The 54,128-nt window shown below is 69.5% G+C and carries 55 protein-coding genes, 1 tRNA gene and 2 pseudogenes (1 of these 58 running past the window's edge); 21 read left to right on the plus strand and 37 right to left on the minus strand.

All coding sequences use genetic code 11. From position 1 onward, the window contains the following. Positions 1 to 237: 237 nt before the first annotated feature. Positions 238 to 313, minus strand: a tRNA-Ala gene (locus ACODR1_RS07290). 210 nt (positions 314 to 523) lie between these two features. Further along, positions 524 to 994, minus strand: a complete 471-nt coding sequence (locus ACODR1_RS07295) for a TIGR02300 family protein (protein WP_101720490.1) — start codon at positions 992 to 994, stop codon at positions 524 to 526. Between the two features lie 117 nt (positions 995 to 1,111). On the opposite strand from ACODR1_RS07295, the gene aroA reads away from it, so the two are divergent. From aroA to mscL, 7 genes and pseudogenes are all read left to right on the plus strand, one after another. Continuing rightward, on the plus strand, positions 1,112 to 2,452 hold the full coding sequence (gene aroA, locus ACODR1_RS07300) for a 3-phosphoshikimate 1-carboxyvinyltransferase (RefSeq protein ID WP_488879865.1): 1,341 nt from the start codon (positions 1,112 to 1,114) through the stop codon (positions 2,450 to 2,452). Between the two features lie 7 nt (positions 2,453 to 2,459). Continuing rightward, positions 2,460 to 2,554: pseudogene (locus tag ACODR1_RS07305) on the plus strand (hypothetical protein); the annotation flags it as partial. A 16-nt stretch (positions 2,555 to 2,570) separates the two neighbouring features. Then, on the plus strand, positions 2,571 to 3,203 hold the full coding sequence (gene cmk / locus ACODR1_RS07310; RefSeq protein ID WP_488879866.1) for a (d)CMP kinase: 633 nt from the start codon (positions 2,571 to 2,573) through the stop codon (positions 3,201 to 3,203). Positions 3,204 to 3,352: 149 nt separating this feature from the next. Next, positions 3,353 to 5,062, plus strand: coding sequence for a 30S ribosomal protein S1 (rpsA, locus tag ACODR1_RS07315; protein ID WP_101720493.1), 1,710 nt, complete (start codon positions 3,353 to 3,355; stop codon positions 5,060 to 5,062). Positions 5,063 to 5,203: 141 nt separating this feature from the next. Continuing rightward, positions 5,204 to 7,168 carry a DUF3857 domain-containing protein gene (locus tag ACODR1_RS07320; protein WP_488879867.1) on the plus strand — a complete coding sequence of 655 codons (1,965 nt, stop codon included), beginning with the start codon at positions 5,204 to 5,206 and terminating at the stop codon, positions 7,166 to 7,168. A gap of 87 nt (positions 7,169 to 7,255) precedes the next feature. Next, complete coding sequence (locus tag ACODR1_RS07325; protein ID WP_058348974.1) at positions 7,256 to 7,537, plus strand: integration host factor subunit beta; 282 nt, start codon at positions 7,256 to 7,258, stop codon at positions 7,535 to 7,537. Between the two features lie 81 nt (positions 7,538 to 7,618). Next, positions 7,619 to 8,029 (plus strand): annotated as a pseudogene (gene mscL / locus ACODR1_RS07330) (large-conductance mechanosensitive channel protein MscL); the annotation flags it as partial. A 262-nt stretch (positions 8,030 to 8,291) separates the two neighbouring features. On the opposite strand, the gene ACODR1_RS07335 reads toward mscL, so the two are convergent. Next, positions 8,292 to 8,525, minus strand: a complete 234-nt coding sequence (locus ACODR1_RS07335; protein ID WP_488879868.1) for a DUF1674 domain-containing protein — start codon at positions 8,523 to 8,525, stop codon at positions 8,292 to 8,294. 78 nt (positions 8,526 to 8,603) lie between these two features. Between ACODR1_RS07335 and ACODR1_RS07340 the strand changes: the two genes are divergently transcribed. The 3 genes from ACODR1_RS07340 to ACODR1_RS07350 all read left to right on the plus strand — a co-directional run bounded on the left by ACODR1_RS07340 (position 8,604) and on the right by ACODR1_RS07350 (position 12,362). Continuing rightward, complete coding sequence (locus tag ACODR1_RS07340) at positions 8,604 to 9,887, plus strand: RsmB/NOP family class I SAM-dependent RNA methyltransferase (RefSeq protein ID WP_488879869.1); 1,284 nt, start codon at positions 8,604 to 8,606, stop codon at positions 9,885 to 9,887. Positions 9,888 to 9,956: 69 nt separating this feature from the next. Beyond that, positions 9,957 to 10,616 carry a ribulose-phosphate 3-epimerase gene (gene rpe, locus ACODR1_RS07345; RefSeq protein ID WP_058348977.1) on the plus strand — a complete coding sequence of 220 codons (660 nt, stop codon included), beginning with the start codon at positions 9,957 to 9,959 and terminating at the stop codon, positions 10,614 to 10,616. 9 nt (positions 10,617 to 10,625) lie between these two features. Beyond that, positions 10,626 to 12,362 (plus strand): heparinase II/III family protein, encoded by a 1,737-nt coding sequence (locus tag ACODR1_RS07350; RefSeq protein WP_488879870.1) that lies wholly within the window; start codon positions 10,626 to 10,628, stop codon positions 12,360 to 12,362. Positions 12,363 to 12,403: 41 nt separating this feature from the next. Here ACODR1_RS07350 and ACODR1_RS07355 read toward each other — a convergent pair whose 3' ends face one another. The 5 genes from ACODR1_RS07355 to ACODR1_RS07375 all read right to left on the minus strand — a co-directional run bounded on the left by ACODR1_RS07355 (position 12,404) and on the right by ACODR1_RS07375 (position 20,527). Continuing rightward, positions 12,404 to 14,071: an MFS transporter gene (locus ACODR1_RS07355; protein ID WP_488879871.1), complete on the minus strand. Its 1,668-nt coding sequence runs from the start codon at positions 14,069 to 14,071 to the stop codon at positions 12,404 to 12,406. Positions 14,072 to 14,146: 75 nt separating this feature from the next. Then, entirely contained in the window at positions 14,147 to 16,816 is a 2,670-nt protein-coding gene (locus ACODR1_RS07360; protein WP_488879872.1) for a PAS domain S-box protein, read from the minus strand. Positions 16,817 to 17,020: 204 nt separating this feature from the next. Then, complete coding sequence (locus tag ACODR1_RS07365; RefSeq protein ID WP_488879873.1) at positions 17,021 to 19,384, minus strand: TonB-dependent receptor; 2,364 nt, start codon at positions 19,382 to 19,384, stop codon at positions 17,021 to 17,023. 175 nt (positions 19,385 to 19,559) lie between these two features. Next, positions 19,560 to 20,339: a 3'(2'),5'-bisphosphate nucleotidase CysQ gene (gene cysQ / locus ACODR1_RS07370; protein WP_488879874.1), complete on the minus strand. Its 780-nt coding sequence runs from the start codon at positions 20,337 to 20,339 to the stop codon at positions 19,560 to 19,562. Then, positions 20,336 to 20,527 (minus strand): DUF3553 domain-containing protein, encoded by a 192-nt coding sequence (locus ACODR1_RS07375; RefSeq protein ID WP_101711171.1) that lies wholly within the window; start codon positions 20,525 to 20,527, stop codon positions 20,336 to 20,338. Before ACODR1_RS07375 ends, cysQ begins: the two co-directional genes overlap by 4 nt. A gap of 137 nt (positions 20,528 to 20,664) precedes the next feature. Between ACODR1_RS07375 and chpT the strand changes: the two genes are divergently transcribed. From chpT to ACODR1_RS07390, 3 genes are all read left to right on the plus strand, one after another. Next, complete coding sequence (gene chpT / locus ACODR1_RS07380; RefSeq protein ID WP_488879875.1) at positions 20,665 to 21,351, plus strand: histidine phosphotransferase ChpT; 687 nt, start codon at positions 20,665 to 20,667, stop codon at positions 21,349 to 21,351. A 122-nt stretch (positions 21,352 to 21,473) separates the two neighbouring features. Beyond that, positions 21,474 to 21,851 (plus strand): response regulator, encoded by a 378-nt coding sequence (locus tag ACODR1_RS07385; protein ID WP_488879876.1) that lies wholly within the window; start codon positions 21,474 to 21,476, stop codon positions 21,849 to 21,851. After that, positions 21,848 to 22,678: a CheR family methyltransferase gene (locus ACODR1_RS07390; RefSeq protein ID WP_488879877.1), complete on the plus strand. Its 831-nt coding sequence runs from the start codon at positions 21,848 to 21,850 to the stop codon at positions 22,676 to 22,678. The genes ACODR1_RS07385 and ACODR1_RS07390 overlap by 4 nt, the downstream gene beginning before the upstream one ends. Here ACODR1_RS07390 and ACODR1_RS07395 read toward each other — a convergent pair. The 5 genes from ACODR1_RS07395 to nepR form a co-directional block, all read right to left on the minus strand. After that, complete coding sequence (locus tag ACODR1_RS07395) at positions 22,675 to 23,778, minus strand: hypothetical protein (protein WP_488879878.1); 1,104 nt, start codon at positions 23,776 to 23,778, stop codon at positions 22,675 to 22,677. The genes ACODR1_RS07390 and ACODR1_RS07395 overlap by 4 nt on opposite strands. Before the next feature lie 208 nt (positions 23,779 to 23,986). Beyond that, positions 23,987 to 24,124: an entericidin A/B family lipoprotein gene (locus ACODR1_RS07400; protein ID WP_101720506.1), complete on the minus strand. Its 138-nt coding sequence runs from the start codon at positions 24,122 to 24,124 to the stop codon at positions 23,987 to 23,989. Positions 24,125 to 24,190: 66 nt separating this feature from the next. Beyond that, complete coding sequence (phyK, locus tag ACODR1_RS07405) at positions 24,191 to 25,909, minus strand: sensor histidine kinase PhyK (RefSeq protein ID WP_488879879.1); 1,719 nt, start codon at positions 25,907 to 25,909, stop codon at positions 24,191 to 24,193. Further along, positions 25,906 to 26,511, minus strand: a complete 606-nt coding sequence (locus tag ACODR1_RS07410; RefSeq protein WP_101720508.1) for a sigma-70 family RNA polymerase sigma factor — start codon at positions 26,509 to 26,511, stop codon at positions 25,906 to 25,908. The genes phyK and ACODR1_RS07410 overlap by 4 nt, the downstream gene beginning before the upstream one ends. Positions 26,512 to 26,513: 2 nt before the next feature. Next, entirely contained in the window at positions 26,514 to 26,699 is a 186-nt protein-coding gene (gene nepR, locus ACODR1_RS07415) for an anti-sigma T factor NepR (protein ID WP_101720661.1), read from the minus strand. Positions 26,700 to 26,930: 231 nt separating this feature from the next. Between nepR and phyR the strand changes: the two genes are divergently transcribed. Next, positions 26,931 to 27,722 carry an anti-anti sigma factor/receiver protein PhyR gene (phyR, locus tag ACODR1_RS07420; RefSeq protein ID WP_101720509.1) on the plus strand — a complete coding sequence of 264 codons (792 nt, stop codon included), beginning with the start codon at positions 26,931 to 26,933 and terminating at the stop codon, positions 27,720 to 27,722. 113 nt (positions 27,723 to 27,835) lie between these two features. Here phyR and ACODR1_RS07425 read toward each other — a convergent pair whose 3' ends face one another. The 4 genes from ACODR1_RS07425 to ACODR1_RS07440 all read right to left on the minus strand — a co-directional run bounded on the left by ACODR1_RS07425 (position 27,836) and on the right by ACODR1_RS07440 (position 29,529). Beyond that, on the minus strand, positions 27,836 to 28,108 hold the full coding sequence (locus tag ACODR1_RS07425) for a hypothetical protein (RefSeq protein WP_101720510.1): 273 nt from the start codon (positions 28,106 to 28,108) through the stop codon (positions 27,836 to 27,838). Positions 28,109 to 28,117: 9 nt separating this feature from the next. After that, positions 28,118 to 28,318, minus strand: coding sequence for a hypothetical protein (locus ACODR1_RS07430; protein ID WP_116569418.1), 201 nt, complete (start codon positions 28,316 to 28,318; stop codon positions 28,118 to 28,120). A 295-nt stretch (positions 28,319 to 28,613) separates the two neighbouring features. Then, entirely contained in the window at positions 28,614 to 29,084 is a 471-nt protein-coding gene (locus ACODR1_RS07435; RefSeq protein ID WP_488879880.1) for an OmpA family protein, read from the minus strand. 103 nt (positions 29,085 to 29,187) lie between these two features. After that, positions 29,188 to 29,529 (minus strand): YMGG-like glycine zipper-containing protein, encoded by a 342-nt coding sequence (locus ACODR1_RS07440; RefSeq protein WP_488879881.1) that lies wholly within the window; start codon positions 29,527 to 29,529, stop codon positions 29,188 to 29,190. Between the two features lie 145 nt (positions 29,530 to 29,674). Between ACODR1_RS07440 and ACODR1_RS07445 the strand changes: the two genes are divergently transcribed. Further along, entirely contained in the window at positions 29,675 to 30,532 is an 858-nt protein-coding gene (locus ACODR1_RS07445) for a diacylglycerol/lipid kinase family protein (RefSeq protein ID WP_488879882.1), read from the plus strand. Next, a complete protein-coding gene (locus ACODR1_RS07450; RefSeq protein WP_488879883.1) occupies positions 30,529 to 31,353 on the plus strand; it encodes a metallophosphoesterase family protein in 825 nt (274 codons plus the stop codon). Before ACODR1_RS07445 ends, ACODR1_RS07450 begins: the two co-directional genes overlap by 4 nt. A 172-nt stretch (positions 31,354 to 31,525) precedes the next feature. On the opposite strand, the gene ACODR1_RS07455 is transcribed toward ACODR1_RS07450, so the two are convergent. The 3 genes from ACODR1_RS07455 to ACODR1_RS07465 form a co-directional block, all read right to left on the minus strand. Continuing rightward, the gene (locus tag ACODR1_RS07455) at positions 31,526 to 32,137 is read right to left on the minus strand and encodes a superoxide dismutase (protein WP_488879884.1); all 612 of its coding nucleotides are present in this window, start codon (positions 32,135 to 32,137) and stop codon (positions 31,526 to 31,528) included. 75 nt (positions 32,138 to 32,212) lie between these two features. Beyond that, entirely contained in the window at positions 32,213 to 32,590 is a 378-nt protein-coding gene (locus ACODR1_RS07460) for a hypothetical protein (RefSeq protein ID WP_488879885.1), read from the minus strand. A 17-nt stretch (positions 32,591 to 32,607) separates the two neighbouring features. Then, positions 32,608 to 32,958, minus strand: a complete 351-nt coding sequence (locus ACODR1_RS07465; protein WP_165258757.1) for a hypothetical protein — start codon at positions 32,956 to 32,958, stop codon at positions 32,608 to 32,610. A gap of 182 nt (positions 32,959 to 33,140) precedes the next feature. On the opposite strand from ACODR1_RS07465, the gene ACODR1_RS07470 reads away from it, so the two are divergent. After that, positions 33,141 to 35,024 carry an HWE histidine kinase domain-containing protein gene (locus tag ACODR1_RS07470; RefSeq protein WP_488879886.1) on the plus strand — a complete coding sequence of 628 codons (1,884 nt, stop codon included), beginning with the start codon at positions 33,141 to 33,143 and terminating at the stop codon, positions 35,022 to 35,024. A gap of 118 nt (positions 35,025 to 35,142) precedes the next feature. On the opposite strand, the gene ACODR1_RS07475 is transcribed toward ACODR1_RS07470, so the two are convergent. After that, on the minus strand, positions 35,143 to 35,997 hold the full coding sequence (locus tag ACODR1_RS07475) for an acyl-CoA thioesterase (RefSeq protein ID WP_488879887.1): 855 nt from the start codon (positions 35,995 to 35,997) through the stop codon (positions 35,143 to 35,145). A 93-nt stretch (positions 35,998 to 36,090) separates the two neighbouring features. On the opposite strand from ACODR1_RS07475, the gene ACODR1_RS07480 reads away from it, so the two are divergent. After that, entirely contained in the window at positions 36,091 to 37,041 is a 951-nt protein-coding gene (locus ACODR1_RS07480; protein WP_488879888.1) for a histone deacetylase family protein, read from the plus strand. Between the two features lie 9 nt (positions 37,042 to 37,050). Here ACODR1_RS07480 and ACODR1_RS07485 read toward each other — a convergent pair whose 3' ends face one another. From ACODR1_RS07485 to ACODR1_RS07500, 4 genes are all read right to left on the minus strand, one after another. Beyond that, positions 37,051 to 39,480, minus strand: a complete 2,430-nt coding sequence (locus ACODR1_RS07485; RefSeq protein ID WP_488879889.1) for a TonB-dependent receptor — start codon at positions 39,478 to 39,480, stop codon at positions 37,051 to 37,053. A gap of 284 nt (positions 39,481 to 39,764) precedes the next feature. Beyond that, the gene (locus tag ACODR1_RS07490; RefSeq protein WP_243410648.1) at positions 39,765 to 39,863 is read right to left on the minus strand and encodes a hypothetical protein; all 99 of its coding nucleotides are present in this window, start codon (positions 39,861 to 39,863) and stop codon (positions 39,765 to 39,767) included. Positions 39,864 to 40,111: 248 nt separating this feature from the next. Beyond that, positions 40,112 to 40,531, minus strand: coding sequence for a PaaI family thioesterase (locus ACODR1_RS07495; RefSeq protein WP_058347561.1), 420 nt, complete (start codon positions 40,529 to 40,531; stop codon positions 40,112 to 40,114). Next, on the minus strand, positions 40,528 to 41,043 hold the full coding sequence (locus tag ACODR1_RS07500) for a PaaI family thioesterase (protein ID WP_488879890.1): 516 nt from the start codon (positions 41,041 to 41,043) through the stop codon (positions 40,528 to 40,530). The genes ACODR1_RS07495 and ACODR1_RS07500 overlap by 4 nt, the downstream gene beginning before the upstream one ends. A 26-nt stretch (positions 41,044 to 41,069) precedes the next feature. On the opposite strand from ACODR1_RS07500, the gene ACODR1_RS07505 reads away from it, so the two are divergent. Then, complete coding sequence (locus ACODR1_RS07505; protein WP_488879891.1) at positions 41,070 to 42,104, plus strand: ligase-associated DNA damage response exonuclease; 1,035 nt, start codon at positions 41,070 to 41,072, stop codon at positions 42,102 to 42,104. 5 nt (positions 42,105 to 42,109) lie between these two features. On the opposite strand, the gene ACODR1_RS07510 is transcribed toward ACODR1_RS07505, so the two are convergent. Further along, a complete protein-coding gene (locus ACODR1_RS07510; protein WP_488879892.1) occupies positions 42,110 to 42,526 on the minus strand; it encodes a PaaI family thioesterase in 417 nt (138 codons plus the stop codon). A 94-nt stretch (positions 42,527 to 42,620) separates the two neighbouring features. Between ACODR1_RS07510 and ACODR1_RS07515 the strand changes: the two genes are divergently transcribed. Beyond that, positions 42,621 to 44,228, plus strand: coding sequence for a cisplatin damage response ATP-dependent DNA ligase (locus tag ACODR1_RS07515; RefSeq protein ID WP_488879893.1), 1,608 nt, complete (start codon positions 42,621 to 42,623; stop codon positions 44,226 to 44,228). Here the strand turns inward: ACODR1_RS07515 and ACODR1_RS07520 are convergent. The 4 genes from ACODR1_RS07520 to ACODR1_RS07535 form a co-directional block, all read right to left on the minus strand. After that, entirely contained in the window at positions 44,225 to 45,442 is a 1,218-nt protein-coding gene (locus ACODR1_RS07520) for a multidrug effflux MFS transporter (RefSeq protein WP_488879993.1), read from the minus strand. The two genes, ACODR1_RS07515 and ACODR1_RS07520, sit on opposite strands and share 4 nt — an antisense overlap. Positions 45,443 to 45,590: 148 nt before the next feature. Next, entirely contained in the window at positions 45,591 to 46,475 is an 885-nt protein-coding gene (locus tag ACODR1_RS07525; RefSeq protein ID WP_488879894.1) for a hypothetical protein, read from the minus strand. After that, complete coding sequence (locus ACODR1_RS07530; RefSeq protein ID WP_488879895.1) at positions 46,475 to 47,248, minus strand: hypothetical protein; 774 nt, start codon at positions 47,246 to 47,248, stop codon at positions 46,475 to 46,477. Before ACODR1_RS07530 ends, ACODR1_RS07525 begins: the two co-directional genes overlap by 1 nt. Positions 47,249 to 47,315: 67 nt before the next feature. Next, positions 47,316 to 48,476 carry a DegT/DnrJ/EryC1/StrS family aminotransferase gene (locus tag ACODR1_RS07535; RefSeq protein WP_488879896.1) on the minus strand — a complete coding sequence of 387 codons (1,161 nt, stop codon included), beginning with the start codon at positions 48,474 to 48,476 and terminating at the stop codon, positions 47,316 to 47,318. Between the two features lie 270 nt (positions 48,477 to 48,746). Between ACODR1_RS07535 and ACODR1_RS07540 the strand changes: the two genes are divergently transcribed. Further along, positions 48,747 to 49,727: a mechanosensitive ion channel family protein gene (locus ACODR1_RS07540; RefSeq protein WP_488879897.1), complete on the plus strand. Its 981-nt coding sequence runs from the start codon at positions 48,747 to 48,749 to the stop codon at positions 49,725 to 49,727. On the opposite strand, the gene ACODR1_RS07545 is transcribed toward ACODR1_RS07540, so the two are convergent. The 7 genes from ACODR1_RS07545 to rfbD form a co-directional block, all read right to left on the minus strand. Further along, the gene (locus ACODR1_RS07545) at positions 49,657 to 50,832 is read right to left on the minus strand and encodes a trans-sulfuration enzyme family protein (protein ID WP_488879898.1); all 1,176 of its coding nucleotides are present in this window, start codon (positions 50,830 to 50,832) and stop codon (positions 49,657 to 49,659) included. The genes ACODR1_RS07540 and ACODR1_RS07545 overlap by 71 nt on opposite strands. A 16-nt stretch (positions 50,833 to 50,848) precedes the next feature. Beyond that, on the minus strand, positions 50,849 to 51,154 hold the full coding sequence (locus ACODR1_RS07550) for a type II toxin-antitoxin system RelE/ParE family toxin (protein WP_488879899.1): 306 nt from the start codon (positions 51,152 to 51,154) through the stop codon (positions 50,849 to 50,851). Further along, a complete protein-coding gene (locus ACODR1_RS07555) occupies positions 51,155 to 51,412 on the minus strand; it encodes a type II toxin-antitoxin system ParD family antitoxin (protein ID WP_488879900.1) in 258 nt (85 codons plus the stop codon). Positions 51,413 to 51,471: 59 nt separating this feature from the next. Continuing rightward, positions 51,472 to 52,884: a pyridoxal-phosphate dependent enzyme gene (locus ACODR1_RS07560; RefSeq protein WP_488879901.1), complete on the minus strand. Its 1,413-nt coding sequence runs from the start codon at positions 52,882 to 52,884 to the stop codon at positions 51,472 to 51,474. A gap of 86 nt (positions 52,885 to 52,970) precedes the next feature. Beyond that, on the minus strand, positions 52,971 to 53,204 hold the full coding sequence (locus tag ACODR1_RS07565; RefSeq protein WP_488879902.1) for a hypothetical protein: 234 nt from the start codon (positions 53,202 to 53,204) through the stop codon (positions 52,971 to 52,973). Between the two features lie 152 nt (positions 53,205 to 53,356). Next, on the minus strand, positions 53,357 to 54,010 hold the full coding sequence (gene fsa, locus ACODR1_RS07570; protein ID WP_101720534.1) for a fructose-6-phosphate aldolase: 654 nt from the start codon (positions 54,008 to 54,010) through the stop codon (positions 53,357 to 53,359). A gap of 81 nt (positions 54,011 to 54,091) precedes the next feature. Further along, positions 54,092 to 54,128: the final stretch of a dTDP-4-dehydrorhamnose reductase gene (gene rfbD, locus ACODR1_RS07575; protein ID WP_488879903.1), read on the minus strand. 842 nt of this gene lie beyond the right edge of the window; only the last 37 of its 879 coding nucleotides appear in the window; its start codon lies off the right edge, out of view; it ends in the stop codon at positions 54,092 to 54,094.

The following is a 54,128-nucleotide window of genomic DNA, read 5'->3' on the forward strand; positions in this document are numbered from 1 at the left end:
AACCGCTGACCTCTTGAATGCCATTCAAGCGCTCTACCAGCTGAGCTATAGCCCCGAGGCCTCTTGAAAAAACGAGAGCCTTGGTTTCCCCGATGGTCGCCCGGGGGAGGCGCGGAAACTATGTCGAGGCCTTTCCGGGATCAAGCCCCTCCGTCAGGCGGGGAGCAAGTTTTCCGACAAGTCTTCGGCAGGTTCCAAAAATGGAAACGGCCGCTCCCTTTAGGGAAGCGGCCGTCTTGGTGGAGCTAAGCGGAGTCGAACCGCTGACCTCTTGAATGCCATTCAAGCGCTCTACCAGCTGAGCTATAGCCCCAAGGCTCTCTGGGAAATCACGAAGACTTCCTGTCGAATTCCTTAGTCTCTCCGGCGGTTCCGAGTGGCTATCCCCCGAAGAGGCGCGGAACCTATGCCGAGGTTTTTCCGGGATCAAGCCCCTCGACGCACTTTTTTTCAGGGTGCGACGAAACGCTGTGGAGAACCCGAAAGACCGGGGTCGGATCGCTCCGACCCCGGCGCATTCGTCTTACCGGTCGTCGTCCTCGCCGTCCGGCAGGCCTTCGATCTCGTCGCCGAGGTCGTCTTCGTCCTCGTCCTCGAGGAACGGCACGTCGTCGCCGTCCTCGTCGGCCAGGTCCTCGTCCTCGGCGAAGTCGACGCCCAGGTCGTCGCCGGCCGGAGACGGTTCGGCGGTCGGATCACCGTCCTCGTCGTCGCCTTCGGTGACGTCAGCCTCGGCGGCCTCGTCGATTTCCGGGGTCTCGTCGACCTCGTCCTCGTAGCCGTCCTGCTCCTTGGGAGCGGGGGCTTCCTTCTCGTCCTCGGCGTCGTAGTCCGGCGTAATGGCGCGGGCGCGCACGCGGCGGGACTTCAGCGCCTCTTCCGGGTCGAACTGTTCGCCGCACTTGGGGCAGACAGCCGGACGACGGTTGAGGTCGTAGAACTTCGATTGGCAGTTGGGGCAGATTTGTTTTGCGCCCAAGTCGGGATTAGCCAAGGCGGCGACCCTTTGATCCTGATGGGAAAAGCGGCGGCTGACTTGCCATGACGGGAGGCCGCTGTCAAAAGCAAACCCCTTCGCGAAACACCTATGTTGCAAGGAGCCGGTTTCGGCATGACCACGGCTGGATTGAAGAGCGCCCCGGGCGGGAGCCTTCGCGGTACGGTTCGGGCGCCTGGCGACAAGTCCATTTCGCACCGTTCGATGATCCTGGGCGCTCTGGCGAGCGGCACGACCACCATCGAGGGGCTGCTGGAAGGCGACGACGTCCTGGCCACCGCGCGAGCCATGCAGGCCTTCGGCGCGCGCGTCGAAAAGGAAGGCGTCGGCCGCTGGCGCGTCGAGGGCAAGGGCGGCTTTTCCGAACCCTCGGACGTCATCGACTGCGGCAACGCCGGCACTGGCGTGCGGTTGATCATGGGCGCGGCGGCAGGCTTCGCCATGTGCTCCACCTTCACCGGCGACGCCAGCCTGCGCGGCCGCCCCATGGGTCGCGTGCTCGATCCGCTGGCCCGCATGGGCGCGACCTGGTTCGGCCGCGACAAGGGCCGCCTGCCCCTGACCCTGAAGGGCGGCGCCCTGCGCGGCCTCGTCTACACCCTGCCCATGGCCTCGGCCCAGGTGAAGTCGGCCGTGCTGCTGGCCGGCCTGCACGCCGAGGGCGGCGTCGAGGTGATCGAGCCGGAAGCCACCCGCGATCACACCGAGCGGATGCTGCGCGCCTTCGGGGCCGAGGTGATCGTCGAGGACAAGCCCAGCGGCGACCATGTCGTGCGCCACGTGCGCCTGCCCGAAGGCCAGAAGCTAAAGGGCACGCACGTGCAGGTGCCGGGCGACCCGTCCTCGGCCGCCTTCCCGCTGGTCGCCGGCCTGATCGTCCCCGGCTCGGAAGTGACCGTCGAGGGCGTGATGCTCAACGTGCTGCGCACCGGCCTCTTCACGACGCTGCAGGAGATGGGCGCGGACCTGACCATCTCGAACGTCCGAGTCGAGAGCGGCGAGGACGTCGGCGACATCACCGCCCGCTACTCCCAGCTCAAGGGCGTGGTCGTGCCGCCCGAGCGGGCGCCGGCGATGATCGACGAATACCCGATCCTGGCCGTCGCGGCCGCCTTCGCCGACGGCCCGACCGTCATGCGCGGCATCGGCGAGATGCGGGTCAAGGAAAGCGACCGCATCGCCCTGACGGCGGCAGGCCTGCAGGCCTGCGGCGTGATGGTCGAGGAAGAGCCCGAAGGCATGACCGTGGTCGGCACGAAGGGCGGCAACCATCCGGTGCGGGGCGGCGGCAAGGTGATCACCCACGGCGATCACCGCATCGCCATGAGCCACCTGATCCTGGGCCTGGCCGCCCAGGAGCCCGTCGAGATCGACGAGCCGGGCATGATCGCCACCAGCTTCCCCGGCTTCGTGTCGCTGATGACGGGCCTGGGCGGCTCGATCGTCGAGGCCTGAGGCCAGCGAAACCCTCGTCCTTCGACAGGCTCAGGATGAGGGTTTCTACTGACCGGCCTGTCCATTCGTCCTCACCCTGAGCTTGTCGAAGGGCGAGGGCGACGCACGGAGCCAATCCATGGCCTTCATCATCGCCGTCGACGGTCCTGCCGCCTCGGGCAAGGGCACCATCGCCTCGCGCCTGGCGGCCCACTACGGCCTGCCGATGCTGGACACCGGCCTGCTCTATCGCGCGGTGGGCGTGCGGCTGCTGGACGCCGGCGGCGACCTTGACGACGCCGCCGCGGCCGAGGCCTCGGCCCGCGGCCTGGACCTGTCGGAACTGGAAAAGCCGGAAGTGCGCACCCGCGCCGCCGGCGAGGCCGCAAGCCGCGTGGCCGTGCATCCGGGCGTCCGCTCGGCCCTGTTCGACCTGCAGCGCGCCTTCGCTGGTCAGCAAGGCGGCGCGGTGCTTGATGGTCGCGACATCGGCACGGTCATCGCCCCCGAGGCGCCGGCCAAGCTCTATGTCACCGCCAGCGCCGAGGTGCGGGCCGATCGCCGCTGGAAACAGCTGACCGGGCAAGGCGAGAGCGTCACCTTCGACGAGATCCTGGCCGATATCCGTAAGCGCGACGAGCGCGACGGCGGCCGCAAGGACGCGCCCATGACCCAGGCTGTGGACGCTATCTTGCTAGATACGTCGGAAATGACTATATCCCAGGCCTTCGATGCGGCTCTCCGCATCGTCGAGACGGCGCGCGCCCGGTGAGGAAACTCCAAGGGCCAATCTAACGCCCGCCTCGCCGCCGCTTTGGAAGCGCCGGATCGCATCAAAATCACTTCACCCGGAATCCCGAGAACCGTCATCCGACGGCGCTCATCGCAGGGCTTCCCACAACCCAGAGACCTTAGATCAGCATGGCTGACGATATGAGCTTCAACCCCACGCGCGACGATTTCGAAGCGCTCCTCAACGACTCCATGGGCGGCCGCGACTTCGCGGAAGGCTCCGTGGTCAAGGGCAAGGTCGTTGGGATCGAGAAGGACTTCGCGATCATCGACGTCGGTCTGAAGACCGAAGGCCGCGTCCAGCTGAAGGAATTCGGCGTCGACGAAGCCGGCAAGGCGACCATCAAGGTCGGCGACACCGTCGAAGTCTTCCTCGAGCGCCTCGAAAACGCCATGGGCGAAGCGGTGATCAGCCGCGAAAAGGCCAAGCGCGAAGAAGCCTGGACCCGCCTGGAAGGCGTCTACGCCAAGAACGAACCCGTCATGGGCGCGATCGTCGGCCGCGTGAAGGGTGGCTTCACCGTCGACCTCGGCGGCGCCTCGGCCTTCCTGCCGGGCTCGCAAGTCGACATCCGTCCGGTCCGCGACGTCGGCCCGCTGATGGGCAAGGAACAGCCCTTCGCCATCCTGAAGATGGACCGTCCGCGCGGCAACATCGTCGTCTCGCGTCGCGCCATCCTGGAAGAAGCCCGCGCCGAGCAGCGCACCGAACTGGTGTCGCAGCTGCAAGAGGGTGAAATCCGCGAAGGCGTCGTCAAGAACATCACCGACTACGGTGCGTTCGTCGACCTGGGCGGCATCGACGGCCTGCTGCACGTCACCGACATGAGCTGGAAGCGCGTCAACCACCCGAGCCAGGTGCTCGCCGTGGGCGACACCGTGAAGGTCCAGATCGTCAAGATCAACCCGGACACCCAGCGCATCAGCCTCGGCATGAAGCAGCTGCAGTCGGATCCGTGGGATGGCGTTGAAGCCAAGTACCCGGTCGGCGCCAAGTTCACCGGCCGCATCACCAACATTACCGACTACGGCGCCTTCGTGGAGCTGGAAGCCGGCGTTGAAGGCCTGGTGCACGTGTCGGAAATGTCGTGGACCAAGAAGAACGTCCACCCCGGCAAGATCGTGTCGACCTCGCAGGAAGTTGACGTCGTGGTCCTGGACGTCGATCCGTCCAAGCGCCGCGTCTCGCTGGGCCTGAAGCAAGCCCTGGCCAACCCGTGGGAAGCCTTCGTCGAGGCTCACCCGATCGGTTCGACCGTCGAAGGCGAAGTCAAGAACGCGACCGAATTCGGTCTGTTCGTCGGCCTCGACAACGACATCGACGGCATGGTGCACCTGTCGGACATCGACTGGAGCGTCGCCGGCGAAGAAGCCATGGCTCGCTACAAGAAGGGCGACGTGGTCAAGGCGAAGGTTCTCGACGTCGACATCGAGAAGGAACGCATCTCGCTGGGCATCAAGCAGCTGGCTGGCGACCCGATGTCGGGCGACACCTTCCGCAAGAACCAGACCGTGACCGTCACCGTCACGGAAGTCACCTCGGGCGGCATCGAAGTCCGCTTCGGTGAAGACGACGCCCCGATGACCGCCTTCATCCGCAAGTCGGACCTGTCGCGCGATCGTCAGGAACAGCGCCCCGAGCGCTTCGCCGTGGGTGACCGCGTCGACGCTCAGATCACCAACGTGGACAAGGCTGCTCGCCGCGTCTCGCTGTCGATCAAGTCGCTGGAAATGGCCGAAGAAAAGGAAGCCATCGAGCAGTTCGGCTCGTCGGACTCCGGCGCTTCGCTGGGCGACATCCTGGGCGCCGCTCTGCGCGAGCGCGCCACGAAGGACTAAGCTTTCTCCCTCACGGGTTTAAGCTGAAGACAGGCGGCGGTCGGAGCAATCCGACCGCCGTTTTTCTTTTGCGCGTACTCTTGGCCCTGCGCCCTGGGATTGTATGGTCCCGCTTGTCTGAGTAGTTGGCAGGGGCGCCCCATGTTCAAGTCTTCCGCGCTGGTGCTTCCGGCCGCCGCCATGGCCGCCATGTGGGCCGGCCACGCCGCCGCCGCCGACAAGCCCGTCTACGCCGCGCCCGCCGCCTGGGTGGACGTCGCGGCCATCCCCGCCATCCAGCCCGGACCCGAGACCCCCGCCACCCAGGTGCTGCTCGACGACAGCCAGACCCGGCTCGAGCGCTCGGGCGGGACCTTCTACAACCGACGGGTCGTCCGCATCGTGAAGACCGAGGGGCTGTCGGGTTCCGGCTCGCGCGCGGTGTCGTGGAACCCGACCGCCGAGACGGTCACCCTGCACACCCTGGCCATCCGCCGCGGCGACCAGGTCATCGACCTCCTGCAGGGCGGCAAGGACGTGCTGGTGATCCGCCGCGAGACCAATCTCGAGCGGGCCATGCTCGACGGCCGCCTGACCGCCAGCGTCCAGATCAAGGACCTGCAGGTCGGCGACGTGGTCGACTGGGCCTACACCGTCCACCGCACCGAGCCGCTGCTCGACAACCGCGGCCAGACCTTCGAGCGCATGGGCTGGGGCGACAAGATCGGCCGCTACCGGGTGCGCATCGAGTGGCCGCAGGACAATCCGGTGATCTGGAAGGCCACGACCGGCTTCCCGCAGCCGACGGTCGCCAAGGCGGGCGGCTTCACGCGGTTGAGCGTCGACCTGACCGACGCCGAGGCGCCGAAGGCCCCGGCCGGCGCGCCGCTGCGCTTCCTGCGGGTGGGCGAGCTGCAGGCCTCGACCTATGCCGACTGGGCCGAGATCTCGCGGCGCATGTATCCCCTCTACGACAAGGCCGCGCAGCTGGCGCCGGATTCGCCGGTGCGGGCCGAGATCGCCCGCATCGCCGCCCAGACCAAGGACCCCAAGGAACGCACCTTCGCCGCGCTGCAACTGGTCGAGGACAAGACCCGCTACCTGGCGCTCAGCATGGGCGACGGCGGCTATCGTCCCGCGCCGGCCGACGAGACCTGGGCGCGGCGCTTCGGCGACTGCAAGGGCAAGACGGTGCTGCTGCTGGCCCTGCTGCGCGGCCTGGGCGTGGACGCCGAGCCGGCCATCGTCTCGACCACCAGCGGCGACGGCATGGACGAGCGGGTCGCCGCCGCCGGCCAGTTCAACCACATCATCGTGCGCGCCCGCATCGACGGTAAGAGCTACTGGCTGGACGGCACGCGCTCCGGCGACAAGGGCGGCCTCGACCAGATGCGTCCGCCGAGCTTCCGCTGGGCCCTGCCGGTGCGCGCCAAGGGCGCGGGCCTGGAACCGATCGAGCAGCCGCCGCTGAGCCAGGCCCAGACCGAGACCAAGCTGCACATCGACGCCTCCGCCGGGCTCGACAAGCCTGCGCCGGTGCGGGTCGAGATGCTGATGCGCGGCGACGCGGCCCGGGCCTTCAGCCGTTCGCTGGAAACCGCGCCCAAGGCCGATGTCGAGCGCGCGCTCAAGCAGAGCATCTCCAAGACCTCCAGCTGGATCACGCTGGAGACCGTCGACTGGACGAAGGCCGAAGACGGCGAGCTGAAGGTCGTGATGAGCGGGACCAGCACGCCGGAATGGCGCCTGAACGACGACCTCGGCGTGCGCGAACTGAAGCTGGGCGGCGGCGAGGGGCGCGGAACGACCTTCCCGCGTCGCGAGCCGGGGCCCAACGCCGACGCGCCCTTCGTCCTGCGTTATCCGGCCTATGCCCGGACGACGATGGAGGTGGTGCTGCCGGGCAAGGGCGAGGGCTTCACCGTCAAGGGCGTCAACGGCGAGGACGCCGCCACCGGCTACCACGTCACCAAGTCGGCCAAGGTGACCGACGGCGTCGCCCGCTTCGAGACGGTCAGCCGCAGCGAGGCCCGCGAGCTGCCGTTCGTCCAGGTCGAGGCGGCCAACGCCGCCATCCGCAAGGCCGCCTACGACGTGGAGATCGTCAGGGCGCCGAAGGGCCTTTAGATAACGGCTCGCAACCTTTTCCTTGAAGATTCCGGCCTGCTTGGGCAAAGGTCGCGGCGCGCCGCTCCCTCGGCGCAGGGGATATCGATGATCAAGTCCGAACTCATCGCCAGGCTCGCGAACGAAAACCCGCACCTGACGCAGAAGGACGTCGAGCGCGTGGTCGGCGTCATCCTCGAACGGATGATCAACGCGCTGGAGGCCGGCGGTCGCGTCGAGCTGCGCGGCTTCGGGGCCCTGTCGGTCCGTTCGCGTCCCGCTCGCGCCGGTCGCAACCCGCGCACGGGTGAAACCGTCGACGTCCGCGCCAAGCACGTGCCGTTCTTCAAGAGCGGCAAGGAACTGCGCGCCCGCCTGAACGCCGAGTAGTCGGCCGGCCGACTCTCTTGCCCCTTTAGGCGAACCGGCTCAGCCTTTCGGCGTTCCGGTTAGCCACGAGGGGTTTTGCGCATGAGCATCGTCAAGGAATTCCGCGAGTTCATCGCCCGCGGCAACGTCATCGACCTGGCCGTCGGCGTCATCATCGGCGCGGCCTTCAACGGCATCGTCAAGAGCCTGGTCGACCAGGTGATCATGCCGCCGATCGGCCTGCTGACCGGCGGGCTCGACTTCTCGAAGCTGGAATGGGTGCTGCGCGCCGAGGATCCGGCCACCGAGGCGATCGAGAAGGTCGCCATCCAATACGGCGCCTTCATCAACACCCTGATCCAGTTCTTCATCGTCGCGGCTGTGGTGTTCCTGCTGGTCAAGCTGGTCAACCAGATCCGCCGCGCCGACGCCGCCGAACCGGCCCCCGAGGCCCCGGCCGCTCCGACGCCGGAAGAAAAGCTGCTGACCGAGATCCGCGACCTGCTGGCCAAGCCGGCCGTCGCCGCTGCGGTTCCGGCTGCCGAAAAGCCTGCGCCGGCGCCGAAGGCTGCCGCGGCCAAGGCTCCGGCCAAGAAGCCTGCTGCTCCGCGCAAGCCGAAGGCCTGATCCCCAGGATCCTCCCCCTGAAGGGGGAGGTGGCCCGCAGGGCCGGAGGGGGAAGTTCCTGCAGACGTGAAAGCGGATGCTGCCTCACAGGCGACACCCCCCTCAATCGCTTCGCGACAGCTCCCCCTTCAGGGGGAGCATCTCGTTTCTAGAAATCCACCGCTACGCCCTTGCGCTCCCAGTCGCCGAAGCGGGTGGGCTCGGGGCCGTCGCGGCCGCCTTTTTCGGCGGGCAAGGCGGCGACTTCGGCGTCGCGGCGGGCGGCGGCCTCTTCCAGCGCGCGGCGGGCGGCGGGGCTCAGATCCTTGCCGGGCGCGGCGCCCAGGCGGGCCAGTTCAGGGTCCTGAACCTCGGAAAACGGGGAAGAAAGATCGTCGGACATGGTGTTTCATAGCACGCAAGCGTCGATCAATCATCCAAGGGGCTTGCGCTCGCGCTCATTGCGGGGCACGGCGGGGCGGTGACTCAGGAACTTAACGACGGCCTTCCCGCCCGGGAAGCGGCCCTCGCCCTACTCGACGCGGCCCTTTCGCGCCGCGGCGGCCTCGACGAGGCCGCGACGACCAACGCTTTCCGCGCCCTGGAGCCGCGTGAGCGCGCCTTCGCGCGCGCCCTCGCCATGGCCGCCCTGCGCCGCCTGGGACCCGTCGACCGGGCTCTCGCCGCCAAGCTCAGCAAGGAGCCGCCGCCGCGCGTGCGCAACCTGCTGCGCCTGGGCGCCACCCAGGCCTTCTTCCTCGACGTGCCCGCCTTCGCGGCCGTGGCCACCAGCGTCGAGCTGGCCGGCGCCAACAAGGCCAGCCGTCCGTTCAAGGGCCTGGTCAACGCCGTGCTGCGCGGTCTGCTGCGCGACGGCGCGCCGGCCGACGATCCTGCCGCGCTGGTGCCGCCGTGGCTGTTCGCCCGCTGGACCGCCGCCTGGGGCCAGGACGACGCCCGCGCCCTGGCCGCCGTGGTGGCCGAGGAACCGGCCACCGACCTTTCCGTGAAGCCCGGGACCGATCTTGCGGCGCTCGCCGAGGCCCTGGAGGCCGAGGTCCTGCCGGGCGACACCCTGCGCACCCGCCGTCGTGGCGACGTCGCCGGCTGGCCCGACTTCGAGCTGGGGAGCTGGTGGGTGCAGGACGCCGCCGCCGCCATTCCCGCGCGCCTGTTGGACGTGAAGCCGGGCGAGACCGCGGTCGACCTCTGCGCCGCTCCGGGCGGCAAGACCCTGCAGTTGGCCGCCGCCGGCGCCAAGGTCGTGGCCGTCGACCGTTCGGCCGCCCGCCTCAAGCGCGTGGGCGAGAACCTCGCGCGCATGGGCCTGGAGGCCGAGGTCGTGGCCGCCGACGCCGCGACCTGGGCCGACGAGCGCACCTTCGACGCCGTGCTGCTGGACGCCCCGTGCTCGGCCACCGGCACCTTCCGCCGCCATCCCGACGTGCTGTGGGCCGCGCGCCCGGGCGACGTGGCCAGCCTGGCGACCGTGCAGTCGGCCCTGCTGGACAGCGCGGCGAAGCGCACAGCGCCCGGCGGCCGCCTCGTCTACTGCGTCTGCTCGCTGGAGCCGGAGGAGGGCGAGGCCCAGGTCGAGGCCTTCCTCGCGCGCCATCCGGACTTCTCGCTGGCCCCGATCGCGGCCGGCGAGGGCGGCGCTCCGGAGGCCAGCCTGACCGCCCGCGGGACGCTGCGCCTGCTGCCCCATCATCGCGAAGGCGGCCAGGACGGCTTCTTCGCGGCCCGTTTCGTGAAGGCGAAGTAGAGCAAGGGAGCCAAACCCGGCTTTCACTCGCTTGTAGCTTGAGCCTTTGACCGGTAATTCAGGGATACTATGACCGCGCCGATCATCGCCCCGTCGATCCTCGCCTCCGACTTCGCCAAGTTGGGCGCCGAAGTGGCCGCCATCGAGGCGGCCGGCGCCGACTGGGTGCATGTCGACGTCATGGACGGCCATTTCGTGCCGAACATCACGCTGGGTCCCGACATCGTCAAAGCCATCCGGCCGCACGCCAAGATCCCGTTCGACGTGCACCTGATGATCAGCCCGGCCGATCCCTACCTGGAAGCCTTCCGCGAGGCCGGGGCCGACATCATCAGCATCCACCCGGAAGCCGGCCCGCACCTGCACCGCTCCTTGAAGCGCATCCGCCAGCTGGGCGCAAAGGCCGGGGTGGTGTTCAACCCCTCGACCAGCCTCGACCACGTCGAATGGATCCTCGAGGACGTCGACCTAGTGCTGGTCATGTCGGTCAACCCCGGCTTCGGCGGCCAGAGCTTCATCCCGGGCCAGCTGCGCAAGGTGGAAGCCCTGCGCAAGCTGATCGATGCGCAAGGGTTGGACATCATCCTGGAAGTCGACGGCGGCGTGACCCCGGTCACCGCGCCGCAATGCGTGGCCGCCGGCGCCACGGCTCTGGTGGCCGGCTCGGCGGTGTTCAAGGGCGGCCCGGACGCCTACGCCGCCAACATCCGCGCGCTCAAAGGGGACTGACGCCACCGCATGAACGGCGCGCCCGCCTCGCCCTCCGCCTCCAGGCCCGCCGGGCGTCCCCTGCGGCGCGGAGTCGTGTTGTCGCGGTCGATCGCCGCCTCGGCCCGCGCGGCCGTCGAGCGCGAGTGGTTCGGCTCGCCGCCGCACCGCGCCGTGATCACCGCCCCGCGCCCCGTCGGCCTGTCGGGCCGGCCGCACGATCCCCGTCCCGTCGACGCCCAGCGCGGGCGCCAGCTGTTGGACGGCGTGCTGACCCTGCACGACGAGAGCCTGAAGGTCGGCGCCGAGGGCGACCCCTTCGACACCCCGAGCCCCTCGCGCGCCTTCGCCGTGGCGCTGCACCGCTTCGACTGGCTGCCGGGACTGCTGGTGCATGGCCCCGAGGGCGCACGCCGGGCCCTGCGCCTGATCCAGGACTGGCGCCGGGTGTTCGGAACCTGGAACGGCTTTTCGTGGTCGGGCGAGTGCCTGGAGCGCCGCACCTTCCACCTGGCCTGCGCGGCCAAGACCCTGTCGCCCGGCGCCTCGGACGCCGAGAGCGCCGCCCTGGCGCTGGACATCGCCCGCGGCGCCCGCCAGCTGATGAAGGCCTCCGACGCCCCCGACCGCGCCCTGGAGCGGGCGATCGTGGTCGCGGTGGCCGGCGCGGCCTTGGTGGGCAAGGCGGCCGACCGGCTGATGGCCGAGGGCCTGCGCCGCGTCGCCCGCGAGATCGACGCCATCGTCCTGGCCGACGGCGGCCACGCCTCGCGCTCGCCCGAGGCCGGGCTGGAGCTCCTGTTCGACCTGCTGACCCTCGACGACGCCCTGGGCCAGCGCGGCCGGCCGACCCCCGAGGGGGTCAGCCGGGCCATCGACCGGCTGTCGTCGGGCCTGCGCTTCTTCACCCTGGCCGACGGCAAGCTGGCGGCCTTCCACGGTGGCGAGACCGTCGAGCCGACTCGCATCGCCGCCGCCCTGGCCCATGACGATCATGGTCCTCGGCCGCCGATGGACATGCCGCACGCCGGCTTCCAGAAGATGCAGGGCGGTACGATCCAGGTGCTGGCCGACGCCGGCGCGCCGCCGATCGGCGCGCTCAGCCGGGCGGCCTGCGCCCAGCCGGCGGCGCTGGAGATCGTCTGCGGCAAGGACCGGCTGATCACCTCCAGCGGCTGGAGCCCCGAGGCGGCCAACGCCCAGGCTTTCCGTCTCTCCGACGCGGCCTCGACGGTGTCGGTGGGCGAGGGCTCGGCCGGGCGGCCGCTGTCGGGCTTCCGGGCCGCGGCGCTGGGCCCCTGGCTGGTCGACGGCGCGACCAGCGTCGAGTCCCGCCGCCATGACGGCGAGCAGGGGGTGTGGCTCGACATCGTGCACGACGGCTGGCGGCGCCTGGGGCTCAAGCACGCCCGCCGCCTGTTCCTGGATCTGGCCGCCGACGAGCTGCGGGGCGAGGACAGCCTGATCCCGATGGCCGAGGCCAAGCTCGACGGCCCGCGCCGCTATCACCCGTTCAAGATCAGCTTCCACCTGCACCCCAACGCCCGCGCCTCGCTGGCGCGCGACGGCAAGAGCGTACTCATCAAGGGGCCGTCCAACGTCGGCTGGTGGCTGCGCAACGACGCGCCCGACGTCGCGGTCTTGGCCGCCCCCCACTTCGACCACGGCCATGCCCGCCAGGCCGGGGTGATCGTGCTAAAGAGCCAGGTCCGCGCCGAAAAGGGCGCCAAGATCCGCTGGAAGCTCGCCCGGGCGACGGATCACTAGAAATTCCCCTCTCCCAGAGGGAGAGGTTCTTTTTGGTCGCCTCAATCCAGCGACCGGTTCTTCGTCTCCGGCAGCAGGAACGCCGTCACCAGCACGCTGATGAGGGTGAAGATCACCGGGTACCAGAGCCCGGCGTAGATATCGCCTACTGCCGCCACGATGGCGAAGGCGCTGAACGGCACGAAGCCGCCGATCCAGCCCGTGCCGATATGATAGGGCAGCGACAGGGCGGTGTAGCGCACGCGGGTCGGGAACAGCTCGACCAGGGCGGCGGCCAGCGGGCCGTAAAGGGCGGTGGCTCCGACCACGAACACCAGCAGCACGCCGAATACGCCCAGCAGGTTCATCCGCGCCGGATCGGCGGCGGTGGGATAGCCGGCCTCGGCCAGCGCCGCCTTGATGGCGGCCTCGCCGGCGGTCTTGACCGCCTTGGCCTCGGCGGCCGGCAGGCCTGTGGCGCTCCTGGAGACGATGCGCGTTTCGCCCACCTGGATGATCGCCGGCGATCCGGCCGGGCCGGCGTGGTTGGCGTAGGAGACCCCCGCATTGGCCAGGGCGCTCTTGGCGATGTCGCAGGACGAGACGAAGGCGGCCTTGCCGATGGGGTCGAACTGCAGGGCGCAGTCGGCCGGATCGGCGGTGACGCTGACCGGCGCACGGGCCGAGGCCTCGGCCAGTGCCGGGTTGGCGGCCTTTTCCAGCAGGTGGAAACCGGGGAAGTAGAAGACGAGGGCCAGGGCCATGCCGCCCAGCATCACCGGCTTGCGGCCGATCCTGTCCGACAGGGCGCCGAACACGACGTACAGCACCGCGCTGACCGCCGCGGCCGCCATCATCAGGGCGTTGATCGTGCCGGGGGCGACCTTGAGGAACTTCTCCATGAAGGTCTGGATGTAGAAGAAGGTGGTGTACCAGACCGCCCCTTGCGCCGACATGACGGCGAAGAAGGCCAGCAGCACCAGCTTGAGGTTCTTCCACTGGCCGAAGGCCTCGGCATAGGGCGCCTTGGACGCCGCGCCCTCCTCCTTCATCTTGGCGAAGGTCGGGCTTTCGCTGAGTTTCAGGCGCATCCACACCGAGACCGCCAGCAGGCCGATCGAGACGGCGAAGGGGATGCGCCAGCCCCAGGCGTCGAAGGCGTCCGGGCCCACCAGGGCGCCCAGCAGCCAGCGGGTGGCCAGGATGACGAGCAGCGCCGCGAACAGGCCCAGCGACGCCGAGCTCTGCACCCACGAGGTCGCCCGGCCGCGCTGACCGGGCGGCGAGTGCTCGGCCACGTAGATCGCCGCGCCGCCGTACTCGCCGCCCAGCGCGAAGCCCTGCACGCAGCGCAGGATGATCAGCAGGATCGGGGCGATGATCCCTGCCTGCTGGAAGGTGGGCAGGAGGGCGATGGCGAAGGTGGCTCCGCCCATCAGCAACACCGTGGCCAGGAACGCCCCCTTGCGGCCGGCCTGGTCGCCGATCTTGCCGAACACCAGGGCGCCCAGCGGCCGGAAGGCGAAGCCGACCCCGAACAGGGCCAGGGCCGCCACGTAGCCGGCGGTGTCGGACAGGCCCGTGAAGAAGGTCTTGGAAATGACCTGGGCCAGGCTGCCGAAGATGAAGAAGTCGTACCACTCGAAGGCCGTGCCGGCCGACGAGGCCGCCACCACCGTGCGCATCGACGCGCCCTTCTTCTGATCGGCGCCGGCTGTCGTGTCCGTCATGCGGATCCCCCTGGTTGGCAGGAGGATTAGACCGTAACGCTGGTCGCTGAAAAGGGCGCCGGTCGTTCCGCGTCGTCAGGCGGCGGCGGTCTCGGCGGCGCCGGCGGCTTCGGCCACCCGGACGATTTCGGCCAGCAGGGCGGTGGGCGAGATCGGCTTGGCCGCCACGCCGTTCATGCCGGCCGCCAGATAGGTTGCCCTCTGGTGGGCCAGGACGTTGGCGGTCAGGGCCACGATCGGGGTGGCGCCGATCGGGCCGGGCAGGGCGCGGATGCGGCGGGCGGCCTCCAGGCCGTCGACGCCGGGCATCTGCACGTCCATCAGGATCAGGTCGAAGCCGCGCATCGCCGCCTCCACGCCCGACAGCCCGTCCTCGGCCGTCTCGACGTCGGCGCCCAGCATCTCCAGGATCCGGCGGGCGACCATGCGGTTGGTGGGGTTGTCCTCGACGACCAGCACCTTGAGGCCCTCCAGCATCTTGTCGCCTGCGGCCTCGTCGCGCGGCGCCGTCTGCACCGGCGGGGCGCTGATCGACAGGCTGAAGGTCGAGCCCTCGCCCTCGACCGAGCTGAACTCGACCTCGCCGCCCATCATCTGGGCCAGGCGCCGGGTGATGGCCAGGCCCAGGCCCGAACCGCCGAACCGCCGGGTGGTGCTGGCGTCGGCCTGCTGGAAGCGCTGGAACAGGCGCTGCTGGGCTTCCTGCGGAATGCCCACGCCGGTGTCGGAAACCTCGAACACCAGCCTGTCTCCGTCCGCCCGCCGCAGGCGCAGCGAGACCGAGCCCGACAGGGTGAACTTCACGGCGTTGCCCACCAGGTTGAACAGGGCCTGGCGCAGGCGGGTCGGGTCGGCCAGCACGACGCCGTGGTCCGGCGCGTCGACCACCAGGGCCAGACCCTTGTGCTCGGCCTGGGCGCGCAGCAGGCGCGCGACGCTGTGGACGAGGTCGGCCGGGTCGATCGGCTCGGGAGCCACGTCCAGGCGACCAGCCTCGATGCGCGAGAAGTCGATGATGTCGTCCAGCAGGGTCGACAGCATGCGCCCGCAGGCCAGGGCTTCGCCCAGCAGGTGGTCGGCTTCGGCCGACAGGCCCTGGCGCTTGAGCAGGTGGATGACCCCAAGCACCCCGTTCATCGGCGTGCGGATCTCGTGGCTCATATTGGCCAGGAACTGGGCCTTGGCCTCGTTGGCGGCCTGGGCGGCGCGCTCGGCCTCCACCAGGGCCAGTTCGGCGCGCTTCTGCTCGTCGATGTCGAGCACCAGGCCGTAGGCCTTGCTGACCCGGCCCGAGGCGTCGCGACGGATCTCGTGGAACAGGCGGATCCAGCGCTCCTCGCCGTTGGGGCGCACCACCCGGGCGTCGAAGGCCCGCTCGCCCCAGCGGCCGACGGCGCCGGCGGCGTAGACGGCCGCCACGTCCTCGGAGCGGATCATCGGCCAGATCGCCTGGCGCACGTCGTCGAAGGTGATGCGCTGGCCCAGGATGCGGTGGAACTCCGGCGAGCCCCAGAAGGTCTTTTCGACGTGGTCGATCTCGTAGACCCCGGCCTGGGCCGCGCCCAGGGCGGTCTTCAGTCGCCGGGCGTTGGCGCGCGCCTCGCGGCGAGCCTCGGTCAGGGCGGTGACGTCGTCCATGTAGGTGATGACGCCGGCGATGGCGCCGGTGGCGTCGCGCCAGGGGCGGGCCTCCCAGCGCAGGCGATGCTCGCGGCCGTGCCCGTCGGTCAGGCTGTCCTCGCGGCGGACGACCGTCTGGCCGGTCAGGGCGCGCTCGACGGCGGCGACGAAGCGCTTGCGCACGCCGTAGGTCAGTTCGTGCAGCGACTTGCCGATGACCTCGGCCTCGGTGGCCTGGAAGATGTCGAGGAAGCGTGGGCTGACCACGGTCAGGCGCAGTTCGCGGTCGTAGAGGGCCACGGCGAAGGGCGCGCCCTCGACCAGCTTGCGGGCCTTCTCCTCGCCCCAGCGGGCCAGGTCGCGGTCGCGGGCGACGTCGGTGATGTTCTGCGAGATGCCGCGCAGGGCGAAGACGCCGCCGGGCCGCGGCTCGGTCTGGAAGGTGGCGCGGAAGGCGAACTTCTGGCCGGTGGCCCCGCGCATGTGGTGCTCGATCGTGCCGCCCTGGCCGGTGCGCACGGCGCGGGCGAAGGTGGCGCGCACGCGACCGCGCTCGGGCTCGTCGAGCCGGGCGTAGAAGGCCTCGGGCGTCGACACTTCCTCGGGACGCAGACCGGTGAGGCTGAGAATGTCGCTCGACCACTCGATGCGGTCGGCGACGGGATCGAAGCTCCACACGCCGACCCCGGCGGCCGAGGCCAGCATCTCGCGGGTGCGGCGGGAAACGGCCTGTTCGGCCTTGCGGGCGACCTCGGCCGAGACGTCGCGCAGCGTGCCGACGATCTCGCCGGCCGGGCCCAGGCGCGCGTGGGCCTCGAGCCAGATGCGGCGGTCGTCCTTGCAGATCATGCGGACGCGGAACACCGCCCCGCCCATGCCCTGGATCACCTTGCCGGATTCCAGCAGCTCGTGGTGGTCGGCGGGATCGACGAACTTCAGGGGCGGCTGGCCGATCAGGTCGGCGGCGGTCCAGCCGGTCAGGCGGGTCCAGGCGGGATTGACGGTGGCGAAACGCCCCTCGGCCACGACTGCGAACAGGTCGTGGGCGTTCTCGAAGAACCATTGCGCGCTCTCGGCCTGGCTCAGAGGCGCGGGCGGCGTGTCTGGCGAGCGCGGCGAGGACATCCCAGCTCCCGGCGGAAGGTGAGGCGGATTGTCGCGACCAAGGGTAAACTTAAGGTTGGCGCCGGCGCGCTGAGCGCGAGAAATCTAGCGCCGTTCGCTTTGCCCGGGACGAAAATCGCGCCAGGGGAGGCCGACAAAGCAAAAACCCCGCCCGGATCGCTCCGGGCGGGGTCTTCAGTCGATCGTTCGCCGAGGCGAAGGGGATCAGTAGCGGACGTTCAGCGTCAGCATGGTCTGGCGGGCCGGCGCCGGGTCGGCATGGTGCACGCCGTTGGTGCGCAGGATGTAGCGTTCGTCCGTCAGGTTCTGGACGTTCAGCTGCAGGTCGACCTTGTCGTTGACCTGGTACGAGACGAAGGCGTCGTAGCGGGTGTAGGACGGGATGTAGATGCGGTTCGTACCGCCGCCGGCGCCGCCCTGGTTGCCGCCGAAGGTCTTCGACACGTAGTAGGCGCCGCCGCCGATCGTCAGCGGACGCAGCACGCGGTAGGTCGTGAACAGGCTGAAGGTGTTCTTCGGCGTGTTGGCCAGCGGGTCGCCGGTGTTGACGTTGATCGCCGTCTCGCCGGTGTTGGCGTTGACGACGGTCACGGCGCCGCGAACCAGTTCGCTGTCCATGTAGGTGTAGCCGCCGAAGACCTGCCACTTGGGCGTGATCTTGCCGGAGATGCCCAGCTCGAGGCCCTTCACCTGGGTCTCGCCGACCTGCTCGGACTTGTTCTGGGCGACGAGGATCAGGGCGTTCTTGCGCTCGGTCTTGAAGACCGCGCCCGACAGCGCCAGCTGGTCGCCGAACAGGTTCCACTTCGCGCCGAGCTCGATGCTGGTGGTGTCTTCCGGATCCAGCACTTCCTGGGCCGCGGTGGCCGCCGTGTTCTGGTCGCCGCCCTGGATGGTCGGCGGCGTCGAGGAGGTGGCGTACGAGGCGTAGATGCTGCTCGACTGGGTCGGCTTGTAGTTCAGGCCGACCTGGTAGTTGAAGAAGTCCCAGCTGGCCTTGGGCAGTTGCAGCAGGGTGATCGAGGTGGCCACGCCGTTGCTGCTGGCGGCCACGGTCTGGTTCAGGCCGCGGGTCTCGTAGCTGTCATAGCGGGCGCCGACGTTCAGCAGCAGCTTCTCGGTGATGGTCACGGTGTCGAAGGCGTAGATCGCCGCCGACTTGGTGACCGAGTTCGAGACCGGACCCTTGTTGATCACGCCCTGCCAGGAGTCGTTCGGGTTCGGGGCGTACAGACGGGTGCAGTCGCCCACGCCGGCGGTGGTCACGTTGTTGGTGAAGCCGGTCGGGCAGGCCGAGCCGTTGGTGGTGTAGATCAGGTAGCTCGAGTTCTCGTTCTTCTCGCGCGACAGCTCGACGCCGGCGTTGAAGCTGTTCTTGAGCGAACCGAGGTTGAACTGGCCGCTGATGTCGGTGACGGCGGCGATCGTGGTGGTCGGGTTCAGGCGCGACTTGGTGCCCCGCTTCATCCACCATTCGCCGGCCACGAACTGCGCGGCGCCGCCGTCGCCCGGGTTGGTGACGACGTAGTCGTTGACCGTCTTGGAGTAGCGGATGGCCTGACGGACCGACAGGTTGTCGCTGATCTTGTGGCGGATCGCCAGGGTGCCGATGTCGGCCTTGGTCTTCATGAAGTCGCGGTCGAGGCCGTAATAGGCGTCGCGCGAGACGTCGAGGATGCCGCTGACCGGCTTGGTGCGGGTGTCGGTGCCGGCCACGCCCCAGGTGCGCTTGGTCATCAGCGGGATGCCGTAGTCCGGATCCTGGTCGGTATCCAGGTGGTAGTAGCTGAGGGTCACCTGGGTGTCGGTGTCGATACCGAAGGCCAGCGACGGGGCGATGCCCCAGCGCTCGAAGCCGACCGCGTCGCGGCCGGGGGTGTCGCCCTTGGTGGCCATCAGGTTCAGGCGGAAGGCGGCGTTGTCGGCGAAGGTGTAGTTGGCGTCGGCGGTGGCGCGCAGATAGTTGTCGGTGCCGACGGCGGCCGAGCCGCTGGCGAAGTTGCGGGCCTTGGGCGACTTGGTCGACAGGTTGATGCTGCCGCCGCCCGAGCCGCGGCCGCTGTAGACCGAGTCCGGACCCTTGATGACTTCGACCTGCTCGAGGTTGAACACTTCGCGGGTCTGGCCGCCGGTGTCGCGGATGCCGTCGACGAAGATGTTGTTGCCCGAGGCCTGGCCGCGGATGAACGGACGGTCGGCCAGCGGCTGGCCGCCTTCGCCGGCGCCGAAGGTGATGCCCGGCGAGGTGCGCAGGATGTCGGTCAGCGAGGTGGCCGCGGTCTGCTCGATGATCTGGCTCGAGATCACCGTGATCGAGCGCGGGGTGTCGACCAGCGGGGCGGTGTATTTGGCCGACTGCACGTCGGTGGCCTTGCGGGCGTCGACGGCGACGCCGGAGACTTCCTGCACGTCGGCCGAGCCCGGCGCGGTGGCGACCGGCGCGTCGGCGTCGGCGGCGAAGGCGGCGGGCGCCAGGGCGAGACCAGCGACGCCGGCGACGGCGGCGGCGCCCAGGGCGCGGCGGGCTTGGCTGCGAACGCCGGCGGCGGGCGAGGAAGGCTTATGCATCTTGTCGAGAGACCCCAGCTCGGGTCGCGGGGGAGGATCCGCGGCCGCTGTCCTGAAATTGCGAGGCGTTCTTATTTTCGCAATTGCCGGGGTGCAATAATAATCAGTCGCAGGAGGAGCACGGTCGCCGCTGCACGCGACAACCGTGACCATTATGCAACGTATCGTTCGCGTATCAGGCGCCGCGGGCGACGAACCAGCCGTTCCGGAAGCCCTGGTCGGCCTTGCCGTAGGTGAAGGGCTCGCCTTCCGGGGTGGTGAAGCGGCCGCCGGCGGCGACGATCAGGGCGTGACCGGCGGCGGTGTCCCACTCCATGGTCGGCCCGTGGCGCGGATAGATGTCGGCCGCGCCCTCGGCGATGCGGGCCAGCTTGATCGACGAGTCCATCGGCGCGCGCAGGGAAAAGCCGTACTGGTCGGCCAGGGCGGTGGCCTTGTCTTCCTTCATGGTGTGGCTGACCAGGGCCAGGGCCTGCCCCTCGGGCCAGGCGCGCGCCCGCACCGGCGTCTCGGCGCCGTTTGGCCCCTCGCGCTTGACCACGCCGCCGTCGGCCGTGAACCACACCTCGCCGGTGGCGGGGGCGCAGACGGCGCCGGCGACCGGCGCGCCGTTGTCGATCAGGCCGATATTGACGGTGTAGTTCGGATCGCCGCGCACGAAGGCCTTGGTGCCGTCCACCGGATCGACCAGGAAGAAGCGCGGGCCGATCTGGTCGGGCGTGCCGTACTCGCAGGCATGTTCCTCGGAGATGGCGGGAATGTCGGGATAGCGCTCGGCCAGCAGGGCCAGGATCACCTTCTCGCCGGCCTTGTCGGCCTCGGTCACCGGGCTCTCGTCGGCCTTGCGCACGACGTCCAGCTCGGTCCGCCAGAACGGCAGGATCACCTCGGCGGCGGCCTCGACGATACGGGCCAGGTCGCGTCCGATGTCGGCCGGAAGGGGGGCGGAGCTCATGCTTGTCCTCGGGGGTCGTCGCCGACGAAGACCAGTCTCACGACGCGGGCGTCGATCGTCTGCTTGCCGGCCTCTTCGAAATTCACGGTGACGCGATGGCCGGTCACGGACTGCACCTGGCCAAGGCCCCAGTCGGGCTGGCCCGGATGGCGCACCAGCACGCCGGGTTCGAGAAACGGATCCATCACGGCTCCCTGATAGAGCGTGGCGCGCCAAAGTGTGAGCGGTTTTCGGCATCCGTCGGCGGCGATCTGTGCGCGGCCTGGTTGAAACCGTTTTCGCGGCGACGTTTGCCAAAGCCCCAAATCACGCCAAAGATCGCGCCATGACCGACACCGCCGCCCCCGCCTCGCCCGCGCCCGCCGCCTCGCTGGACGTCAACGGCCCGGATTTCGCCGCCCTGGTGGCCGCGCGGCTGTGTCACGACTTCATCAGCCCGGCCAGCGCCATCGTCTCGGGCCTGGACCTGCTGGAGGATCCCAGCGCCCAGGACATGCGCGACGACGCCATGAGCCTGATCAGCAGCTCGGCCCGCAAGCTGGCCGACCTGCTGCAGTTCACCCGCGTGGCCTTCGGCGCCTCGGCATCGGCAGAGTCCTTCGACTCCCGCGAGCTGGAGCGGCTGGCCCAGCAGGGCGTCTTCGCCCACGTCCGCCCGAACCTGACCTGGGACATCGCGCCGCAGCCGCTGAACAAGGCCGCCTCCCGCGCCCTGCTCAACATCGCCCAGATCGCCGCCAGCGCCCTGCCGGCCGGCGGCTCGGCCACGCTGCGCGCCGTCGTCGCCGACGGCCGCACGGCGATCACCGCCGACGCCGTGGGCCCGCGCGCCCGCCTGCGTCCCGAGGTGCTGGCCGGCCTGAAGGGCGAGCCGCTGGGCGAGGGCCTGGGCGGTCCGTGGGTGCAGGCGGCCTATCTGTTCTCGGTGGTTCGCGCCGCCGGCGGCCAGATCGGCGTCGAGGTCGCCGAGGAGCGCGTCAGCATCGCCGCCTGGACTCCGGCGCTCGACTGAACCGTACGTTTTTACGCGCCGTCACCGCTCCTTAACCCGGATCGGCCAATCCTGTCGGTCTAGGATTTGGAGCGCGTCAGTCGGCGAAACCGCACACACTTTCGCCTGACGCGCTCGCCGATTTGGAGCGCGCCGTGAAGACCTGCCTCGTCGTCGACGACAGCCGGGTGATCCGCAAGGTGGCCCGCCGTGCGTTGGAGGATATCGGCTTCGAGATCGCCGAGGCCGCCGACGGCATGGAGGCGCTGGCCTGGTGTCGCGCGGCCATGCCCGACGCCGTCCTGCTCGACTGGAACATGCCGGTGATGAACGGCCTGGAATTCCTGCAGCGCCTGCGCCAGGAGCCGGGCGGCGACGCGCCGGTGGTGGTGTTCTGCACCGTTGAGAACAAGGTCGACAACATTCGCCTGGCGCTCGACAGCGGCGCCGACGAATACATCATGAAGCCCTTCGACGGCGAGATCATCGCCGCCAAGTTCGCCGAGGCGGGCCTGCTATGACCCCCGAGGACATGGATCTGCTGGCGGCCCTGGGCCGCGCCCGCGCCGGCATCAGGGTCGAGACCGACAAGCAGTACGTGGTCGAGAGCCGCCTGGCGCCGTTGGCCCGGCGCGAGGGCTATTCGTCGATCGAGGCCCTGATCGCGGCCCTGCGCGCCAAGCGCGAGGAGCGGCTGATCTGGGCGGTGGTCGAGGCCCTGACGGTCAACGAGACCGCCTTTTTCCGCGATCGCGCCACCTTCGCCTTCCTGCGCGACGTGGCGATGCCGGAGCTGTCGCGCCGCCGCAAGGACGGCTCGGTGCGGGTGTGGAGCGCTGCCTGCTCGACCGGCCAGGAAATCTACTCGCTGGCCATCGCCGCCGACGAGGCGCGCGATCTGGAGCCGGGCGTGCGCTTCGAGTTCTTCGCCTCCGACCTGTCCGAACGCTGCCTGGAGAAGGCCCAGAGCGGCCTTTACACCCAGTTCGAGGTGCAGCGCGGACTGCCGATCCGGTTGCTGATCAAGCATTTCGAGAACCAGGACGAGACCTGGGCGATCTCGCCGCGCATCCGCCAGGCGGTGCGCTGGCGGCGGATCAACCTGGTGTCCGACCTGTCGGCCATGGGTGTCTTCGACCTGATCGTGCTGCGTAACGTGCTGCCGGGCCTCGACCCGTCGGTGCGCGGGCGGGTGATCGAGAGCATGGCCGCCCGCCTGACCGAGGACGGCCTGCTGGTGCTGGGCGAGAACGAGAGCCTGGCGGGCGTCACCGAGGCCCTGCAGCCGCTGCCGGGACGCCCTGGCCTGTTCGCCCGCGACCCGGCCTTCCGCGCCGCCGCGGCCTAGATCCTGGCCCGGCGCCGACGGCGCGGCGCCAGGGTTTCCAGCATTTCCGAGACCCAGCCGGCCAGCCGTCGCCGCATCGAGGCGGGCGGCTCGGGCGCGTCAGCCATCGCCTTCGACAGCTTGGCGAACAGCAGGGCGGCCGGACCCGGTGCGGCCAGGGCGGCGCGCGCGTCGAGGGCGTCTATCACCTGTCGCGAGATCCGCCGGTAGGGCGCGGCCGGGACCTCGCCGTGGGCGGCCGGCGTGCGGCAGTCGGAGAAGTCGGGCGCCAGGCCGCAACCGGCCCGCAGCGCCTCGGTTATCCGGGCGGCGTAATCGGCGTCCTGACCCAGGCGGTCGACGTCGATGACCAGGTCGGCCTGCGGCAGGGCCTTCAGGTAGGACAGCAGGTAGATCGCGAGAAAAGCGGTGAACGACGCCCGCGCCGGGGCCCGCTTCAGTCGTCGGCGGACGGCGGCGATGCGCTGGGCCAGCGCGCCGCCCCTGGGCGTCGGCAGCCCCAGCCGCCGGGCCAGCGGTCCGGCCTCGGCCGCTTCCGACAGCAGGACATACTGGCAGAGCTCGAAATAGGTCGGCCGGGGGCGCTTGCGCAGCGAGTGGAACGACAGCCACTGCTGCAGCGGATCGCGGATCAGCACCACGTGGAACCCGCCGAACCGCCGCTTCAGCCAGTCGATGCGGCCCAGGGTGCGGCAACAGGCCAGCACCGGCGTCCGGCCGGCGGCCTGGGCGTGGCCGACCAGTCCGGCGACATAGGCGGTCTGGGCGGCGTCCTGCTGGCCGGCCGGCAGGAAATAGTCGTCGAGGGCGAAGCGCGGCTGGTAGCCGGCCACGCCGCCGCCGGGCGCCAGCAGGTCGGTGAACTCTGCGAGGTAAGGGGCGTCGTCGCCGGGGTGGCGCAGGCCGCTGGCGCGCGGGGTTGCGCGGGCGATGCGCTCGGGGGTCAGGGCCGCCAGCTGCTCGTGCCAGGGCTCGTAATAGGCCCGCACGCCGAGCAGGGCGCGAAAGCGGCTCCAGACATAGGTGCTCGAACAGCGCCAGCCGCTGTGCACGAAGACCGGGGGCAGGGCGGGATCGGGAAGGGCGGCCGGGATCGTCATGACCGCCAGGATCGGCGGCCCGGTTGTCGGGCTTATCTCCCGCGCGACAGGAAATCCGGGGTGTTCTTGTCAGGCCTGCAACGCTTGATGCGCATCCGAGACGCGCCGGCGCCGGTTCGGCGCCATCGCCGCAACAGGGCGATCCATGACGGCAAAAGGCCCGCTCCTGGTCGGAGCGGGCCCTGCGGTCCGGGCTGGGAGGCCCGTCTTAGTTTTTGGCGTCGCGGGCGGTGTCGCTGACGGCTTGGCCGGCCGAGGAGACGTCCTTGCCGGCGCCTTCGACGGTGTTGCAGGCGGCGACGCTGAGGCTGGCGGCGAGGGCGGCCAGGATGACGAACTTGCGCATGAGAGTTCTCCGGTGCTCGCCCTGACGGGCGCTTGAGATTGCCCAGAGCAAACGTGGCCCGCCGGCCTAGGTTCCGGCCTGATGCTGGGGCGGCGGCAGGGCCTGGGGCGTCGGAAACACCAGCCGCACGAGGAGGCCGCCCATCGGGCTGGCGTCGAACTTCACCTGGCCGCGCAGCTGGCGGGCGAAGGCGGTCATCAGGGTGCGGCCCACCCCTTCGCCGGGGCCGGCCGGGGCGCCGGGGCCGTCGTCGCCGATAGCCAGTTCGGCTTCTTCCCCGCGCACGAAGAAATCGACGGTCAGCACGCCGCCGCGCTCGGAAAGGGCGTGCTTCTGGGCGTTGGTGATGGCCTCGACGGCGAACAGGGCCAGCGGCGCCAGCCGGTCCGGATCGATGACCAGCGGATCGGCGTGGACCTCGGTGCGCACGGCGCCCTGGCCGTTGATGTCGCCGGCCAGCAGCAGGGCGGTCAGCTCCTCGAGGAACGGACGCAGGTCGACCCGCTTGAGGTCAGGCCCCTGGTAGAGGGCGCGATAGATCTGGGCGAGGGCGGTGATCCGCTGGCGGGTGTCATTCATCGCCGTGCGCGCGGCCGGATCGGTCAGGGCGCGCTGCTGCATGTTCAGCAGCGAGGTGATGATCTGCAGGTTGTTCTTCACCCGGTGATGGATCTCGCGCATCAGCGAGTCCTTCTCGGCCAGGCTGTCGCGCAACGAGGCGTCGCGCTGGACGATGCCGGCGGCCATGTCGTCGAGGGTCTTGGCCAGCTCGCGGATTTCCGGCGGCGCGCGCTCGGAGGCCTGGACCGGGCGAACCGTGAAGCGGCCCTTGGCGTAGATCGCCGCCACCCGGCGCAGATAGACGATCCAGCGGATCACCTCGCGCTCGGTGGTCCAGAAGACGCCGGCGAGGGCCAGGGCGAAGGCCAGCAGCGGCAGCAGCAGCCGCGAGATCGGACTGAGGGTCGCCCACGAGATCAGGCCCGGCGCGGGGGCCGACAGCACTACGAAGACGTCATCCTCGACGAGCGGGGCGGCCGAGAACAGGCGGTGGCGCCCCTGCGCGTCCTTTCCCGACCACAGGATCGTTTTCTGGCCCGCCTGGCTCTCTTCGCGCAGGTGCGTGTTCGAAGGGCCGAAGGCGTTGGGATCGGTGGCCGAAAAGATGCCCCCTCGCGCGTCGGCCAGGCCGATCTCGGCGCCGTCGGGCAGGAAGCGGTTGGCGGTCTGGGGCTTGAGGCTCGACAGGGTCAGGACGGCGGCCATGGCTCCATCGAACACGCCGGCGCCGTCCTCGGCGCGGACGGCGGTCAGCACCGAGGGCTCGCCCGCATAGACCGCGCCGGGCGCCGGCGCGACCGCCAGGTGGGCGCCCGCCGCCAGGTCGAGGAACCAGGGACGTTGCGCGCGCTCGGGGTCGCGCGGCGTGGTGCCGGCGGCGCAGGCCACGCGGCCATAGGCGTCGAAGCGGATCAGGTTGGCGTAGCCGGGCAGGCGCGACTTCACCGCGTCGAGCCGCCGGGCGCACTCCAGCCCGACCGAGCCGGGGCCCAGGGTCTGGAGCAGCACGCCGGCCGCCTCGATGCGGGCCCGGGCCGTCGCGGCGCTGTGGCCGGCGGCGAGCTCCAGGCTCTGCCGCCGGGAGTCGCCGTCGGAACGGAACGCCAGGTAGGACTGCACCACGCCGATGATCAGCACCGGCAGCAGGAACACCACCAGCGTCAGACCAAGCCGGATCCGGATCGTGCCGACGACTTCCGCCGCGCGGCCGTACACGCGCTTCACCGCTGGGTGCTCAGGCGCTCCGCATCGGCCAGGATGGCGTGCATCGCGTCGCCGGCGGCGCCGCCGTCGCGGTCATAGCCGCCCGACTCGAGAATGGCCTGCAGGGCCCGGCGCGCCCGGCTGACCCGGCTCTTCACCGTGCCGACCGCGCAGCCGCAGATGTCGGCCGCCTCCTCGTAGGCGAAGCCGCCGGCCCCGACCAGGATCAGCGCTTCGCGCTGCTCGGGCGGCAGCATGGCCAGGCTCATGCGCAGCTCGTCCAGGGCCACGGGGGCTTCGGGATCGTCCACGGCCACCAGGGTCCGCTCGGCGGCTTCCTGGTCGAGCTGGCTCTGGCGCCAGGAGCGACGCTTCTCCGAATAGAACTGGTTGCGCAGGATCATGAAGGTCCAGGCCTTCATGTTGGTGCCCAGCTGGAAGCTGGCGCGCGCGTCCCAGGCCTTCATCATGGCGTCCTGCGCCAGATCGTCCGCGGCCGTCGGGTCACCGGTGAGGGTGCGCGCGAAGGCCCGCAGGTGCGGGATGAGGGTGACGAGTTCTTTCTTGAAGATCCCGTCACGGGCCGGATCGATGGGCGATCGGCCGACTTGCGCTTCGCTCATGCTCAACGCTCTCCCGAAGGCTTGTCAGCCTTGCGCAGGATGTCGAGGAATTCGTCCGGGACCGGCTCGTTGACCACCTCGTCGAACATCTGCCGAAGCTTGACGCCGATGGCCTGCTGCCGAAGCCGCGCCTCATCGAGCGAGGCGGCTCCCTTGCGTTGATCTTCCATGGGTACGTGTTCGATCATGTCCTCGACGCCGGTTGTGCGCAGCGTCCGCCCCCTGCGGCCGAATGTGTAAATGCTGGATGTCAACGCCACATTCCGCATCGGGTTCCATAAGCTTGAGCATAGACTGCCAAAATTCGGATCGGTGCGGAACCGCCCTCGCGCAGGGCACGTTATGCACTCGACTGAACGGCATAGCTTTGCCGTGACAGAAGGCCTTTTTTGTTTCGAAGACACTCTACGGGAGGGGTCATGAGTCTTCTTGCCCGACTGGCGCCGCACCTGCCTTACGTTCGCCGCTACGCCCGCGCCCTGACCGGCGACCAGACGACCGGCGACCACTATGTGCGGGTGGCGCTGGAGGCGCTGGCCGCCGGCGAGCGTTCGCTCGACGCGGCGCTGTCGCCGCGCGTGGCGCTCTATCGCGTCTTCCACGCCATCTGGCTGACCTCGGGCGCCCAGCTCGAAGCCCGCCGGGACGATATCTCGGACGACGCCTCGCAGCGCCTGCTGCGCATCGCTCCGCGCTCGCGCCAGGCGTTCCTGCTGACCGCGCTCGAGGGCTTCACGCCCACTGAGGCGGCCCAGATTCTCGACTGCGACTTCGGCGAGGTCGAGCGGCTGATCGCCGACGCCCAGGCCGAGATCGACGCCGAACTGGCGACCGAGGTGCTGATTATCGAGGACGAGCCGGTCATCGCCGCCGACATCGAGGCGCTGGTGCGTGAACTGGGCCACGACGTGATCGACATCGCCGCCACCCGCGGCGAGGCCGTCGACGCCGTCGCCCGCAAGACCCCGGGCCTGGTGCTGGCCGACATCCAGCTGGCCGACGGCTCGTCGGGCATCGATGCGGTCAAGGACATCCTGGCCCGCCTCGACGTGCCGGTGATCTTCATCACCGCCTTCCCCGAGCGCCTGCTGACCGGCGAGCGTCCGGAGCCGACCTTCCTGATCACCAAGCCCTTCCAGCCGGAGACGGTGAAGGCGGCGATCGGCCAGGCGCTGTTCTTCCACCCGCGCCGGACCCGTCAGGCCGCCTGACGGCGGGGCCGGATCCCGAAACGACGAAGGCCCCGGCGAGCGATCGCCGGGGCCTTCTCTTTGGTGCGTTTCCATTGGGCTTCTGTGGCGAGCCCTTCCCCAGTCCCGCGCGGCTAGTGGGCCGGCGCGGTCTGTTCCTGCGGGGCCTGCTTGGGCGAGGCCAGCTCGGTCGTGCCCTGCTGGGCTTCGGCCGGCGTGTTGGCGCCCCGGTTGCCCTCGACCGAGGCCAGTTCGCCCGAGCGCATGCCCCAGCTGCCGAAGAGAGCGATGGCGGCCAGCACGATCGAGATCACCAGCACCCAGAAGATGTGGCGGCCCCAGCGGCCCTGGCGGGCGGGAGTGGCCTTCAGGGTCGGCGAATGCTCGGTATTGATGTCGGTCGCCATGGGCGCCTCCTATTTCGCGTCGTTCCACCCGGCCGGAGCCGTGCGGCCGGCGTCGAGTTGGGCGGCGGCGAAATGCTGGACGGTCCCGACCGCCAGCGCCATGCCCAGCACCGCCGCCACGGCGAGCAGGCGTGAACTCCGGGCTTGCCTGCGGCGACGCTGGGTTTCGAAGACCAGTCCGCCATGCGCGGCTTGATAGGCGCGGATCATCACGTCGCTCCCCATTCGCCCCGCGATGTCGCGGGATCACGAGAACAACGTTTCGCGCACGGCGCCGTTCCGAGGTCCGTTGCGCATGCCTGGCGACGCGGTTCGCCGGTGAGGCGAAAAATTTTTCGAAAAGTCGGGAACGCCGATCAGGGGAGGTCGTTCTATGTCTGCGGAGGCGGCGACGCCCCCCCGACTTGAGGCTGGCGATAGCCAGCCTGCCGTCTCCGCAACCCCCCTTTTCTGTCGAGCCTCAAGGCGGATCGGATCACCGACCCGCCTTTTCTGTACGCCTGGCTCAGGACGTGGGCTTGGCGGGACCTTCCAGGTCGATGCGCACGTCGGCGCGGCGGCGCAGGGGGCGCGCCTCGCCATCGCGGGTGGTCGCCCCGGCGTCGCCGGCCGCTGTCACCTCGAACGACACCTGCCGGAAGCCGACACGGGCCAGCGCCCCGGTCACGGCCGCGGCGCGCTTTTCCGACAAAGCGAGGTTGGCGTCGGGCGCTCCCACCGCGTCGGCCAGGCCCACGACGTGGACGTTCTTGGCCGTGCAGCCCTTGGCGAGGTCAGCCGCGCCGCGCAGCACCTGCCGGGCCTCGCGGGTCACCGCCGCGGAGTCGCGCTCGAAATAGATCGACACCGAGAAGTCCTCGCAGGCGGCCGGGACGGCCTCGATCTGCGCCCGGGACTTCGGCCAGGGGCTGCTTGCGCAACCGGCCGCCGCAACACCGATCGCCGCCATAGCGATCCACACGCCCGCCTTGCTCATTCGTCGCCCTCTTGTTGCACCCAACTACGCTGCCGCTCCGGACATGCCAAAGGCGGCCGACGCGCGCCGACCGCCTTCGAAATCCTGTTTGGACGAGGCCGCCTTAGCGGGGGCTGCCGTCTTCCCAGAAATAACGACCGCTGCGCGAGTCGTAGTAGTAATACCGTCCGGCGCGCTCGTCATAGTATTGGCGACGATTCACGTTGCTGGCGCCGCAGCCGCCGTCCTCGCGGCAGCCCTTGATGGCGCCGGCGGTGCCGCCGATGGCCGCGCCGATGGCGGCCCCGGTCCCTGCGTCGCCCGCGCCGACATTGTTGCCGATCACGGCGCCGGCGAGGGCGCCGAGAGCTGCGCCGCCGGCGGCGTTGCGTTCGGTGTTGCCGGTGGCCGTACAGGCGGTGGCCAGCAAGCCGGCGGCCGCCACGGCGATCACTGTGGTCTTCATCTTGGCTCTCCGTTCGAGCGTGTCCCGGTCACTCAAACGGAGCATGAGCGGCGGAAGTTCCGGCCCTCGCATCCGGGAACCCCGGCCAAGCGCCGCCGTTTGCTCCGCAAGGGGGCCGCTTTCGGCCACGCCGACGGGAGTTTCCATGCGCGTCGAACTGGTCGCCAACACCGCCTCGGGCTCGGTGGGACGGGACGGGCCCGAGAGGGCCGAGGCGATCCTGGCCGAGCACGGCGTCGAGGCCACCGTTCACGCCCCGGCCGGCGGCGAGCTCGAGCCCTGTCTCTCCCAGGCCCTGTCGCGAAAGCCCGACGCGTTGTTCGTCCTGGCCGGCGACGGCACGGCACGGGCCGCCGCGGAGATGGCTGGTCCCGACGGTCCGCTGGTCGCTCCGTTGCCCGGCGGCACCATGAACATGCTGCCCCGCGCCCTCTACGGCGAGCGGGCCTGGCCCGAGGCGCTGAAGGCCTGCCTGACCCATGGCGAGGAACGGATGATCTCCGGCGGCGAGGTGGCCGGGCGCCTGTTCTTCGTCGCCGCCATCCTGGGCAGCCCGGCTCTGTGGGCCGAGGCGCGCGAGGCCGCTCGCCAGGGGCGCGCCGACCTGGCCCTGATGCGCGCCCAGCGGGCCCTGCGCCGGGCCTTCTCCAGCCGCCTGCGCTACGTGCTGGACGGCCGGCCCAAGGAGAAGACCGAGGCCCTGACCCTGATGTGCCCCCTGGTCTCGACGGCGCTGGACGCCGACGAACGGGCCCTGGAGGCCGCGGCGCTGGATCCCACCAACGCCCTCGACATCTTCCGCCTGGGGGTCAAGACTGTCACCGGCGCCTGGCGGGACGACCCATCGGTCAGCGTCGGCCGCTGCCGGGTGGGGAAGGCCTGGGCGGGTGGACGGATCCCGGCCATTCTCGATGGCGAGCCGGTGCGGCTGGACGACCACGTCTCGATCCGCTTTCGCCCCAAGGCCTTCCGCGCCTTGGCCCTGAGGGACGACGCGCCGTGACCGGATCCGTCTTCAAGATGGTCCAGGTCTCCGACATCCATTTCGGCGGCGAGCACCCGCAGGCGGTCGAGGCGGCGGTGGAGTGCATCCACGCCGCGCGCCCGGACCTCGTCATCGGGGCCGGCGACCTGACCAAGGACGGCGCCCAGGTCGAGTTCGACGCCGCCCGCGCCTGGTTCGAGCGCCTGCCCCGGCCGCAACTATTGGCCCCAGGCAATCACGACAGTCCGTTCAAGGGGCCGGTGGAGGTCTTCGAGCGGCTGTTCATGCCCTGGCGGCGCTACGAGGCCCGGTTCGGCGAACCGGATGGCCTGGCCTTCCGCGACGAGCGGGCGGCCGTGTTCACGCTGAATTCGGCGCGCGGGGCGCAGGTCCGCTGGAACTGGTCGAAGGGCGCGGTGTCGCGCTCCCAGACCAAGGCGTTGGCTAAACGTTTGGCCGCCGAACCGCCGGGGCGGCTGAAGGTGGTGGTCTGTCACCATCCGCTGATCGAGATGATGGGCGGGCCGATGACCGCCAAGGTGCGGGGCGGGCAGGCCGCGGCCCTGGCCTTCGCCAACGCCGGCGCCGACCTGGTGCTGACCGGCCACATCCACGCGCCGTTCGTGCACGCCTATCCCTATGCCGGCGGCTGCACCCAGGCGGTGGGGTCAGGCACGCTTTCGGTGCGCGAGCGCGGCGTGCCGCCCAGCTTCAACATCATCGAGGCCGACGAGGCCGAGATGCGCATCACCGCCATGGCCTTCGAGCGCACTGGCTTCGTCGTCTGGCGCACCTGGGCGGTGAACCGGCGGCCCAACTGCAAGACGGAAGACCCGTAGTCCGGTGCGTGGTCCCAATCCTTCGACAAGCTCGGGATGAGGGCCAAGGCGAAGGCCGGCGCGGAAACCTCACCCTGGGCCCGTCGAAGGGCGAGGTTTCGTATCCCCTGAACGCAAGAAGGGCGGGATCTTGCGATCCCGCCCTTCTCGAGGTCGGCCCTCGGTCGGTTGCTTAGACCGGGTAGGTCCAGGCTTCGCCCTGGCCTTGAGCCGCGGCGTACTGGGCGTCGGCGAAGGCCCAGTTGGGCAGGGCGTCGAACCAGGCTTCCAGGAAGCCCTTACGGTTGTTCTGGTGGTCGAGGTAGTAGGCGTGCTCCCACACGTCGCAGACCAGCAGCGGGGTCACGCCCGGCTTGGTCATGGCGCCGTCGGCGTCGTGGGTCGAGATGATCGACAGCTTGTCGCCTTCGGCGACGAGCCAGGCCCAGCCCGAACCGAAGTGGCCGACGCCCTCGGCGACGAACTTTTCCTTCAGGCCGGCCAGGCCGCCGAAGGTCGCGTCGATGGCCTTGGCCAGGCCTTCGCCCGGACCGGCGCTGGCGGGAGCCATGCATTCCCAGAAGAAGGCGTGGTTCCAGGCCTGGGCGGCGTTGTTGAACACCTTGCCCGGGCCGGCGTCGGCGATGACGGCTTCCAGCGAGCGGCTGTCGTCTTCCGGCAGCAGGCCGTTCAGCGCGTTGACGTACGCGGCGTGGTGCTTGTCGTGGTGGAAGTGGAGGGTGTTGGCCGAGATGGTCGGCTGGAGCGCCTCGTAGGCGTAGGGCAGGTCGGGCAGCTTGAACATGGTCACTCCATGGCGAAACGCCCCCGGAAGATGGGCCGGGGGCGGTTGAAAGCTAGGTACGGCGCTGAAAAAACTTCAGCGCTTGGGCGGCGGGCGCGAGGCCATGAAGGCCTGGGCGACAGCCGCCGTGAAAGTCGGGTTCTTGAGCGCGAAGACGCCGGCGGCCAGGGCCGCGCCGATCGACAGGATCGGACGATCCTTGACGATGTCGACGATGCGCTCGGCGAAACCGTTCACCTCCGGCGGCGGCGCGTGGCGCGCGCGGCCGGCCTCGGCCCGGTTGGCGGCGACCATGCCGGCCACGGCGACGATGAAGGCGGTGACGGCGGCGACCACGGCGGCCGCGCCGGCGGGCGTCAGCAACGGCGCCAGCACCGCATACAGCGCGAAGGCGGCGGCGAACACGCTCACGGCAGCGGCCGCGGCGATCGCCGCGGCCGCTGCCAGCGTCATCAGGGTCTTTTCGAAGATCACTTGTTGTGGCTGCGGCTGCCGGCGAGCAGGAGGCCCAGGAGGACGCCGACGCCGAGGCCGGCCAGGGTGGCGGTGATCGGACGCTCGCGGACGCGCTCGGAAACGTACTTCTGGGCGTCTTCCAGCTGCTGGCCGGCGGTGTCGGTGTAGGTGCGGCTCTGGGCGCGCAGGGTGTCGAAGCTGTCGACCAGGTTCTTCTCGAGGCGCTTGGCGGCGTCGGCGAAGCTGGCCTTGGCGGCGCTGGCGGCCTCGGCGAAGGAACGTTCGGCGTGCTCGGCGGCCGCGCCGGCGGCGGCCGTCGCCTTGTCGGCTTCCTTCTGAGCGGTGTTCAAGGCGTTCGCGGGCATGTCTCGTCTCCGGTTCGCGGCAGGCTTTACGGGAAGTGCAGCTGAAGCTGCGCCCCGTCAACGCGGAGCCCGCACGGCCAGTTCCCACCTTAGCGCGACCGGAAAAGCTTCACCACAGGAGATCGTGCAAGAGCGTCCGATCCCTGCTCGCGCCACGCGAGAAGCCGGTCTATGTTCGAATCATGGCGGACGCGGATGCAGAACGAGCATCGGACCAGGAGGCTCGCAGGCTGCGAGCGGCGAGGGCTCTGGCCGGAGCGTGGAAGGACGCCGACGACCCGCGCCTTTCCCGTCTGACGCGGCTGGCCGCGGGTCTGTTCGACGCGCCCCGCGCCGCCCTGATGCTGATCGAGCCCGAGCGCATTCGCCTGGCCGGCCGTATCGGGCATGCCGCCGACTCGATTCCCCGCGATGCGCCGCTGGCCGACGTCGTGCTGCGTTGCAGCCGCTCGACGCTGCATGCCGACCTGTCCGGCGCGGCCTTCTTCGCCTGCGCGCCGCTGCGCGATCCGCGCGGCCTGGTGGTGGGGGTGCTGGCCGTCGAGGACGACCGGCCCCGCGACGTGATCACGCCTGGCCAGTTGGAAACCCTTGGCGAGCTGGCGGACCTGGCCGCCGAGGAACTGATCCGCGGCGCCGACCAGGCGCGGGCGGCGGCCGAGCGCCTGCTGGACGCCGAGCGCCTGGCCTTGGCCCTGAGCGCGGCCCGGCTCGGCGAATTCGAGTGGAACGTCAAGACCGACCGCCTGCGGATCAGCGAGCGCATGGCCCGGATCAGCGGCATTCCCGCCGGCGAGGTCCCCGCCGAGGAAGGCAAGGCCGTCTGGCCCTATATCCATCCCGAAGACCGGGAGATCACGCGCGAGGACCTGCGCGCTCAACTGCGCGACACCGGCCGCTACGAGGTCGAGTATCGCCGCGCCCAGGGCGTGGACGGCCACGAGCAGTGGAGCCGGGGCTGCGGCGTCATGGTGCTGGACGACGAGGGCCGGCCCGACCTGCTGATGGGCGTGGTGCAGGACATCACCGACCAGCGCGAGGCCGACGAACGGCGCGACAATCTGGTGGCCGAGCTCGACCACCGCATCAAGAACCTGCTGGCGGTGGTGCAGTCGGTCGCCGCCCAGTCGGCGCGCAAGAGCTCGTCGCTGGACGCTTTCCTCAAGACCTTCGCCGCGAGGCTGAAGTCGATGAGTTCGGCCCATGACCTGATCAGCGCGGCGCGCTGGCGCGGGGCGACCCTGGGCCGTATCGCCGCCGCCGAGCTGGGCGGGCTTGCCCCCAACCAGACCCGCTGGGACGGGCCCGAGCTGTTCCTCACCCCCCGCGCGGCGGCCGCCCTGTCGCTGGCCCTGCACGAACTGGCGGTCAACGCCGTGAAGTACGGCTCGCTGTCGACCGAGAGCGGCCGGGTCGAGATCGTCTGGCGCCGCTCGCCTGACGGCGGTTTCAGCCTGGAATGGCTGGAGACCGGCGGCCCGCTGACCAGCGAGCCGGTGACGCGCGGCTTCGGCGCCACCCTGGTCGAGGACGTGGTCGGGCGCGAGCTGGGCGGCGAGGCCAAGATCGACTACCGCCGCAGCGGCGTCACGGCGATGATCCATGCCGCCGCCTCGGCCCTGGCCGACGCGCCCGAGCCCGAGCCGGCGCCGGCCGAGCCGGAACGCATCGTCGAGACGATCGGTGGCGGGGACGACAATTTCCGTGCCGGAGCCATCGCCGGCCTCAAGGTGCTGATCGTCGAGGACTCGCTGTTGCTGGCCATGGAGCTGGAGGCGGGGCTGGAGGACAGCGGCGTCGAGGTCGTGGGCTGTGCGGCCGAGCTGGGCGAAGCCCTGTCGATGCTGGAGCTGACGTTCGACGCGGCCGTGCTCGACGCCGACCTCAACGGCCAGTCCGTGGCGCCGGTCGCCGAGGTGCTGCGCAAGGAAGGCCGGCCGTTCGTCTTCGCCACCGGGTATGCCGACAAGGCCGCGCCCATGGGCTTCGACGCCCCGATCGTGCGCAAGCCCTACAACGTCCACCAGATCGCCAAGGCGCTGGCCTCGGTGACCGGTCGGGGGTGACCCCCTCCGGCCCTCCGGGCCACCTCCCCCATAGGGGGAGGATCTAAAAGCGCCGGCTCCAAGATGCTCCCCGTCTGGGGGAGCTGTCGCGAAGCGACTGAGGGGGTGCGCGAAGCGCCTACTTCCGGATCCGCATCAGGCATTCCTGCGCCACCGAGGCGACCAGCTTGCCGTCGCGGCTGAACATCTGGCCGCGCACCAGGCCACGGCCCTGCGAGGCGCTGGGGCTGTCCTGGGAAAACAGGGTCCAGTCGTTGAAGTCGAAGGGGTGGTGGAACCACATGGCGTGGTCGAGGCTGGCGGCCTGCAGGCCCGGCGTCGTCCAGATCAAACCGTGCGGGCGCAGGGCGCTTTCCATGAAGGCCATGTCGGACGCATAGGCCAGGGCGGCCTGCTGCATGCGGATGTCTTCGCCCAGCGGGGCGACGGCGCGCATCCACACCTGCTTGTCGCCAGACTTCTTGACCGGGGCCACGGGGTTCTGCGGGTCGATCCAGCGCAGATCGACGGGGCGCGGGCGCTCCATGAAGGCCAGCATCTTGGGATGGATCTGGTCGCCCAGGCTGCGCAGGTACTCGGCCTCGGTCGGCAAGGTCTCGGGCGCTGGGACGTCCGGCGCCTCGAACTGGTGCTCCAGGCCCGCTTCCGGCGTCTGGAACGAGGCGGCCAGGTTGAAGATCTGCTCGCCGTGCTGGATGGCGGCCACCCGGCGGGTGGTGAAGGTGCCGCCGTCGCGGGCCCGCTCGACCTCGTAGAGCACCGGGGCGTTCACGTCGCCGGGGCGGATGAAATAGGCATGCAGCGAGTGGCAGACCCGGTCGCCCACGGTCTGGTAGGCCGCCGTCAGCGCCTGGGCGATGACCAGGCCGCCGAAGATGCGCGGAAAGCCGTCGTTGGGGCTGACGCCCCGGAACAGGTTCACCTCGATCGGTTCGAGGGTCAGGATCTCGGCGAGGTTCTCGGGCGTCTGCATGGTGCGCTGCGATAAGCTTCACGGACGGCCAGGGCAAGGCTGCCCATAACGTCAGCCTTGCGCCGCATGGTCGCGGCTCCCATCCTTCGGAGCATGCCGCCCATCGTCCATCACCCCGCCTTCCGGGCCGAAATGCCGCCCGGCCACCGCTTCCCGATGGACAAGTTCTCGAAGCTCGCCAGCCTGCTGGAGGCCGAGGGACTGCCGGGGCCGGAGGGCTTCCACCAGCCGGAGTTTGCGCCGCTGGAGGTGCTGAGGCTGGCGCATACCGACGATTACGTGCGCGGCGTGGTCGAACTGTCGCTGCCGCCCGACGTGGTGCGCCGCATCGGCATGCCCAACAGCGAGAGCGTCGCCATCCGCGCCCGCGCGGCGACCGGCGGCACGATCCTGGCCGCCCGCCTGGCGCTGGAGCGTGGGATCGCCTGCAACACCGCCGGCGGCAGCCATCACGCCGAGGCCGCTTCCGGCGCGGGCTTCTGCGTGTTCAACGACGTGGCCGTCGCCGCCCGGCTGCTGCAGGCCGAGGGCCGCGTCTCCCAGGTGCTGGTCGTCGACCTAGACGTCCACCAGGGTGACGGCACGGCGCGGATCTTCGAGGACGATCCCAGCGTCTTCACCTTCTCGATGCACGCCGAGAAGAACTTTCCGCACCGCAAGGCCGCCAGCGACCTCGATGTCGAGCTGCCGGACGCAACCGGCGACGACGCCTATCTGGCCCGTCTCGACGCGATCCTGCCCGAGCTGATCGCGCGGGTGGATCCAGAGCTCGTGTTCTTCAACGCCGGTGTCGATCCGCATACGGACGACAAGCTGGGACGCCTTGCCCTGACCAACGCCGGCATCGCCGCCCGCGAAGCGCGGGTGCTGGGCGCCTGCCTGCAACGGGAGATCCCGGTCGTGGGCGTGATCGGCGGCGGCTACGACCCCGACATCGACCGCCTGGCCGACCGTCACGCCATACTGCACCGCACGGCGGCGGCTCTGGCGGCCACGAAAAAGGGGCGGCTCGTCGCCGAGCCGCCCCTTCCTCATGCGATCTGAAGCGCGGCCTTAGAAGGCCGTCCGCAGGCTGAGCACCGCCGCGCGCGGGGCGCCCACATAGGCGTAGGTGCGCGCATAGCCGGGGTCGCCCGGGGTGGCGCTGGTCTGGGTTCCCGACAGGTTGCCGTAGTAGAACTTGTCGAAGATGTTGGTGACGTTGAGCTGGAGGTACGACTTCTTCCAGCCGTCGCCGCCCAGGTCGTAGCGAACGTCGGCGTCCCACACCGTGTAGTGCGGCAGCTTCTGGTCGTTGACGTCGGTCATGTACCGCTCGCCGATGAACTTGCCCTGCACGCCGATCTGGAACTTGCCGATGTCGTAGGTCAGGCGGCCGGCGAAGGTCCACTTCGGGGTCTCCACCACCTGCTTGCCGGCGGTGTCGGCATAGGTGGCCAGGCCCGTGGTCGAGCTGTAGCTGACGGCCAGGTCGTCCTGCAGCTTGGCGTCGGTATAGGCCATCGAGCCGTAGATCGTCAGGCTGTCGTCCAGGCGCCATTGGGCCTGGGCGTCGAAGCCCTGGATCTCGACGTCGCCGACGTTGCGGTCGATGTAGGTGCCGTCGTTCTGGTCGACCGTGGTGACGATCCGGTTCTGGATGTTGGTGTGGTAGACGCTGGCCGAGGCCATCACGGTCGGCGTGCGGAAGCGGTAGCCGACTTCCACCGTCTGGCCGGTTTCCGGCTCGACATTGCCCAGGGCGCCGGTGCTGGTCAGGGTGTAGAGGTTGTCGACCTTCGGCGCCGACATCTGCTCCGAATAGCTGCCATAGACCGAGTGGTTGTCGCCGATGCGGTACGACAGGCCCACGTTCGGCAGGATGTCGTCGTAGCTCTTCTTGGCCGAGAACGGCGAGAAGTAGGTCGCGCCGTTGACGGTGACGACCGAGGCCACCGCGCCGTCGGCCTTGGCGGCCGTCGCCGTCGGGGTCATCGACGAGCAGTAGTAGGTGGTCGAGCCGGCGCGCGAGTAGCAATACTGATTCAGTTCGCGATCGAGCGTGGGCAGGCGCACGCCGATGTTGGCGATCAGCTTCTCGTCCAGGAATTCGCCGCGGTACTCGACGCTGAACTGGTTGAAGGTGGCCACCGAGGCGCGGTTGCGCTTCTGGGCGACGTCGCCGTCCGCGGTCAGCACCGCCACGCCGTACCCGTCCTTGCCGCTGAACACGTCGGTCGGGTCGCCGTTGCTGTTGAGGATGCTGTATTCGCCGGTCTGGCGGGTGTGGGCCTCGTCCCAGGCGTAGGCGAAGCGCACGCGGTGATGGTCGGCCACGTCCCAGATCAGCGAGGTGTTCAGGCCCCAGCGGCGGGAGTTGGTGTTGCTGGGCGAATAGACCAGCACGGTGTCGCTGGTGTCGCCGTCGCCGTTGAGGTCGACGCCCTTGCCGGCGGTGTTCTTCAGCTGGATCGAGGTTTCCGACAGGCTGGTCGAGCCGCCGCCGTTGGCCATGGTGTAGTTGAACGACGGATCGACCGTCAGCTTAAGGTTCGGCAGCAGGGTGAAGCGCGACTGGCCGCGGATGGTGCCGGTGTTCGACGGGTTCAGGCGCAGGCCGTAGTAGTTGGAGGCGCCCGGCGTGGTGCTGAAGTCGTAGTCCTCGCCGTAGGTCGCCACGTCGCCGGCCACCGAGGCGTCGGCGTTGGTCAGGTAGGGCGCGTAGTAGCTGTTGTTGCGGTTCTCATTGTAGTTGAAGTTCAGCGCCAGGAAGTCGCCCGGCTTGGCCAGATCCTGCTCGATGCGGGCGTTGACCTGCTTCTTCTCGAGCGTGCCCGGACCCTTGAACTTGTCGTACTTCTGCCAGCTGCCGGCGATCCAGGCGCGCGTGCCCAACGGGCCGAACTCGCCGGTCTGCAAGAGGGCGAAGGCGCGGCGGAAGTTGTCGGTGCCGACGCCGGCCTTGGTGACCACGCCGAAGTCCTTGGTGGCGCGCAGGGTGGTGTAGTTGATGACACCGGCGGTCGAGGAGGCGGTGACGGAGTCGGCGTCGGTCGAACCGGTGTTGACGTTGGCCTGCTGGATCAGTTCGGCGTCGACCTGCTGGTTCGAATAGATGGCGTAGTTGCCGCCGTCGTTCAGCGGCACGCCGTCGACCAGGAAGCCGATGTGGGCGCCGTCCTGGCCGTGCAGGCGGATGCTGCCGCCCGACGAGCCGTAGGGGTCGCTGTTGGTGAACACCAGGCCCGGCACCAGGTTCAGCGACTGAAGCACGGTCTGGCCGTCGGCCTGACGGTTCAGGAACTCGTTGGTGACCGTGTATTTACCCTTCGGCGCCGTCTCGGCGACCATGGTCCCGTCCATCGTCTTGGGGCCCGAGGCGGCGGTGACGACGACGGTGTCGAGTTCGGTGGTGGCGGTCGATTGGGCGTAGGCGCCGGCGGCCGAAAGCAGGCCGCCGAACAGCGCCGTCGTGGCCAGGCAGGCCAGCTTGGTTCTGTTCATCTCTAAGAATATCCCCTTGTCCGCAACAACTCCGCCGACATGCGAAGTAAAATGCTGCGGAAGTGGGATTTCTAGAGATCGTAATTCTATGTTTGATGACGATATTGGAGCGATTATGGGGTCGGAAATCGACGATATCGCTGCAAGTTCGCTGCAAAGGCAACGTTCTGATATCTATGGAAACAAGTAAGTTTCCAATTCTTTCCGATCTATTCTTCAGCGAATGATTTCGCCAGGCGCCATGCTCCGCCGGGATCGGGCCGGCGGAGCTACGCGGCGTTCACTTAGAAGCTCGGCGAGATGAAGCCGGCGATGACGACGAGGGGAAGCACGGCGAGCACCAGGCTGGCGAGCGAAGCGAAGGCGTTGTTCGAGAAGGTCATTGGTCTAGTCCCTGAGTTGTTTGCCCGGCGCGACGTCCGCGTCCGGTGAAAAGAGGTATAGGCGGGGCGAGGGACGAAAACCCGTTACCTTTGCGTCATGACGCCATTTTAAGAAACTATCAGACCTGTAATGCGCATTACATTGGATTAATGTGAGCGCCGTGGCGGGCAATTGTGAAAATTATTGCCTTGTTGTCCGGTCGTCCGGCAGGCGCGGCTTGCGCCGCGCCGCCGCAACCGGGGGAGGATCAGTCCTCGGCCCCGGTCAGCAGGAAGTGGCCGCGCAGGGCCGCGATCGGGGCAGCGCGCTGCTCCTGCCAGGCCTCGACATGGACGTTGGCGATGCGTCGGCCGACCTTCTTGATCTGGGCGCGGGCATAGGTGGTCAGCGGCCGGCCCGAGCGCAGGTACTCGATCGAGACGTCGATGGTGCGCGGCTGGCGCTTGAGGGTCTCGGCGATCGACAGCTGGGCCAGGGCCGTCATCTCCATGAAGGCGCCCAGCACGCCGCCGTGGATGGCCGGCAGCATCGGGTTGCCGACGATCTCGGGCGAGAACGGCAGGATGGCGGTCATCTCGTCGCCGGCCAGTTCGGCCTTCATGCCGATGAAGCGGGCGTAGGGAATGGCGCCGAGCACGGCGACCAGTCGATCCTGGGCTTCGCTCATTGGCCGCCCTCCTTCTTGCTCTCGTCCGGCTTGCTGGAGCCTGGCGGCTTGAGGTTGGCGCCCGCCTTCTTGCCGGCGCTGGAATCCAGCATGAAGGCGGCCTGGGCGGCGGCGATCGGGTCGTCGGGATCGGTCTCGTAGGCCACGGCGCGGACGAAGGCGACCGAGCGGGTCAGCTTGTAGCAGTGGGCCCGGGCCAGGATGTCCTTTCCCGGCTCGGCCGGCCGCATGTAGTCGATGCGCAGGTCCAGCGTGGCGATCGAGGTCCAGTGGCTCATGGCCGCGTGCACCGCCTGGCCCGAAGCGTGGTCGAGCAGGGTGGTCACCACCCCGCCGGCGATCACCCCCGTCTCGGGATCCCCGACCAGTTCGGTGCGGTAGGGCACCTTGAGGATGGCGACGCCGTCGCCGATCTGCAGGGTGGAAAAGCCCAGGGCCTTGGCCTGGGGGCTGCCCTCGTTCATCGCCTTGGCGATGAGGCGGTGCTGTTCGCCGATATCCGTCTCGCTCATGAGGGATAGGCTTACAGGATCGCGCGTTGTCTTATCCAGCCGTGATCAAGCCCCAGGATCTTCTCTGTCCGAAGCCCGGAGGGCTCTACTGCCCGCCCGGCGACTTCTACATCGATCCGGTCGGTCCCGTGGACCGGGCGGTGATCACCCACGGCCATTCCGACCACGCTCGCGCCGGCCACAACACCGTGCTGGCCACCCCCGAGACCCTGGCGATCATGGCCGAGCGCTATGGCGAGGATTTCGCCGTCGTCGGCCGTCAGCCGCTGGCCTATGGCGAGAGCGTCACGATCAACGATGTCGAGGTCTGTCTCGTCCCCGCCGGCCACGTGCTGGGATCGGCCCAGGCGGTGGTGCGCTGGAAGGGCCTGACCGTCGTCGTCTCCGGCGACTACAAGCGCCGCCGCGACCCGACCTGCGCGCGGTTCGAACCCGTGCCCTGCGACGTCTTCGTCACCGAGGCCACCTTCGGCCTGCCGGTGTTCCGCCATCCCGACGACGCGGGCGAGATCGCCGCCCTGCTGAAGTCGGTGGAACAGTTCCCCGACCGTGCCCACATCGTCGGGGCCTACGCCCTGGGCAAGGCCCAGCGGGTCATCAGGCTGCTGCGGGAAGCCGGCTGGGACCGGACAATCCACGTCCACGGGGCGATGGAGCGGCTGAACCGTCTCTATGAGGCGCACGGCGTCGATCTGGGTCCGTTGGCGCCCGCGACCACCGAGCGCGGCAAGGCCGGCGACTTCGCCGGTTCGATCATCGTCGCCCCGCCCTCGGCCTTGGCCGACCGCTGGAGCCGCCGCTTTCCCGATCCGGTCGACTGCTTCGCCAGCGGCTGGATGCGGGTGAGGGCGCGGGCCCGCCAGCGGGGCGTCGAGCTGCCGCTGATCATTTCCGATCATGCCGACTGGGACGAGCTGACCGACACCCTGGCCGAGCTGCGCCCCGGCGAGGTGTGGATCACCCACGGCCGCGAGGAGGCCCTGGAGCGGTGGTGCGAGCTGGAGGGCATCCCCGCCCGCGCCCTGCGTCTGGTCGGTTACGACGAGGACGACGGCGAGTAGTCGCCTCAGACGACCTTGAAGGTTCCCCGCGCCCGGGCCACGGGCTTGCCGTCGGCGCGGACCGTGGCCTCGGCGTAGCACAGGCTCTTGCCCGGCTTGATGAAGTCGGTGTCGAACGCCAGCCATTGGCCGAGGCTGGGCGCGGCCAGGTAGTCGACGCCCAGCGAGACGGTGACGAAGCCGTTGAAGGCCAGACCCTCGCGTCGCATCCGCACGCCGCACGACAGGCCCATGGCGTTGTCGGCCAGGGCGGCGATCAGGCCGCCGTGCGGTCCGCCGCGCGAGTTGGCGTGCGCCTCGCGGGCCTCCAGTCCCAGCACCCAGCGGTCCTCGCGCACGTCGGCGTAGATCGGCTCCCAGGGCGCGGTCAGCGGGCTGGTGCGGGTGTGCGGCGCGAAGGGCTGGGGCGGCTGGAAGGTCATCGGTCGTCTCCCTCGATCGCGAGTTAAACGAATGTTTGAATTGTTCGCAAGCGTGACGGCTTGAACCTGCGCCCCCGCGCGACATTCTCTAGCCATGCGCGCCTTCGCCCATCTTCTCGATCGCCTGTCGCTGACGGCCTCGCGCAACGCCAAGCTGACGCTGATCGAGGGCTTCCTGCGCGGGACCCCGGACCCTGACCGCGGCTACGCCCTGGCGGCCCTGACCGGGGCCCTGTCGTTCGACGCCGCCAAGCCGGCCTTCATCAGGAAGGCGGTCGAGGCGCGGATGGACGCCCAACTGTTCGCCTGGTCCTACGACTATGTCGGCGACCTGGCCGAGACCGTCGCTCTGGTCTGGCCCGCCCGGCCCGGCGCCAATCGCGAACCTGAGCTCTCGGAAGTGGTCGAGGCCCTGAAGGCGACCTCTCGGGCGGGGGCGCAGGCGCTGATCGAGGGCTGGCTGGACGCCCTGGACGCTGACGGCCGCTGGGCGCTGCTCAAGCTGATGACCGGCGGCCTGCGGGTGGGTGTTTCCTCGCGCCTGGCCAAGCAGGCCTGCGCCAATCTGGGAGGCGTGCCGATCGGCGAGATCGAGGAGGTCTGGCACGCGATCGAGCCGCCCTATGGCGACCTCTTCGCCTGGCTGGAGGGACGCTCCGACCGGCCCTCGCCGGATGCGCCCGGTCGCTTCCGGCCGGTGATGCTGGCCCAGGCCATCGACGAGGCGGTGGATTTCGCCAGGTTCGACCCGGCCGACTACGCCGCCGAATGGAAGTGGGACGGCATCCGCGTCCAGGCCGTCAGCGAGCGCGGCGAGCGGCGGCTCTACACCCGCACCGGCGACGACATCTCGGCGACCTTTCCCGACGTGCTTGAGGCGCTCGACTTCGAGGGCGCGCTCGATGGCGAACTGTTGGTCATGCGCGACGGCGCGATCGCCAGCTTCGGCGACCTGCAGCAGCGGCTGAACCGCAAGACGGTGGACGCCAGGCTGATGGCCGCCCACCCGGCCGGGATCCGGGCCTACGATCTGCTGCTGGACGACGAGGAGGATCTGCGAGGCCTGCCTTTCGCCCAGCGCCGCCAGCGGCTTGAAGCCTTCGTCGGTCGTCTCTCGACGACCCGCATCGACCTGTCGCCCCTGCAGCCTTTCGAGACCTGGGAGGCGTTGGCCGCCCTGCGCGCCGATCCCCCAGCCGGCGATCCGGCCATAGCCGAAGGCCTGATGCTCAAGCGCTGGGACAGCGCCTACGAGCCGGGCCGCCCCAAGGGCCCGTGGTTCAAGTGGAAGCGCGATCCGCACCTGGTGGACGCGGTGCTGATGTACGCCCAGCGGGGGCACGGCAAGCGCTCGAGCTTCTATTCCGACTACACCTTCGGCGTCTGGCGCGAGGACGAAACCGGCGATCGCAAGCTGACCCCCGTCGGCAAGGCCTATTTCGGCTTCACCGACGAGGAGCTAAAACAGATCGACAAGTTCGTGCGCGACCACACCGTCGAGCGGTTCGGGCCGGTGCGCTCGGTTCGGGCCGACCTGGAGTTCGGCCTGGTCTTCGAGGTGGCGTTCGAGGGCCTGCAGCGCTCGACCCGGCACAAGTCGGGCGTGGCCATGCGCTTTCCCCGCATCAACCGCATCCGCTGGGACAAGCCCGCCCGCGAGGCGGACGAACTGGCCACGCTGGAGCGGATGCTGGACGCCTAGTGGGCCATGTCCGGCGCGCCGCCGCCGTGGCCGGTCTGGAACAGCCGGCCCTTCTCGGTGACCAGCACGGCGATCAGGCCGGCCACGCCGAAGCCGAAGAAGCCCAGGGTCAGCGGGCCGACGGTGCCGTCGAACAGCTGGCCGATCAGGAAGCCGCCCAGGGCCCCGCCGATGGTGGTGATGAAGCCCTGCAGCGAGGCCGCGGCGCCGGCGATGTGGCCCAGCGGCTCCATGGCGATGGCCCCGAAGTTCGACATCACCAGGCCAAAGCAGAACATCATCCCGCCCTGCAGCAGGGCGAAGGTCCACACCGTCTCGTGCTGGGTGTGGGCGACGACGGCGTGCACCCCGGCGAACGCGATGAAGCCCAGCAGGGCGACGTGCGAGACCTTGCGCATGCCCAGGCGCTCGACGATGCGGGCGTTGACCAGCGAGGCCAGGGCGATGCCGCCGGCGATCCCGGCGAAGATGATCGTGAACCACTCGCCCGCGCCCAGGGCGTCGACGAACACCTGCTGGGCCGAGTTGATGAAGCCGAAGAGGCCCGCCAGCACCAGGGTGGCGGCGATGGTGTAGCCCATGGCGATGCGGTCGGTCAGGGCGGTGCGGAACGCGCCCAGGATCGCGCCGGGCGAGATCGGGGTGCGGTCTTCAGGGTGCAGGGTCTCGGGCAGCTTCAGGGCGGTCCAGGCGATCACGGCGGCGCCGAACACGGCCATGACGCCGAAGATCCAGCGCCAGGGCGCGACCAGCACGATGGCCTGGCCGATCGACGGGGCGACGATGGGCACGGCCAGGAAGACGATGAACGATAGCGACATCACCTGGGCCATGCGGCGGCCCGAATAGCAGTCGCGGACGATCGACACGGCCAGCACTCGCGTCGCCGCCGCGCCGACCCCCGTCAGGGCCCGGGCGACCAGCAGCATCTCGAACGAGGTGGTCAGGGCGCAGGCCAGGCTGAAGAGGACGTAGAGGGCAAGGCCCGCCAGCAGCACCGGTTTGCGGCCGTAGCGGTCGGCCAGCGAGCCATAGGCGATCTGGGCCGCGCCGAAGCCCAGCAGGTAGGCGGTGATCACCCACTGGCGCTGGTTGTCGGCGGTGAGGCCCAGGCTGGCGCTGATCTGCGGCAGGGCCGGCAGCATGGAGTCGATGGCCAGGGCGTTGGTGGCCATCATCGCCGCGATCAGGGCGACGAACTGGGCGAAGCCCATGCCCGCATGGGGCGATGTGGTCTGCTGGGTGTCCCTTGGCATGACGCGCTCTTTCTTCGGCCGTGGACGCGCGAGGCGCCGGCCGGCGCGAAACGCAACGCGCGGCATATAGGCCGATGGGGCCCGCGCGCCAACCGCGCCGGCCCGCTTACTGGGCCATCTGGAACTGGATGCTCACCGTCTGGCCTTCGCCCACTTTCGAGGCGCCCTCCTGCGACTGGCCGACGCTGGCCACGCGCAACAGCGGCTGCGAGCCGGGCTGGCCGGCAGGGGCGCTGCGCAGGGCGCCGAGCACCGGCTGGGCGCCGGTCAGGGCCTGGTGGAAGGCCGCCGAGCGCGCCAGGGCCAGGGCCGCGGCCTGCTGGCCCTCGGTGGTGAAGGCGTCGAGATTGGTCTGGCTGACCACGTTGACCAGGGCGAGCTTGGCCTCGCCCTCGGGGCAAGTGGTCGAGGTCGCGCCGCCATAGGACAGGCAGGGCAGGCGCTGGGCCAGCGAGGCGGCGACCTGGCCGGCGATCCTGCGCCCCCCCGCCGACAGGGTCGACGAGCCGGGTTCGAACAGGGCGTCGGCCGAGAACGACAGGGCGCCGCCCGCGGTGTCGCCCACCAGGGGCGCGCCGGCGTCATGCAGATCGGCGTCGAGGAAGCCCATGAGCGCCTTCTGGGCGTCGGACGCGGCGACGGCCAGGTCCGGGGTCTTGCTCGGCGGGGCGTAGGAGAAGCAGCGGCGATCGGAGCCGGCGCCGCCGATCGCGGTTTCGGGCACGCAAAGCACGCGGGCCTGCTCGTCGATCTCGATGGTGACGTCGCGCGGGGTGAGGGCCGTGGCCGTCTGCAGAAGAGCGGCGCTTTCCGGGTGCCTGGCCTCGGTCAGGGCCTTGGTCGACTGCCGAAACTGCAGGGCGAAATAGCTCAGCATGATGATGAAGATGAAGATCACCCCCACCATCATGTCGGTCATCGACACGTAGTAGCTTTCGCCCTCTTCGAGGTCGGGCGTGCGGCGCCGGCGGGCGCGGGCCAGGCCCGCCATCAGGCCAGGCTCGGCGCGGCCGGAGCCTGACGCTGGGGCGCGCCGGCGCCAAGGGCGGCCTCGATGCGCGACAGCACCGCCAGTTGCTCCAGCATCACCTTTTTAGGCGGCGCGAAACGGACGCAGCCGTCGAGCAAGGCGAAGAAATGGGCCTCCAGCGCCTCGATGACCTGGCGGCGGCGGCGCGCGACCAGACGCAGGATGATCGAGCCGAAGACGCCGGCGATCGAGGTCCAGAACTTGGTGGCGGCCACGGCCAGGAGGCCCATCAGCGCGGTCTGCATGCCGGCGCCGCCCTGCCGCTGCATGGCGTCGACCGCCTCGGTCAGGGCCGCGACGATACCCATGAAGGTGATGACCAGGCCGATGGCGACCAGGATGTTGGCCCACCATTCGAGCGTGCGCGCCGGGCCGTCGGCATGTTCGAAAGCGTCGACCGCGTGGATCGACGAAGCCAGGCGCCCGTCCGCGGTTTCGGCGAGTTGACCGCGATAGGCGGCCCAGCCCAGCTCGAGTGTGGGATAGGACGTGCCGCCCAGGCGCTTGTCGAGGGTCGGGAAGGCCTCGGCGAAGGCCTTCTGCAGATCTGGTCCGCGCAGCTCCGACAGCAGGTCGGCGCGGCGACGCAGGTCGTCCTTCAGGGGGGCGAACTCGAAATGGCCGGACTGGAAGACCAGGCCGATGGCCAGCGCCAGGATGGCGCCGGCCATGATCAGGGCCGCGCTGGGCGCGCTGAAGACCGAGACGACGAAGCTGGTGACCGGATCGTGCATGCGGGCCTTCTGGTAGGGAGTGGCGCGGCGCACAATGCCAGAAGTTGAGGCCTCAATGAGGCGAAGCTCAGCCGTTGAACCCGCGTATCGCCTCGATGACCACCGCTTGATCGGCTTCGGCCAGATAGGGGTGCATCGGCAGGGCCAGGACCGTTTCGGCCTTGGCTTCGGTGACCGGCAGGCCGCCGGCGCCGCGCGGGAAGGCTGCGTACGGCGCCTGCACGTGCATCGGGACCGGGTAGTAGACCGCGGTCGGCACGCCCTTGGCCTTGAGGTGGGCGGCCAGGCCGTCGCGGTTCTCGTGCTCGATGACGTACTGGGCCCAGACCGAGACGCCGCCGTCGATCACCTTGGGCGTCGACAGCACCGCGCCTGCGAGGCCCTCGGCGTAGCGATCGGCCACCGCCTGGCGCAGCTCGATTTCCTCGGCGAAGATCGCCAGCTTCTCGATCAGGATCGCCGCCTGGATGGTGTCCAGCCGCGAGTTCATGCCGATGCGGGTGTTGAGGTACTTGGGGTCATGGTCGAAGGTCTTGCCTTCGAGGTCGGGGCCGACCGCCTTGCCGTGGACGCGGTAGCTGTCCATCAGGTCCCACAGCACCGGGTCGTTGGTCAGCACCGCGCCGCCGTCGCCGTAGCAGCCCAGCGGCTTGGCCGGGAAGAAGCTGGTGGTGGCCACGTCCGCCCAGTGCAGCGGATGCTTGCCGTCCAGGGTGCAGCCGAAGCCCTGGGCGCTGTCGGCGATCAGCTTCAGGCCTTCGCGGTCGCAGATGGCCTTGATGGCCGGATAGTCGGCCGGCTGGCCGAACAGGTCGACGGCGATGACCACCTTCGGGGTCAGCTTGCCCTGCGCCTTCACGTCGGCGATGGCGGCTTCCAGCTTGGCCGGGTCGAGATTGTAGGTGTCCGGCAGCACGTCGACGAACACCGGCGTGGCGTTGACCCACGGCACGACTTCCGGCGTCGCGGCGAAGGTGAAGGACGGGCAGAACACGGCGTCGCCCGCGCCCACGCCCCAGGCCATCAGCGGCAGGGCGATGGCGTCGGTGCCGTTGGCGCAGGACAGCGCCTTGCCGGCCTGGCCGAAGGCGGCCAGCTGGGCTTCGAACTCGCGGACCTGCGGGCCCATGACATAGGCCCCGCTGTCCAGCACGGCCGCCACGGCGGCGTCGATCTTGTCGCGGATCCGGCGCTGCTGCGCGGCGAGGTCGATGAAGGGCATGCTCATGGGCGCGGCTCTTAGAGTTCAAAGGCGGCGGTTTCGAGCCAATTGATGTAACCGACTGTTTCGCCAAATGCTCCCCCTGAAGGGGGAGCTGTCGCAGAGCGACTGAGGGGGGGAGGTGTTGCTGGATTAGCAGCCGCCTCGACCTCATCAGGAACTTCCCCCTCCGGCCCTCCGGGCCACCTCCCCCTGAAGGGGGAGGATCCGGACGCGGGAACGAACCTGCGCCGTGCGTCGTTGACCGGCCGGCGTGGGGGCGCCATCGAGAGTTTCATGAGCAAGCCCAGTACCGTACCCGCCGACCTCGACCTGCCGTCCATCGCCAACATCAAGGCCGACGAGACCATGTTCGGGCATTTCCTCGACTGGCTGGGCAAGATCGCCGTCAACCTAGTGGTCGCCGCGATCATCCTGGTGGTCACCTTCTGGGCCGCCGGCTGGCTGGCGGGGGTGGCCAAAAGGGCCCTGGGCCGGGTGCACCGGACCAATCCCGACCCGACCCTGGAGAGCTTCGTCTCGTCGCTGGTGCGCTACGCCATCGTCGCCATCGGCCTGGTGGCGGTGCTGCAACAGCTGGGCGTGCAGGCGACCTCGATCATCGCCGTGCTGGGCGCGGCCTCGCTGGCCATCGGTCTGGCGCTGCAGGGCGCGCTGTCGAACGTGGCGGCGGGGGTGATGATCCTGCTGTTTCGCCCCTATCGCGTCGGCGACGTCATCGAGACGGCCACCCGCCAGGGCACGGTGAAGTCGCTGGACCTGCTGTTCACCGAGATCGCCACGCCCGACAACGTCAAGGTGATGATCCCCAACAGCAAGGTGTTCGGCGACGTCATCCTCAACTACTCGACCCACCGCACGCGCCGGGCCGACATCCTGTTCAAGGTGCCGCTGAAGACCGATCTCGTCGTGGTGCTGCAGAAGATGCGCGAGCGGGCCGAGCACGATCCCCGGGTGCGCAAGGACCCCGCGCCGATGATCGAGGTCACCGACCTGTCGGAGGTGTTCGCCCAGGCCGCCATCCGCGTCTGGACCGCCAAGGAGGACTTCGGCCCGGTCAAGACCGACCTGATGCTGGCCGCCCACCTGTGGGCCGAGGACCCGACGCGCGAGCTGCCGCCGCCCCGGGCCTCCAAGGCTCCGGACCCGTCGCCGGCCATGCCCGGCGACAAGGACCATCACCTGTTCAAGTTGCGAGCGCCGAGGAAAGGTCGGAAATCAGGTCCGAGCAGTCCTCAATCCCCACCGAAAGCCTGATGAGGGTGTCGCTGATGCCCAGCGCCTTGCGCTGATCGGCCGGGATCGAGGCGTGGGTCATGATCGCCGGATGCTCGATCAGGCTCTCGACCCCGCCCAGGCTTTCGGCGAGCGTGAAGAGGCGGGTGCGTTCCAGCATCCGACGGGCCGTGGCTTCGTCGCCCTTCAGTTCCACCGAGATGATGCCGCCGAAGCCGCCATGCATCTGGCGGCGGGCCAGGTCGTGCTGCGGGTGGCTGGTCAGGCCCGGATAGATCACCCGCTCGACGTCCCTGCGGGTGGCCAGCCACTGGGCGATCTCCAGCGCGCTGTCGCAGGCCCGCTGCATGCGCAGCGCCAGGGTCTTGACCCCGCGCAGGGCCAGGAAACTGTCGAACGGCCCCAGCACCGCGCCGACGGCGTTCTGCAGGAATTTCAGCTTGTCGATCAGCTCGGGATTGTCGCCGACCACGGCCACGCCGGCGACCACGTCGGAGTGGCCATTCAGGTACTTGGTGGCCGAGTGCATGACGATGTCGAAGCCCAGCTCCAGCGGCCGCTGGACGTAGGGGCTGGCGAAGGTGTTGTCGGCCACGGTGATCAGGCCGCGCTGCTTGGCCAGGGCCGCGATCGCCTCCAGGTCGGCCAGGCGCAGCATCGGGTTGGTCGGGGTCTCGACCCAGATCATCTTCGTCTCGGGTCGGATCGCCGCCTCGATGGCCGAGACATCGCCCATGTCGACGAAGCTGAAGGTCAGGCCCGCCGAGCGTTTGCGCACCTTGTCGAACAGGCGGAACGAGCCGCCGTAGAGGTCGTCGCTGGCGATCACGTGGGCGCCGCTGTCGAGGATCTCAAGGATCGTCGAGGCCGCCGCCAGGCCCGAGGCGAAGGCGAAGCCGGCGGTCCCGCTCTCCAGGTCGGCGATGGCGCGCTCGAAGGCGAAGCGGGTGGGGTTCTGGCTGCGGCTATACTCGAAGCCCTTGTGCTCGCCTGGGCTCGACTGGACGTAGGTCGAGGTGGCGTAGATCGGCACCATCACCGCGCCGGTGCTGGGATCGGGGAACTGGCCGCCATGGATCGTGCGGGTGGCGAAGGCCAGGCGGTTCTTGCCGGGGATGTCGGTCATGCGGTCTCGACGTCGGTCAGAGGGATTTGAGAGCTTCGGCCAAGTCGCGGGCGCCGTGCAACACGCGTACGATGACCGGCGGGCTCCGGGATGGATCGTAGGCCAGGACGTAGGGAAAGCCCCGCAGCCTCAGAAGCCGGTAGGGCGGGCGGACGATGTCGGGCTGCTCTTGGCCGAGATAGGGATTTCGGCCCAAGGCGTCGGCTGCGGCCAGAAAGGTTTCCGTCAGTCTCAAGGCTGCGCGGGGGCTATCGCCAGAAATCCAGTTCGAGGCCGCGAGAAGTTCGCGCCGGGCTTGGGGCGCGACCGTCGCCGACGACATCTACTTCACGGCTTCCCGGGAAGCCGTCTCGATGGCGGCCCTCATCTCCGCGGCGACCTCGGCGGCGGTGAAGCAGCCCTCGCGGTCGGCTTCCGCCATCGCCTCGTCCAGCGAGTCGCTTAGCTGGCGGCGTTGTTCTTCCCGCTCCTGGAGCAGGGCGAGGGCCGCTTTGACGACGGCGCTGACATTCTCGTAACGGCCGGCGGCGACACAATCGCGGGCGAACTGCTCCAGATCGGGTTTCAGCGTGACTTCCATGATCAGACCCTATCACCGAGCGGATACCATGACTCCGGCGGAACATTTCCGCAACGCCCTCACGCCTCCAGCCGCAGGTGGTTGAGCAGGTCGACGCGGGTGATGACGCCGACGAACTCGTCGCCGTCGACGACCAGGGCCACCTCGTCGCGGTCGAACACCTCGGGCAGGGCCTCGACGCCCTGGTGGGCCTGCAGGGTGTTGATCTCGCGGGTCATGGCGTCGGCGACCGGGGTCTTGAAGCGGGCGCCCCGGTGCTCTTCGTGGTGCTCGTCGCCGCCCTCGACGGCGGCCAGGATGTCGCTTTCGTCGAGGATGCCGACCAGGCGGCCCGCATCGACCACCGGCAGCTGGCTGATGTCGGACGAGCGCATGCGGTTGTAGGCGGTCAGCAACGTATCCTGCGGGCCGATGGCGATCACGCCGCCGTCGGCGTAGCGCTTGGCGATCAGGTCGCGCAGGTCGCCGTGCAGCTCGCGCTGGTCGAAGCCGTGCGCGGCCAGCCACATGTCGTTGAACATCTTGGTCAGGTACTTGGCGCCGGTGTCGCAGACCAGCGTGACCACCCGCTTCGGCTCGGTCTGCTCGCGGCAGTAGCGCAGGGCCGCCGCCAGCAGGGTGCCTGACGACGAGCCGGCCAGCACGCCTTCCTTGCGCAGCAGCAGGCGGGCGGTGTCGACGCTTTCGCGGTCGCTGATCGAATAGGCCTTCGAGACGAGGTCCATCTGGGCGTTGTCGGGGATGAAGTCCTCGCCGATGCCCTCGACGATCCACGAACCGGCCTCGCCATAGGTCCCGGTGGCCACGTAGTCGCAGAGGATCGAACCGACCGGGTCGGCCAGCACCATCTTCGTCTTGGGCGAGTGTGCGGCCATGTATCGGCCGACGCCCGTAAGAGTGCCGCCCGAGCCGACGCCCACCACCACGGCGTCGACGTCGCCGTCCATCTGCTTGAGGATCTCGGGACCGGTGCCGGTCTCATGAGCCCGCGGATTGGCCGGGTTGGAGAACTGGTTGGCGTAGATCGCGCCGGGGATCGAGCGGGCCAGGGCCTGGGCCATGTCCTGGTAGTATTCGGGGTGGCCCTTGCCGACGTCGCTGCGGGTCAGGCGCACGTCCACGCCCATGGCCCGCAGGTGCAGGATCTTCTCGCGCGCCATCTTGTCGGGGACGATCAGGATCAGCTTGTAGCCCTTCAGGGCCGCCACCTGGGCCAGGCCCAGGCCGGTGTTGCCGGCGGTGGCCTCGATGATCGTGCCGCCCGGTTTCAGCGAGCCGTCGGCCTCGGCCGCCTCGATCATCGAGCGGGCCACGCGGTCCTTGATCGAGCCGCCCGGGTTCTGGTTCTCCAGCTTCAGGAACAGTCGGCAGGGGCCGGTGTCGAGGTTTCGCACCTCCAGCATCGGCGTGCGGCCGATCAGGTCGAGCGCGGAACCGGCGACCGGGGGAAGGGCGGATTTGGGGTCGTTCATGGCGCGACTCTGGGGCAGGGCGAAACGATCACCCTGTGTAACGCCCAAAGTCGGAAACGGGAAACGCCGTTCTTTAAGCTTGGCCGTCAGGCGCCGGCGGCCGCCAGGCGGTCCATCCGCCATTCACGCGCGAACTTGTGGCCGACGCCCGCGTCCTCGAACACCACCTTGCGGCGCTCGGCGCCCAGCTCAGGCGTGTTGTGGATCATCACGAACGGAAAGCCGTTGCTGGCCAGGAAGTTCTGCACGAAACGCGAGAAGCGCACGGCCTCCTCGGCGGAGGCAAGGCAGATGTCGACGGCGATGTCGGCGGCTTTCATGGGCGCGCTCCTCAGAACTCGAGGTTTCCCGACCCTAACGCGCCAGTTCGCGTTTGCGAACCACCTTCGCAGCCGCAAAAAGAAACGGCCCCGGACGAATCCGGGGCCGCGCCTTGCGCCGCAACGGTTTGCGGCGATCAGAAAATCGTCGACTACAGGATCGACTGGCCGGTGCTCGCCCAGTCCTTCAGGAACTGTTCGAGGCCCTTGTCGGTCAGCGGGTGCTTGAACATGTCGCCGAACACCGCCGGCGGGATGGTGACGACGTCGGCGCCGGCGATGGCGGCTTCCTTGACGTGGTTGGTGTTGCGCACCGAGGCGGCGAGGATCTCGGTCTCGTAGCCGTAGTTGTCGTAGATGGCGCGGATGTCGCGGATCAGGTCCATGCCGTCGAAGCCGTAGTCGTCGAGGCGGCCGATGAACGGCGAGACGTAGGTCGCGCCGGCCTTGCCGGCCAGCAGGGCCTGGGCCGGCGAGAAGCACAGGGTGACGTTGGTCTTGACGCCTTCGTTGGCGAAGTGGCCGCAGGCGATCAGGCCATCGCGGGTCAGCGGCAGCTTGATCACGACGTTGGGGGCGATCTGCGCCAGCTTGGCGCCTTCGGCGATCATGGCGTCGGCGGTGGTGGCGGCCACTTCGGCGCTGATCGGGCCGGGGACAAGGTCGCAGATCTCGGCGATCACTTCGAGCATCGGGCGGCCCGACTTGGCGATCAGGGTCGGGTTGGTGGTGACGCCGTCGATCAGGCCGGTCGCGGCGAAGTCGGCGATGACCTTGGTATCGGTGCTGTCGAGGAAGATCTGCATGGCTCTGCGCGGGGCCTTGTTGTGGAGAATTTGCAGCGGGTTTAGCCGCTTGGGCGCCGTCGCGCCAGGATTTCGCGCGGTCTAGACGCCCTGCGCGAGGATCTGGTCGGCCGCGCGC

It is taken from the genome of Caulobacter sp. FG7 (assembly GCF_057808875.1).

Coding starts and splice junctions, on each gene's coding strand:
- ACODR1_RS07535 (WP_488879896.1), bottom strand. CDS start 48,476: ATGAGCATGCCCTTCATCGACCTCGCCGCGCAGCAGCGCCGGATCCGC.
- phyR (WP_101720509.1), top strand. CDS start 26,931: ATGAGTCTTCTTGCCCGACTGGCGCCGCACCTGCCTTACGTTCGCCGC.
- ACODR1_RS07560 (WP_488879901.1), bottom strand. CDS start 52,884: ATGAACGACCCCAAATCCGCCCTTCCCCCGGTCGCCGGTTCCGCGCTC.
- ACODR1_RS07350 (WP_488879870.1), top strand. CDS start 10,626: ATGAACGGCGCGCCCGCCTCGCCCTCCGCCTCCAGGCCCGCCGGGCGT.
- ACODR1_RS07480 (WP_488879888.1), top strand. CDS start 36,091: ATGCCGCCCATCGTCCATCACCCCGCCTTCCGGGCCGAAATGCCGCCC.
- ACODR1_RS07445 (WP_488879882.1), top strand. CDS start 29,675: ATGCGCGTCGAACTGGTCGCCAACACCGCCTCGGGCTCGGTGGGACGG.
- ACODR1_RS07470 (WP_488879886.1), top strand. CDS start 33,141: ATGGCGGACGCGGATGCAGAACGAGCATCGGACCAGGAGGCTCGCAGG.
- ACODR1_RS07400 (WP_101720506.1), bottom strand. CDS start 24,124: ATGCGCAAGTTCGTCATCCTGGCCGCCCTCGCCGCCAGCCTCAGCGTC.
- ACODR1_RS07495 (WP_058347561.1), bottom strand. CDS start 40,531: ATGAGCGAAGCCCAGGATCGACTGGTCGCCGTGCTCGGCGCCATTCCC.
- ACODR1_RS07515 (WP_488879893.1), top strand. CDS start 42,621: ATGCGCGCCTTCGCCCATCTTCTCGATCGCCTGTCGCTGACGGCCTCG.
- ACODR1_RS07490 (WP_243410648.1), bottom strand. CDS start 39,863: ATGACCTTCTCGAACAACGCCTTCGCTTCGCTCGCCAGCCTGGTGCTC.
- rpsA (WP_101720493.1), top strand. CDS start 3,353: ATGGCTGACGATATGAGCTTCAACCCCACGCGCGACGATTTCGAAGCG.
- aroA (WP_488879865.1), top strand. CDS start 1,112: ATGACCACGGCTGGATTGAAGAGCGCCCCGGGCGGGAGCCTTCGCGGT.
- ACODR1_RS07550 (WP_488879899.1), bottom strand. CDS start 51,154: ATGTCGTCGGCGACGGTCGCGCCCCAAGCCCGGCGCGAACTTCTCGCG.
- cysQ (WP_488879874.1), bottom strand. CDS start 20,339: ATGAGCTCCGCCCCCCTTCCGGCCGACATCGGACGCGACCTGGCCCGT.
- ACODR1_RS07530 (WP_488879895.1), bottom strand. CDS start 47,248: ATGCACGATCCGGTCACCAGCTTCGTCGTCTCGGTCTTCAGCGCGCCC.
- ACODR1_RS07425 (WP_101720510.1), bottom strand. CDS start 28,108: ATGGCGACCGACATCAATACCGAGCATTCGCCGACCCTGAAGGCCACT.
- ACODR1_RS07320 (WP_488879867.1), top strand. CDS start 5,204: ATGTTCAAGTCTTCCGCGCTGGTGCTTCCGGCCGCCGCCATGGCCGCC.
- ACODR1_RS07325 (WP_058348974.1), top strand. CDS start 7,256: ATGATCAAGTCCGAACTCATCGCCAGGCTCGCGAACGAAAACCCGCAC.
- nepR (WP_101720661.1), bottom strand. CDS start 26,699: ATGATCGAACACGTACCCATGGAAGATCAACGCAAGGGAGCCGCCTCG.
- ACODR1_RS07390 (WP_488879877.1), top strand. CDS start 21,848: ATGACCCCCGAGGACATGGATCTGCTGGCGGCCCTGGGCCGCGCCCGC.
- ACODR1_RS07510 (WP_488879892.1), bottom strand. CDS start 42,526: ATGACCTTCCAGCCGCCCCAGCCCTTCGCGCCGCACACCCGCACCAGC.
- ACODR1_RS07395 (WP_488879878.1), bottom strand. CDS start 23,778: ATGACGATCCCGGCCGCCCTTCCCGATCCCGCCCTGCCCCCGGTCTTC.
- ACODR1_RS07540 (WP_488879897.1), top strand. CDS start 48,747: ATGAGCAAGCCCAGTACCGTACCCGCCGACCTCGACCTGCCGTCCATC.
- ACODR1_RS07355 (WP_488879871.1), bottom strand. CDS start 14,071: ATGACGGACACGACAGCCGGCGCCGATCAGAAGAAGGGCGCGTCGATG.
- ACODR1_RS07440 (WP_488879881.1), bottom strand. CDS start 29,529: ATGAAGACCACAGTGATCGCCGTGGCGGCCGCCGGCTTGCTGGCCACC.
- ACODR1_RS07410 (WP_101720508.1), bottom strand. CDS start 26,511: ATGAGCGAAGCGCAAGTCGGCCGATCGCCCATCGATCCGGCCCGTGAC.
- ACODR1_RS07555 (WP_488879900.1), bottom strand. CDS start 51,412: ATGGAAGTCACGCTGAAACCCGATCTGGAGCAGTTCGCCCGCGATTGT.
- ACODR1_RS07435 (WP_488879880.1), bottom strand. CDS start 29,084: ATGAGCAAGGCGGGCGTGTGGATCGCTATGGCGGCGATCGGTGTTGCG.
- ACODR1_RS07485 (WP_488879889.1), bottom strand. CDS start 39,480: ATGAACAGAACCAAGCTGGCCTGCCTGGCCACGACGGCGCTGTTCGGC.
- ACODR1_RS07365 (WP_488879873.1), bottom strand. CDS start 19,384: ATGCATAAGCCTTCCTCGCCCGCCGCCGGCGTTCGCAGCCAAGCCCGC.
- ACODR1_RS07520 (WP_488879993.1), bottom strand. CDS start 45,442: ATGGGCTTCGCCCAGTTCGTCGCCCTGATCGCGGCGATGATGGCCACC.
- ACODR1_RS07500 (WP_488879890.1), bottom strand. CDS start 41,043: ATGAGCGAGACGGATATCGGCGAACAGCACCGCCTCATCGCCAAGGCG.
- fsa (WP_101720534.1), bottom strand. CDS start 54,010: ATGCAGATCTTCCTCGACAGCACCGATACCAAGGTCATCGCCGACTTC.
- chpT (WP_488879875.1), top strand. CDS start 20,665: ATGACCGACACCGCCGCCCCCGCCTCGCCCGCGCCCGCCGCCTCGCTG.
- ACODR1_RS07460 (WP_488879885.1), bottom strand. CDS start 32,590: ATGACGCTGGCAGCGGCCGCGGCGATCGCCGCGGCCGCTGCCGTGAGC.
- ACODR1_RS07565 (WP_488879902.1), bottom strand. CDS start 53,204: ATGAAAGCCGCCGACATCGCCGTCGACATCTGCCTTGCCTCCGCCGAG.
- ACODR1_RS07545 (WP_488879898.1), bottom strand. CDS start 50,832: ATGACCGACATCCCCGGCAAGAACCGCCTGGCCTTCGCCACCCGCACG.
- ACODR1_RS07475 (WP_488879887.1), bottom strand. CDS start 35,997: ATGCAGACGCCCGAGAACCTCGCCGAGATCCTGACCCTCGAACCGATC.
- cmk (WP_488879866.1), top strand. CDS start 2,571: ATGGCCTTCATCATCGCCGTCGACGGTCCTGCCGCCTCGGGCAAGGGC.
- ACODR1_RS07430 (WP_116569418.1), bottom strand. CDS start 28,318: ATGATCCGCGCCTATCAAGCCGCGCATGGCGGACTGGTCTTCGAAACC.
- ACODR1_RS07335 (WP_488879868.1), bottom strand. CDS start 8,525: ATGTCCGACGATCTTTCTTCCCCGTTTTCCGAGGTTCAGGACCCTGAA.
- rpe (WP_058348977.1), top strand. CDS start 9,957: ATGACCGCGCCGATCATCGCCCCGTCGATCCTCGCCTCCGACTTCGCC.
- ACODR1_RS07455 (WP_488879884.1), bottom strand. CDS start 32,137: ATGTTCAAGCTGCCCGACCTGCCCTACGCCTACGAGGCGCTCCAGCCG.
- ACODR1_RS07360 (WP_488879872.1), bottom strand. CDS start 16,816: ATGTCCTCGCCGCGCTCGCCAGACACGCCGCCCGCGCCTCTGAGCCAG.
- ACODR1_RS07525 (WP_488879894.1), bottom strand. CDS start 46,475: ATGGCGGGCCTGGCCCGCGCCCGCCGGCGCCGCACGCCCGACCTCGAA.
- ACODR1_RS07465 (WP_165258757.1), bottom strand. CDS start 32,958: ATGCCCGCGAACGCCTTGAACACCGCTCAGAAGGAAGCCGACAAGGCG.